At 39.3% G+C, this 55,083-nt stretch carries 41 protein-coding genes, 24 tRNA genes, 2 rRNA genes and 1 riboswitch; of the genes, 7 read left to right on the forward strand and 60 right to left on the reverse strand.

Going from position 1 to position 55,083, the window contains the following annotated elements; genetic code table 11:
* Positions 1-450: 450 nt before the first annotated feature.
* The 10 genes from ACFFHF_RS06055 to ACFFHF_RS06100 form a co-directional block, all read right to left on the reverse strand.
* Positions 451-1,275 carry an aldo/keto reductase gene (locus tag ACFFHF_RS06055; RefSeq protein ID WP_377057707.1) on the reverse strand — a complete coding sequence of 275 codons (825 nt, stop codon included), beginning with the start codon at positions 1,273-1,275 and terminating at the stop codon, positions 451-453.
* A 200-nt stretch (positions 1,276-1,475) separates the two neighbouring features.
* Complete coding sequence (nhaC, locus tag ACFFHF_RS06060; RefSeq protein WP_160548247.1) at positions 1,476-2,909, reverse strand: Na+/H+ antiporter NhaC; 1,434 nt, start codon at positions 2,907-2,909, stop codon at positions 1,476-1,478.
* A 207-nt stretch (positions 2,910-3,116) separates the two neighbouring features.
* A complete protein-coding gene (locus ACFFHF_RS06065) occupies positions 3,117-4,580 on the reverse strand; it encodes an NAD-dependent succinate-semialdehyde dehydrogenase (RefSeq protein WP_377057708.1) in 1,464 nt (487 codons plus the stop codon).
* Positions 4,581-4,595: 15 nt separating this feature from the next.
* Positions 4,596-5,945 carry a 4-aminobutyrate--2-oxoglutarate transaminase gene (gene gabT / locus ACFFHF_RS06070; protein WP_160548246.1) on the reverse strand — a complete coding sequence of 450 codons (1,350 nt, stop codon included), beginning with the start codon at positions 5,943-5,945 and terminating at the stop codon, positions 4,596-4,598.
* Between the two features lie 62 nt (positions 5,946-6,007).
* Positions 6,008-7,378, reverse strand: a complete 1,371-nt coding sequence (locus tag ACFFHF_RS06075) for a putrescine aminotransferase (RefSeq protein WP_377057709.1) — start codon at positions 7,376-7,378, stop codon at positions 6,008-6,010.
* Between the two features lie 21 nt (positions 7,379-7,399).
* The gene (locus ACFFHF_RS06080) at positions 7,400-8,872 is read right to left on the reverse strand and encodes an aldehyde dehydrogenase family protein (protein WP_377057710.1); all 1,473 of its coding nucleotides are present in this window, start codon (positions 8,870-8,872) and stop codon (positions 7,400-7,402) included.
* A 173-nt stretch (positions 8,873-9,045) separates the two neighbouring features.
* A complete protein-coding gene (locus tag ACFFHF_RS06085; RefSeq protein ID WP_340905355.1) occupies positions 9,046-11,175 on the reverse strand; it encodes a sigma 54-interacting transcriptional regulator in 2,130 nt (709 codons plus the stop codon).
* 110 nt (positions 11,176-11,285) lie between these two features.
* Positions 11,286-11,534, reverse strand: coding sequence for a biotin/lipoyl attachment domain-containing protein (locus tag ACFFHF_RS06090; protein WP_160548242.1), 249 nt, complete (start codon positions 11,532-11,534; stop codon positions 11,286-11,288).
* A gap of 16 nt (positions 11,535-11,550) precedes the next feature.
* On the reverse strand, positions 11,551-11,838 hold the full coding sequence (locus ACFFHF_RS06095; RefSeq protein WP_160548241.1) for an SAV0927 family protein: 288 nt from the start codon (positions 11,836-11,838) through the stop codon (positions 11,551-11,553).
* A gap of 15 nt (positions 11,839-11,853) precedes the next feature.
* Positions 11,854-13,152, reverse strand: a complete 1,299-nt coding sequence (locus ACFFHF_RS06100; RefSeq protein WP_377057712.1) for a Glu/Leu/Phe/Val family dehydrogenase — start codon at positions 13,150-13,152, stop codon at positions 11,854-11,856.
* 331 nt (positions 13,153-13,483) lie between these two features.
* Here ACFFHF_RS06100 and ACFFHF_RS06105 point away from each other — a divergent pair, with 331 nt between their 5' ends.
* Together ACFFHF_RS06105 and ACFFHF_RS06110 are read left to right on the forward strand one after the other, a co-directional pair.
* Positions 13,484-15,538, forward strand: a complete 2,055-nt coding sequence (locus ACFFHF_RS06105) for a putative bifunctional diguanylate cyclase/phosphodiesterase (RefSeq protein ID WP_377057713.1) — start codon at positions 13,484-13,486, stop codon at positions 15,536-15,538.
* A 195-nt stretch (positions 15,539-15,733) separates the two neighbouring features.
* On the forward strand, positions 15,734-16,240 hold the full coding sequence (locus ACFFHF_RS06110; protein WP_377057714.1) for an undecaprenyl-diphosphatase: 507 nt from the start codon (positions 15,734-15,736) through the stop codon (positions 16,238-16,240).
* Positions 16,241-16,308: 68 nt separating this feature from the next.
* Here ACFFHF_RS06110 and ACFFHF_RS06115 read toward each other — a convergent pair whose 3' ends face one another.
* A complete protein-coding gene (locus ACFFHF_RS06115; RefSeq protein WP_377057715.1) occupies positions 16,309-16,635 on the reverse strand; it encodes a hypothetical protein in 327 nt (108 codons plus the stop codon).
* Between the two features lie 246 nt (positions 16,636-16,881).
* Here ACFFHF_RS06115 and ACFFHF_RS06120 point away from each other — a divergent pair, with 246 nt between their 5' ends.
* The gene (locus ACFFHF_RS06120; protein ID WP_160548238.1) at positions 16,882-17,235 is read left to right on the forward strand and encodes a hypothetical protein; all 354 of its coding nucleotides are present in this window, start codon (positions 16,882-16,884) and stop codon (positions 17,233-17,235) included.
* Positions 17,236-17,285: 50 nt separating this feature from the next.
* Here ACFFHF_RS06120 and ACFFHF_RS06125 read toward each other — a convergent pair whose 3' ends face one another.
* On the reverse strand, positions 17,286-18,191 hold the full coding sequence (locus ACFFHF_RS06125; protein ID WP_160548237.1) for a cupin domain-containing protein: 906 nt from the start codon (positions 18,189-18,191) through the stop codon (positions 17,286-17,288).
* A gap of 174 nt (positions 18,192-18,365) precedes the next feature.
* On the opposite strand from ACFFHF_RS06125, the gene ACFFHF_RS06130 reads away from it, so the two are divergent.
* On the forward strand, positions 18,366-19,193 hold the full coding sequence (locus ACFFHF_RS06130) for a sulfurtransferase (protein ID WP_160548236.1): 828 nt from the start codon (positions 18,366-18,368) through the stop codon (positions 19,191-19,193).
* Between the two features lie 649 nt (positions 19,194-19,842).
* Here the strand turns inward: ACFFHF_RS06130 and ACFFHF_RS06135 are convergent.
* The 12 genes from ACFFHF_RS06135 to ACFFHF_RS06190 form a co-directional block, all read right to left on the reverse strand.
* A complete protein-coding gene (locus tag ACFFHF_RS06135) occupies positions 19,843-23,625 on the reverse strand; it encodes a GH32 C-terminal domain-containing protein (protein WP_160548235.1) in 3,783 nt (1,260 codons plus the stop codon).
* A gap of 13 nt (positions 23,626-23,638) precedes the next feature.
* Positions 23,639-24,634 (reverse strand): carbohydrate kinase family protein, encoded by a 996-nt coding sequence (locus ACFFHF_RS06140; RefSeq protein WP_160548234.1) that lies wholly within the window; start codon positions 24,632-24,634, stop codon positions 23,639-23,641.
* A gap of 46 nt (positions 24,635-24,680) precedes the next feature.
* Entirely contained in the window at positions 24,681-26,162 is a 1,482-nt protein-coding gene (locus ACFFHF_RS06145; protein ID WP_160548233.1) for a glycoside hydrolase family 32 protein, read from the reverse strand.
* A 77-nt stretch (positions 26,163-26,239) separates the two neighbouring features.
* Positions 26,240-27,844, reverse strand: coding sequence for an ABC transporter substrate-binding protein (locus ACFFHF_RS06150; RefSeq protein ID WP_160548232.1), 1,605 nt, complete (start codon positions 27,842-27,844; stop codon positions 26,240-26,242).
* A gap of 61 nt (positions 27,845-27,905) precedes the next feature.
* The gene (locus ACFFHF_RS06155; RefSeq protein ID WP_160548231.1) at positions 27,906-28,787 is read right to left on the reverse strand and encodes a carbohydrate ABC transporter permease; all 882 of its coding nucleotides are present in this window, start codon (positions 28,785-28,787) and stop codon (positions 27,906-27,908) included.
* Between the two features lie 19 nt (positions 28,788-28,806).
* Positions 28,807-29,787, reverse strand: a complete 981-nt coding sequence (locus ACFFHF_RS06160) for an ABC transporter permease (protein ID WP_160548230.1) — start codon at positions 29,785-29,787, stop codon at positions 28,807-28,809.
* A 237-nt stretch (positions 29,788-30,024) separates the two neighbouring features.
* Positions 30,025-31,350: an ABC transporter substrate-binding protein gene (locus ACFFHF_RS06165; RefSeq protein WP_160548229.1), complete on the reverse strand. Its 1,326-nt coding sequence runs from the start codon at positions 31,348-31,350 to the stop codon at positions 30,025-30,027.
* A gap of 4 nt (positions 31,351-31,354) precedes the next feature.
* Positions 31,355-32,959, reverse strand: a complete 1,605-nt coding sequence (locus ACFFHF_RS06170; RefSeq protein WP_377057717.1) for a response regulator transcription factor — start codon at positions 32,957-32,959, stop codon at positions 31,355-31,357.
* On the reverse strand, positions 32,953-34,731 hold the full coding sequence (locus ACFFHF_RS06175; RefSeq protein ID WP_377057718.1) for a cache domain-containing sensor histidine kinase: 1,779 nt from the start codon (positions 34,729-34,731) through the stop codon (positions 32,953-32,955). Before ACFFHF_RS06175 ends, ACFFHF_RS06170 begins: the two co-directional genes overlap by 7 nt.
* A gap of 455 nt (positions 34,732-35,186) precedes the next feature.
* Positions 35,187-35,648, reverse strand: coding sequence for a FixH family protein (locus ACFFHF_RS06180; RefSeq protein WP_377057719.1), 462 nt, complete (start codon positions 35,646-35,648; stop codon positions 35,187-35,189).
* Positions 35,649-35,667: 19 nt separating this feature from the next.
* On the reverse strand, positions 35,668-37,035 hold the full coding sequence (locus ACFFHF_RS06185; protein ID WP_377057721.1) for a PepSY-associated TM helix domain-containing protein: 1,368 nt from the start codon (positions 37,033-37,035) through the stop codon (positions 35,668-35,670).
* Positions 37,036-37,160: 125 nt separating this feature from the next.
* Positions 37,161-37,940: a Cof-type HAD-IIB family hydrolase gene (locus tag ACFFHF_RS06190; protein ID WP_160548226.1), complete on the reverse strand. Its 780-nt coding sequence runs from the start codon at positions 37,938-37,940 to the stop codon at positions 37,161-37,163.
* 162 nt (positions 37,941-38,102) lie between these two features.
* Between ACFFHF_RS06190 and ACFFHF_RS06195 the strand changes: the two genes are divergently transcribed.
* The gene (locus tag ACFFHF_RS06195; protein WP_377057722.1) at positions 38,103-39,242 is read left to right on the forward strand and encodes a YibE/F family protein; all 1,140 of its coding nucleotides are present in this window, start codon (positions 38,103-38,105) and stop codon (positions 39,240-39,242) included.
* A complete protein-coding gene (locus ACFFHF_RS06200) occupies positions 39,239-40,006 on the forward strand; it encodes a YibE/F family protein (RefSeq protein ID WP_160548224.1) in 768 nt (255 codons plus the stop codon). Before ACFFHF_RS06195 ends, ACFFHF_RS06200 begins: the two co-directional genes overlap by 4 nt.
* A 43-nt stretch (positions 40,007-40,049) precedes the next feature.
* Here the strand turns inward: ACFFHF_RS06200 and ACFFHF_RS06205 are convergent, their stop codons facing one another.
* Positions 40,050-41,783, reverse strand: a complete 1,734-nt coding sequence (locus tag ACFFHF_RS06205) for a WG repeat-containing protein (RefSeq protein ID WP_160548223.1) — start codon at positions 41,781-41,783, stop codon at positions 40,050-40,052.
* A 149-nt stretch (positions 41,784-41,932) separates the two neighbouring features.
* Positions 41,933-42,925 carry a galactan degradation operon transcriptional regulator GanR gene (gene ganR, locus ACFFHF_RS06210; RefSeq protein WP_160548222.1) on the reverse strand — a complete coding sequence of 331 codons (993 nt, stop codon included), beginning with the start codon at positions 42,923-42,925 and terminating at the stop codon, positions 41,933-41,935.
* 206 nt (positions 42,926-43,131) lie between these two features.
* On the opposite strand from ganR, the gene ACFFHF_RS06215 reads away from it, so the two are divergent.
* Positions 43,132-43,779 carry a cupin domain-containing protein gene (locus tag ACFFHF_RS06215; RefSeq protein WP_160548221.1) on the forward strand — a complete coding sequence of 216 codons (648 nt, stop codon included), beginning with the start codon at positions 43,132-43,134 and terminating at the stop codon, positions 43,777-43,779.
* Positions 43,780-43,879: 100 nt separating this feature from the next.
* On the opposite strand, the gene ACFFHF_RS06220 is transcribed toward ACFFHF_RS06215, so the two are convergent.
* From ACFFHF_RS06220 to ACFFHF_RS06385, 34 genes are all read right to left on the reverse strand, one after another.
* Positions 43,880-44,881: an ABC transporter permease gene (locus tag ACFFHF_RS06220; RefSeq protein WP_160548220.1), complete on the reverse strand. Its 1,002-nt coding sequence runs from the start codon at positions 44,879-44,881 to the stop codon at positions 43,880-43,882.
* Position 44,882: 1 nt separating this feature from the next.
* Positions 44,883-46,385: a sugar ABC transporter ATP-binding protein gene (locus ACFFHF_RS06225; protein WP_377057724.1), complete on the reverse strand. Its 1,503-nt coding sequence runs from the start codon at positions 46,383-46,385 to the stop codon at positions 44,883-44,885.
* A gap of 250 nt (positions 46,386-46,635) precedes the next feature.
* Entirely contained in the window at positions 46,636-47,748 is a 1,113-nt protein-coding gene (locus ACFFHF_RS06230) for a sugar ABC transporter substrate-binding protein (RefSeq protein WP_160548219.1), read from the reverse strand.
* 124 nt (positions 47,749-47,872) lie between these two features.
* Positions 47,873-47,980, reverse strand: a riboswitch (SAM riboswitch).
* Between the two features lie 148 nt (positions 47,981-48,128).
* Positions 48,129-48,836, reverse strand: coding sequence for a DNA alkylation repair protein (locus ACFFHF_RS06235; protein WP_377057725.1), 708 nt, complete (start codon positions 48,834-48,836; stop codon positions 48,129-48,131).
* 38 nt (positions 48,837-48,874) lie between these two features.
* Positions 48,875-49,522 carry a DUF1801 domain-containing protein gene (locus ACFFHF_RS06240; protein WP_160548217.1) on the reverse strand — a complete coding sequence of 216 codons (648 nt, stop codon included), beginning with the start codon at positions 49,520-49,522 and terminating at the stop codon, positions 48,875-48,877.
* Between the two features lie 27 nt (positions 49,523-49,549).
* Entirely contained in the window at positions 49,550-49,948 is a 399-nt protein-coding gene (locus tag ACFFHF_RS06245; protein WP_160548216.1) for a VOC family protein, read from the reverse strand.
* A gap of 212 nt (positions 49,949-50,160) precedes the next feature.
* A complete protein-coding gene (locus ACFFHF_RS06250; protein ID WP_377057726.1) occupies positions 50,161-51,501 on the reverse strand; it encodes a SpoIID/LytB domain-containing protein in 1,341 nt (446 codons plus the stop codon).
* Positions 51,470-51,859 carry a VOC family protein gene (locus ACFFHF_RS06255; RefSeq protein WP_160548215.1) on the reverse strand — a complete coding sequence of 130 codons (390 nt, stop codon included), beginning with the start codon at positions 51,857-51,859 and terminating at the stop codon, positions 51,470-51,472. The genes ACFFHF_RS06250 and ACFFHF_RS06255 overlap by 32 nt, the downstream gene beginning before the upstream one ends.
* 186 nt (positions 51,860-52,045) lie before the next feature.
* Positions 52,046-52,119 (reverse strand) — tRNA-Arg (locus ACFFHF_RS06260).
* Between the two features lie 10 nt (positions 52,120-52,129).
* Positions 52,130-52,220: transfer RNA gene (locus ACFFHF_RS06265), tRNA-Ser, on the reverse strand.
* A 13-nt stretch (positions 52,221-52,233) separates the two neighbouring features.
* Positions 52,234-52,308 (reverse strand) — tRNA-Asn (locus ACFFHF_RS06270).
* 34 nt (positions 52,309-52,342) lie between these two features.
* Positions 52,343-52,419 (reverse strand) — tRNA-Ile (locus ACFFHF_RS06275).
* A 5-nt stretch (positions 52,420-52,424) separates the two neighbouring features.
* A tRNA-Gly gene (locus ACFFHF_RS06280) sits at positions 52,425-52,498 on the reverse strand.
* Between the two features lie 11 nt (positions 52,499-52,509).
* Positions 52,510-52,583, reverse strand: a tRNA-Cys gene (locus ACFFHF_RS06285).
* A gap of 4 nt (positions 52,584-52,587) precedes the next feature.
* Positions 52,588-52,659, reverse strand: a tRNA-Gln gene (locus tag ACFFHF_RS06290).
* Between the two features lie 20 nt (positions 52,660-52,679).
* Positions 52,680-52,755: transfer RNA gene (locus tag ACFFHF_RS06295), tRNA-His, on the reverse strand.
* A 5-nt stretch (positions 52,756-52,760) separates the two neighbouring features.
* Positions 52,761-52,844, reverse strand: a tRNA-Tyr gene (locus ACFFHF_RS06300).
* A gap of 31 nt (positions 52,845-52,875) precedes the next feature.
* Positions 52,876-52,951 (reverse strand) — tRNA-Phe (locus tag ACFFHF_RS06305).
* A 132-nt stretch (positions 52,952-53,083) separates the two neighbouring features.
* A tRNA-Asp gene (locus ACFFHF_RS06310) sits at positions 53,084-53,159 on the reverse strand.
* 33 nt (positions 53,160-53,192) lie between these two features.
* Positions 53,193-53,266: transfer RNA gene (locus tag ACFFHF_RS06315), tRNA-Met, on the reverse strand.
* Between the two features lie 38 nt (positions 53,267-53,304).
* A tRNA-Ser gene (locus ACFFHF_RS06320) sits at positions 53,305-53,397 on the reverse strand.
* Between the two features lie 7 nt (positions 53,398-53,404).
* Positions 53,405-53,481: transfer RNA gene (locus ACFFHF_RS06325), tRNA-Met, on the reverse strand.
* An 87-nt stretch (positions 53,482-53,568) separates the two neighbouring features.
* Positions 53,569-53,641 (reverse strand) — tRNA-Ala (locus ACFFHF_RS06330).
* 14 nt (positions 53,642-53,655) lie between these two features.
* A tRNA-Pro gene (locus tag ACFFHF_RS06335) sits at positions 53,656-53,732 on the reverse strand.
* 13 nt (positions 53,733-53,745) lie between these two features.
* Positions 53,746-53,822: transfer RNA gene (locus ACFFHF_RS06340), tRNA-Arg, on the reverse strand.
* Positions 53,823-53,916: 94 nt separating this feature from the next.
* A tRNA-Leu gene (locus ACFFHF_RS06345) sits at positions 53,917-54,005 on the reverse strand.
* A 12-nt stretch (positions 54,006-54,017) separates the two neighbouring features.
* Positions 54,018-54,092 (reverse strand) — tRNA-Gly (locus ACFFHF_RS06350).
* A 34-nt stretch (positions 54,093-54,126) separates the two neighbouring features.
* Positions 54,127-54,211: transfer RNA gene (locus ACFFHF_RS06355), tRNA-Leu, on the reverse strand.
* A 45-nt stretch (positions 54,212-54,256) separates the two neighbouring features.
* A tRNA-Lys gene (locus ACFFHF_RS06360) sits at positions 54,257-54,332 on the reverse strand.
* A gap of 9 nt (positions 54,333-54,341) precedes the next feature.
* Positions 54,342-54,417 (reverse strand) — tRNA-Thr (locus tag ACFFHF_RS06365).
* Between the two features lie 101 nt (positions 54,418-54,518).
* Positions 54,519-54,591 (reverse strand) — tRNA-Val (locus ACFFHF_RS06370).
* Between the two features lie 62 nt (positions 54,592-54,653).
* Positions 54,654-54,728 (reverse strand) — tRNA-Glu (locus ACFFHF_RS06375).
* Between the two features lie 44 nt (positions 54,729-54,772).
* Positions 54,773-54,888 (reverse strand): 5S ribosomal RNA (rrf, locus tag ACFFHF_RS06380).
* Positions 54,889-54,961: 73 nt separating this feature from the next.
* Positions 54,962-55,083: ribosomal RNA gene (locus ACFFHF_RS06385) — 23S ribosomal RNA — on the reverse strand; the annotation flags it as partial.

Here is a 55,083-nt window from a genome sequence, read left to right on the forward strand (position 1 = left end):
ACGTGGGTTCAGCTTCTACTTTAGGAGATTTTTTTGCTTTCGTCCATAAAAATAGCCCCCTATCAATTAGAAAGGGGCTATTTAAATATATTTTTTTGCCTGTGGATACATATGCAATGCTAGTGGAGATTTTCCGCTTATGGATAGCAAAACTCCCCATTTTTACGTTTTTCGAGTCAATAGCCGGAATTCCTCCGTCTATTTGAGCTATTTTTTATCGTATTTACTAATTAAGCGGAATCCCTCCGTCTATTTATCAGCTCCGGTGCATAACATGATCGCCCAACAGATAAGCGCGTGCCCTTTTAATTCCTGTACGTGGGAATCAAAGTTAATGGAATGTCATAGAAACCTTGATAAATAAAGAAAAGACATATGCCAATGCATAAAGTCTTTTCTTATGTCTTTAAAAATAAAACACCCGAAAAACGGAACAGTCGTTACCCGTTATTATCTTTTGTTAAAATCGTTTGGATTTGGACCTTTGCGTCGGTTACGATTGATTCCATTGATTTGATCCATTTCCTGTGAGGAAAGCTCAAAATCAAATACATCAATGTTTTCTTGAATTCTAGAAGGTGTAACAGACTTAGGTATAACGATTGAATTATTTTGTAAATGCCATCTTAAAACAACTTGAGCAGGCGTCTTTCTATGTGATTCAGCTAGGTTAATAATCACATCATCTTGTAGCACTTCTCCCCCTTGATCAAGGGGGCTCCACGCTTCTACAAAGATATCATGCTTAGCGCAAAACTCTTTCAATTCGTTTTGTGCTAAATATGGATGACATTCAATTTGATTTAGGACTGGCTTAACTTCACATTCGTTAAGAAGTCTTTCTAAATGCTCAATTTCAAAGTTACATACACCAATGGCTTTTACTTTGCCTTCATGATATAGCTTTTCCATCGCCTTAAACGTCTCAACATATGTATCGTACTCTGGTGTTGGCCAGTGAATTAAGTATAAATCAATATAATCAAGACCTAATTTCTCTAGACTTAAATCAAAAGCTTGTATGGTGCTTTCGTAACCTTGGTCACTATTCCAAACTTTCGTTGTAATGAATAATTCTTCGCGAGGTACGTTGGATTCTTTAATCGCTTTTCCGACACCCTCTTCGTTTCCATAGATCATAGCTGTATCGATGGAACGGTAACCCGCTTCAATTGCCGCAGTTACAGCAGCAGTAGCCTCATCATCTTTTACTTGCCAGACACCGAAACCTAGCTGTGGCATTTTTAATCCGTTGTTCAACGTTACAAAGTTCATATTCATTCTCCTTTTTCGAAAGATTTACTTGATAACCTTGGAAGAAATTGTTTTTCATTGTTAATTTTAATAAAGATTGTCTTAAATGAAAAGTTAAACGCTTCCGGATTATAGTTTTATCTTACCGTACCTTATTATCCACTTTATTCGAACGCTCACACATAGAAAAAACTGTAGACAGCCATCTACAGTTTTCTTCATTATAACATTACGCTTACTTCATTATTTTCTGTAACCTGCTCTTCCATTCTATTGTCTTTCGGAAGCTTCTCAATTGTAAATCCTGTATATGCGTAAATAATGGCTATAATCGGGCTGATAATACAAAGCAATGCATACGGTGCATATTGAAAGGTAGATACTCCAAGAGTGGCGGTCATAAATGCACCACATGTATTCCAAGGAACAAGTGGAGAGGTCATTGTCCCCGCATCTTCTAGCGTTCGAGATAAGTTCTTTGGATGGAGTTCACGCTTACGGTAGGCGGTTAAGTACATTCTTCCAGGAAGTAGAATCGATAAGTACTGATCACAAGCGACGATATTAGCTGTAATACAGGTTGCTACCGTTGTTGTAATTAAACTGCCTGTTGATTTGGCCATTTTCAACAGGCTTGTCACAATCGTATTCATGATTCCACTCGTTTCTAAAATCCCCCCAAAGCTCATCGCAATCATAACGAGCGATACGGTGTACATCATCGCTTCCGTTCCACCATTGTTAAGCAAGTTATCTAACACTTCATTTCCAGTTTCCATTTCAAAGCCGTATACCATAATAGATAAAACACTGCCGATTGTTTCTCCCTGAACTATGATGGCAACCATCCCACCTAGAATCGACCCTATGACAAGACCGGGAATTGCTGGAGTTTTCAAAGCAATGATCCCAAGAACTATAACTGGAATAAGAAGTAACCAGGGACTGATAATGAAAATATCCGATAATTCTTGTTGAAGTGTAGCAATATCACTCACTCCAGGTCCTTTTCCTTTGAATGTAAGGCCTATAAAAAAGTAAATGATAACTGACAGTACAAGTGCAGGTATCGTTGTATAGAGCATATGACGAATATGATCAAATAGTTGAACACCTGTGATTCCAGGTGCCATATTCGTTGTTTCGGACAGAGGAGAGATTTTATCTCCAAAGTAACATCCAGAAATGACAGCACCAGCCACCATAGCAGGATTCATTCCTAATCCAATTCCCACTCCCATAATGGCAATCCCAATTGTACCAGCTGCTGTCCATGCATTCCCCGAAGCAATTGCTACTACACTACAAATGATGGCAGCAGCGGGAAGGAAATAGGTGGGAGATAGAATATCTAATCCATAATAAATCATGGTCGGAACAATTCCTCCTGCTAACCATGTTCCGATAATCGTTCCAATAATCATTAAAATAAGTAACGCTTGGAGTGCAAGAGAGACAGCTTTGATAACACCTTGTTCAAGCTCTCGCCAAGTATATCCTAAATAAATAGATACGACTGATGCCACAGTGGCGCTGAGCAAGAGTGGAATATGAGGATCTGCTTCAAACATGAAAATACCTGTAAATAAAAATACAATCATGGCTCCGATCGGGATCAAAGCAACTGCTAGTGAAGGCTGTTTCTTTTCTTTCATTATCATCCCTCTTTCAATAAAAAATAGATTCCTATTTTCTTATTGCAAATTCCGTGCCAGATTTAATATTCTCAATTTTCTGTAATCCTACCACTTTTTCCTGCCTACTTAGAAATCATTTCTGCATAATCCATTCAATTTTGCATACTGTACATATCAGCATGAAAAAACCTGGTTCCAAATGGAATCCAGGTTTTTGGTCATGCTTTATATATTTAGTCCAATTGAAATATATTTTACTTCTAGAAACTCTTCTAGTCCGTGATGGCCCCCTTCTCGGCCTAAACCACTTTCTTTATATCCTCCAAATGGCGCTTGTGCCGTTGATGGAAGTCCATCATTTAAGCCGATAATTCCGTATTCAAGTTCTTCACTTATTCGGAAAGCGCGACTTAAATTTTCAGTGAACACATAAGCAGCTAAGCCGTAAACGGTATTATTGGCTCTTTCAATCACTTCCTCTTCAGTTTTAAAAGTAGCAATCGCGGCTAGTGGTCCAAAGATTTCTTCTTCCACACACATCATTTGATCATTTACATTTGTAAGAATCGTAGGTGGAAAGAAAAATCCTTCTTCCCCCTCATACTTATCTCCTTGAAACACAATCTTTCCGCCTTTATGAATCGCATCGTCAAGAATTTCATTTACTTTATTTACCGCTGGTTGGTCAATAAGCGGTCCTATATCAATGCCTTCTTCCATACCGTTACCGATTTTCAGCTTGCTTAGTTCCTCTTTAAAAAGCTCGACAAATGGCTCAAGGATTCTTTCTTGTACGTAGATACGATTCGTACAAATACAAGTTTGGCCGGCATTACGAAACTTCGAGGCTAGTAGTCCCTTGGCTGCTTTCTCTAAATCTGCATCGTCCATGACGATAAAAGGTGCATTTCCACCTAATTCTAGCGAAATCTTCTTCACCGTCTCAGCAGCACCTCTCATTAGTACCTTTCCAACTTCAGTGGAACCTGTAAAGGTAAGTTTACGAACGCGCGAATCCTTTAACCAAGCATCACCAATTTCTTTTGATTTTCCAGTTACCACGTTAAACACACCAGCTGGAATGCCTGCTTTTTCTGCTAATTCTGCTAGTTTCAGAGCGGTTAGAGGTGTTTGCTGAGCGGGCTTCACCACCACCGTACAGCCAGCTGCAAGTGCAGGGGCTACCTTTCTCGTGATCATGGCCGCTGGAAAATTCCATGGAGTAATCGCTGCAACAACCCCAACCGGTTCTTTTCTAATTAAAATCCGTTTGTTTGGATGTGTGGCCGGAATGGTTTCTCCATAGATTCTCTTTCCTTCTTCTGCATACCAAGAGAGAAAACTATTGGCATAATTCACTTCACCGATTGCCTCATTTACTGGCTTTCCTTGCTCCATCGTCATCACTGTGCCAATTTCGACTTTATGCTCATCAATGAGGTGGAACCATTTCATGAGTAGCTGACTGCGTTCGTCTGCCGTTTTTTTGGACCAAGTTTTAAACGCTAGATGGGCGGCATCTACAGCAGCCTTTGCTTCGGGCGTTCCTCCATTAGGAATCATCCCGATCACTTCATTGGTTGCGGGGTTCATAACATTGATGAATGTCTCACACTCATCCCCGATCCATTGGCCATTAATATACATTTTGTATAACTGCTTTTTATGAAAAGCGATATTCGAACTCATCCGCTAACCCTCTCTTTATATATATTGGGGAGTTAAAACTGCTTCTAAAGATTCTTCTAAGATCAATAATCCTTCATGAAGTTGATCATCAGAGATTGTTAAAGGCATTAATAGTCTAATCACATTGCCAAATATCCCTGCGCTGAGTAACAGCAATCCTCTATTGGTGGCCTCTCGAATAATGCTACCAATCAGTTCTTTGTCTGGCTGTTTAGAAGTCTTATCTTTTACAATTTCAAACGCACACATCGCTCCTAACCCACGGATGCCATCGACTTGTTCAAATCGATCGGACCATTGTTGAAACTTGTTCATTACTGTTCTACCAATCCGTTCCGCTCTTGCATTCAATTGTTCTTCCTCTATTATATTTAGGACAGCAAGAGCAGCTTGGCACCCTAACGGACTCCCCGCATACGTTCCACCAATTTCTCCTGGCTGACTTACATTCATTATCTCTTCTCGGCCAATAACTCCGCTAATTGGAACACCAGCTGCCATAGACTTTGAGATTGTTAGAAGATCTGGCTCTACGCCAAAATGTTCAATGGCAAAGTAACGGCCGGTACGCCCAAAGCCGGTTTGAATTTCATCTGCAATAAATAATATTCCGTGTTCTTTACAAATAGTATAAACACGTTGCACAAATTCCCGATTGGGAACGATAAATCCTCCTTCTCCCTGCACCGGCTCCATGACTACTGCCGCAATCGTTTCTGGAGCGACCTCTGCAAGAAGGAATTGCTCAAACTGCTGGATCATATATTCAGTATACTGTTTTTCATTCATACCATTTGGCTTCCGATAATCATATGGATAAGGAGCTTTATATACCTCAGGAGCAAATGGTCCAAATCCATATTTATAAGGTTTTACTTTACTTGTCATCGTCATCGTCATTAACGTTCGTCCATGAAACCCTCTCGTAAACGACACAATTCCTTGTCTTTTCGTATACTTTCGAGCAATCTTCACAGCATTTTCAACCGCTTCTGCCCCACTGTTAAAAAAAGCCGCTTGTTTGGGAAAACTGCCGGGGGCGAGCGTGGTTAATTTTTCCGCCAACTCGATATAAGATTCATACATCATGACATTAAATCCGGTATGAACAAAGTGATCCGCTTGATCCTTTATAGCCTGAACAACCTTCGGGTGGGAATGACCAACATTGATCGTTCCTATAGCACCAGCAAAGTCGATAAAAATATTGCCATCAATATCCTCTACCAAGGCTCCTTCCGCCTTATGAACAAATGCAGCACAATTGTTGCTAATACCTTGTGGAACAACTCTTTTCCTTCTATCTAATAATTCCTTTGATCGTGGTCCCGGGATGGACGTTTTGATTTGAACAAATTGTTTCATGGATCAGACACCTTCCTTAATGGAAAAAGGAGGCACCCCTCCTTTTCCACATCTAAAATTTTTTAACGAATGGTTTGTAGTACTTCTTTAAAGGTTTGTATAACTGTATTTACTTCGTCATATTTAATCGTAAGTGGAGGCTCAATTCGAATCGTTTTCGAGTTTACTAGAGTTCCTGCAACAAGAATTCCTCGTTCAAACATGCCTTTCGAGACTTCCCATCCAATTTCATCACGTTCAAATTCGATTCCGATCATCAAACCTTGGCCTCGAATTTCCATTACAAGATCTTCATGACCTTCGGCAGCATCTTTTAATCCTTGTAAGAAATATTCTCCTACCTCTGCAGCACGAGCTGGTAAGTTCTCTTCTAACAGAACGTCAATCGTTGCAATGGCAGCCGCACAGGCAAGTGGGTTTCCACCAAATGTAGTTGTATGCATGAACGGATTATCAAACCAGCTTTTAAACACCTTTTCTTTTGCAACGATGGCACCTGCTGGCATCACACCCCCACCAAAAGCTTTGGCAAGACAAAGAATATCAGGAACGACTTGATACAAGTCCGATGCGAACATTTTACCTGTACGCCCCATACCCGTCTGTACTTCATCGAATATTAGTAATGCATCATATTGGTCGCATAGCTCACGAACCTGTTGAAGGTAACCTTCAGGTGGTAGAATGATTCCACCTTCCCCTTGAATCGGCTCTAACAATACCGCAGCCACATCTTCTCCAACAAGTGCACAGGTTTCAAATGTTTTTCTCATCATATCCATGTCACCAAACGGTACATGGCGAAAACCTGGTATCAAAGGTAAGAATGGTTTACGGAACACTCCTTTTGCTGTTCCTGAAAGCGCCCCGAGACTTTTCCCATGGAAAGCATGAGTAGTTGAAATAAAGGTCGTTCTGTCACTATACATTTTGGCTAGTTTTAATGCTGCCTCCACACTTTCCGTTCCGCTATTGGTAAAGAAAGAATATTTTAAATCACCTGGTGTAATGTCTGCTAAAATTTTTGCTAACATCGCACGTAGTGGATCTAATAAATCTTGGCTATGCAGAGCTTGACGCTTTAATTGATCACTAACCGCCTTCACGACTTTTTCATTACGATGACCAACATTGTAAATACCAAAGCCACCAAGACAGTCAATGTATTCCTTGCCATTCACATCCTTAAAACAGGAATCTTTATCTGACCATTCAACCGCTGCCGATAGTCCTCCCTCTGTAACGGTTTTTCGGTAATCAAGGAATCCCGGATTCACGTGGTCACGGAAATGCTGGATGGTTTCTTTCGAAATCCAGTTGGCCTCCGCCTCCGTAATCTCCTCTTTTTCTATCATTTCTAACACCTGTTTAATGTACTGATGTACGTTCTTTTCCTTTACTTCCTCTTGTTTCCTCTCAATATTTGTACTCATATGCTCTCTCCTATTCACGTTTTATTTTGAAAACCAACCGATTGGTTCGACTTGTAAATTTACATTAATCTGCTTAATCTCTTGGAATGTTTCTAGACCGTACGTTCCAAGCGCTCGACCAAACCCACTTTGCTTATATCCGCCCCATGGCGCCTCGTTGTACGTATTATGGAAGGTATTAATCCAGGTAATTCCAGCTCGTAATTGTTTTACAACTCGAAGTGCCTTTGCTCCATCTTTCGTAAAAACAGCTCCAGCTAATCCATATTGGGTTCCATTCGCTAACGCAATGGCTTCCTTCTCATCTTTGAATTTTTCGATTACAACGACTGGACCAAAGATTTCCTCCTGAACAATTCTCATACTTAAGTTTGCATCAACAAAGACTGTAGGCTCTACAAAGTATCCGTCCTGCAAACCCTCTTTTTCAATTCGCTTGCCCCCACAAACCAATCGAGCTCCTTCGTTCTTTCCAATCTCTATATAGGATAGAACTCTTTCCAAATGCTCTTTGCTTACTAAAGGACCCATTTCTACTTCTTGATCATTTCCTGGTCCCACCTTGATTTGATTCGCACGTTCCACAAAGCGAGAAACAAATTTCTCGTAAATCCCTTCTTCTACTAAAATACGAGAACCTGCTGCACAAATTTGTCCTGCCCCTGCGTAGATACCAAATAATGCGTAATCGACCGCTGTTTCAAAGTCAGCATCAGCAAACACAATATTGGGTGATTTCCCTCCAAGCTCCAAAGATAATTTCTTAAGGCTGTCTGCTGCTACCTTCATAATTTGTTTCCCTGTCTTTGTACCACCTGTAAAAGAAACAAGGTCAACGTCCTCGCTCTCTGCAATTGCATTTCCAACAACCACACCAGATCCCATCACCATATTGGCAACACCTTTTGGCAAACCTACTTCTTCAAAAATTTCAAATAATCTTGTTGGAGTTATTGGAGTCACTTCGGACGGTTTATAAACCACCGAATTTCCTGCGGCAAGTGCCGGCGCTAGTTTCCAAACACTTAATAATAAAGGATAATTCCACGGAACGATTAACCCACAAACACCAACTGGCTCACGGACAACGATCCCTTGCACCGGATCGGAGACGGGGTAGGTCTCACCATTAGGCTTTGTAATTAAACCCGCATAATAACGGAAGCATGCAGCGGCATCCGCCACATCAAAGCTAGCTTCCCTTAATGGTTTTCCATTGTCTAATGTTTCTAGTTCGGCTAACTCCTTTGCTCGCTCCTCCATTTTTTCTGCAATTTTAAATAAGTAAGCTGCTCGTTCAGCTGGAGGAGTTTGTGACCATATTCCACTTTCAAAGGTGGACTTTGCGATCTGAATGGCTTCTTTTACATCCTCGATTGTTCCTTCCGCTGCTTGTGCAATCACTTCACCCGTTGCTGGATTATAAATGTCACGTGTTTCTTTATTTTGTGATTCTCTCCATTCGCCATTGATATACATCCTTAATGCATGCATGTTAATCAATCCTCCTTTTTTATAAGTAATGCAAGAACCGTGCCAACACTTATCTCTTTGTTTACAAGGACCCAATAAAAAAAGTTATGCATTTTTGCATAACCCTAGCTAATTTTGCATAACTTCTTTTTCTATATAAAAAATGGCACAGACAATTGCCTGCACCACTCAATTTAAAAGGAGACTTCTCCATATTTGGCTTGTCTATCATTCATGATTTTTTGATACTTTCTACTAACGGAGGACTGGCTGATGCCGAGTGCTTTTGCTGCTTTTGTGGTGGTTTTATATTGCTTCATCGCTAGCATTACTAATTGCTCCTCAATATAGTCTTGTGCTTCCTGAAGCGGCATGACATTCGTGAATACTGGTTTCTCTTTATTAAAATTACTAGTAAAGGATAAAAATTGATTCACAAAATCAGCATCTAGAGCTGGATGATCAGCCGACACCGCTAATCGTTCAATCATATTTTGAAGCTCTCGAATATTTCCTGGCCATGAGTATACTTCAAGTAAATTCAATGCGTCTGGTGTAAAATGATAGTTTTTATTGTATTTTTCATTCAGCCTTTGAAGAAAATGATACGCTAACAGTGGTATATCTTTTGTACGTTCGCGTAAAGGCGGGACATGAATAGGAATGACATTCAAACGATAATATAAGTCCTCACGAAAGGTTCCTTCTTGAACCATTTTTTCTAGCTTTTTGTTTGTTGCTGCAACAATTTGTACATTGATCGGTATCGGAGTTGTACTTCCAATTGGAACGACTTCTTGTTCCTGAAGAACACGTAACAATTTTACTTGAAGGCTAACGGGCATTTCGCCAATTTCATCTAAAAATAAAATACCTTGGTCAGCTTTTTGAAAATAACCCTCTTTCCCATTTTTATCAGCACCAGTAAACGACCCTTTGCTGTACCCAAACAACTCGCTTTCTAATAGATTCTCAGGAATTGCCCCACAATTAAGCTTTAGAAACGGTTGGTTTGCGCGGCTTCCACTTTGATGAATGGCTTGCGCAATCAATTCCTTTCCTACACCTGATTCTCCCGTAATGAGAACCGTAGAGGAAAAATGAGAAATCTTCGTCACATGCTCCATAATTTGTTCCATATTGGGACTACAGTAAATGAGTCGGTTAAAGAAGCGATCTTTATTTTTAATCCTTTCAAGCTCCTGCTTATATTGGTCCGATTGCTTTTTCACTTCTCGTAATTCAGATTTTAACTTTGTTGTCTCTGTAATATCCCTTGAAGCAATAATGATACGATCAATATTGCCATTTTCATCAAATATCGGGTTACCTACCGCTAAAATTCGCTTATTTCTCTTTGTTTCCTGAACGATTGATACCTTTTTCTTCTGTTCCAACACTAACCGGGTAACAGACGGTGTGAATAGACCTTCCCCTTCAAGCTCCAGAAGATTCTTCCCAGTTAACTCCTTTAACTCCACTCCCCAAAAATCGGAAAGAAACGTCTCACTATATCGAAGCAGCTCCCCTTTATGGTTTACTACTAAAATTTCGTCATAAATCGTTGATAAAATGGCATTTAAATCTTTATTCAAATTTTTGATATGTTCAATTTCCATGGCCATATCCTCAACCATCGGCAAATCTTGAACGATAATAATAATTCCTTCTACTTCATTATGAAAATCGAAAATCGGACTATAATCCACTAGAACACCCATGGTATCAGTGATCTGAATTTGATTTAATATCGTTTGACCTGCTGCAAATACTTGGTGAATATGCTCCCCGTGGAAAATGGAGTCAGCTGGTTTTCCGGAAACATCCTCTGAAGTTAGCTTCGTCATCCGCAGGCCTGACTCATTAAAGTTTATTATCTTCTTTTCTCGATCAACAACGAATATTCCCATTGGAATAGAGGTTAATATCACCTTTAGTAAATCGACACTTCCATGCGGCTCTTGCTTGAATAATAGTGCAAGAACATCCTCCCGTTTGACATAACCTGATGGCTTCCCTTGATCATCAATCACAAGGGCAAACGGTTCGCCGATAATTTGAAAAAGAACAGGAACAGAAATCGTGTTATTTAACTTGGACACGTTGGTCATGGGAACTGCTTTTGCTTGAAAAATGTTTGATAGACTGCTAGTTTCGCTAAGAGGAATATCTTTCATTTGAATATAGGAGATGATCTCCTCATCCTTTTTAAGAAAAAGAATGGGCTCATTATGCTGTTTAAGACATGCTTCCCATTGTTCTTCATCGTCATTTAAATCAATGGAGATGATGGGTCTTATCTTATCTTTTTCTAAAGTAAACAAACGTCCCCCTCCTTCTATCCTTTTCTTTCAATTATATACTGCAAAAATATTAATTTTCAAATTTTCGGATAAGTAAGAAAAAGGAGATGGATCAGCCATCTCCACACACATTAGTCACTCCCTGTTGGAATCAAATCATCTTTAATAAAGGCTAGGACCATGCCAGGTATAATAGAGTCACCTGCTTTTACTTCTATAGAAATGATTTCTCCACTAAGACCCACGCTCACTGTTTCTAGATGTCCATTTTCCGTTCGAATCGTAAATAACTTTTCCCATTCATAAATTCTTGAATGAACCTCAATCGCTACTTCTTCTACCTTCCCACTAACAGCACTTACAACAAATTCGTGATTCATGCCTCTCCCTCCTAGATTAATATTGATCAGATACACTTTTATGGTTAAGCACCATCTTAAAAAAAGTCTTACAATCCTCGATATCTACATCAACAATTGCTAATCTTTCAGCCCAATGCTCTTCATTGTCAATATCCTCTTGGCACATTAACGCCCACTTCCCCGCTTGCATAGAAACAACCATTGCTTTATCAAAAAACTGATGTGAATAAACAATCGTAAAATCATAGCGGTGCGATCCAATCGATAAGCAATAATAATGGATGGGTTGCGTTTCTCTTTCTTCTAATAACACCTCAACCATTCCGGCCAACCCCTTTCATATTTTGATCCAGCCACGAAGCTGTGACGTTTCTGCTAAAGCCTGGATTCCCACGATATAAGCAGCTACCTTTAAGTTTGTACGATACTTTTTACTCACATGGAGGATTTGCTCAAAGCTGGTTTCCATTTTTTCTTTTAGTTTTTCATCCACCTCTCGCTCCGACCAATAATATCCTTGATTGTTTTGGCACCATTCAAAATAAGAGACAATCACTCCTCCTGAATTTGCTAATATGTCTGGCACCACAAGGATCTCCTTTTCCTCAAGTATGTTTATCGCTTCCTTGGTGGTCGGTCCATTCGCTGCTTCAAGTACAATTTGACATTTTATCTTTTCAGCATTACGTTTCGTAATCTGACCACCAAGGGCTGCCGGAACAAGGACGTCACACTCTTTTTCTAATAATTCTTGATTTGAGATTGTTTTCTTAAATAAATTCGTTACTACTCCAAAGGAATCACGACTATCCATTAAATACGGGATGTCTAAGCCCTTTTCATCATAGATGCCACCTAGCACATCAGAGATGCCAACGATCTTCGCTCCTAACTCATACAAGTACAATGCCAAATGACTTCCTACATTTCCAAAGCCTTGAATGATAATTTTTAAATCTTTTATGGGAAGGTTCTTTACTTCTAACACCTTTTGAAGTGTATATAGTAATCCTTTTGATGTAGCCGTTTCGCGTCCTTTTGAGCCTCCTAAAGCAACAGGCTTTCCGGTAATAAATCCTGGATTATCAAACTCCCGAATAAAGTTGTATTCATCAAGCATCCAAGCCATAATCTGTGAGTTCGTGTATACGTCGGGCGCTGGAATATCCTTTGTTGGTCCGACGATTTGGCTGATCGCTCTCACATAGCCCCGGCTTAACCGTTCCAGCTCTTGTAAGCTCATTGTTCGAGGATCACACACAATTCCCCCTTTTGCCCCTCCATAAGGAAGACCTGTAATTCCACATTTCATGCTCATCCAACCAGCTAAGGCTTTCACCTCTTCTGGTGTAACGTCTGTATGAAATCGAATGCCACCTTTTGTAGGACCTGTCGCATCATTATGCTGAGCACGAAATCCTCGAAAAATCTTGGTCGTGTGATCATCCATGCGAACAGGGATTTTCACCTCAAGAAAACGCAATGGTTCTTTTAAAAGCTCAAACACTTCGTCAGGATAGTTTAGAATATCCATCGCTTCTTTTAAGATCGAATGAAATTCTATCAAGGGATTGTCTTGAATTCCTTCCTTTCTTTCTACCATTTGATTTTTCGACTCCACGATTGAGTCAGCCATGATAACACCTCATTTTTCGAATTTACATTTGAGAGATGCAAGAGCCGTGCCAACTCATGAAGTGGCGAAAAGAAGGCAATTTCCTTCGACCGTGACGTAATCCTTCCAATGGTACTGCATAGATTATTCGATTCTGCATAATTTCCAACCATAAAAAAAATCCCCTTTAAGAGGATGCGGTTATATATATTCACCAACATACATCGATTATTGATTTCTGCATAAAAAAGAAATTTCTCCCATCACTTTATAATTATTATAAATAACCGATATAAATGATACACCATGTCTCTTTGTACAGAGATAGAACTTCACAACAAAGGAGAACTCCATGTTTACCGTACCAGACTCCATTTTCATTCTAGAAAGTGAGTATAACTTTTCACTTGTCATATTATCTATAATTATTGCCTGTAGTGCCTCTTATACCGCACTTTCTTTGAATGAAAGAATCCAACAAAATAGCTTCTTTCATCGTTTTATTTGGATTGGATTAGCTTCCGTAGCCATGGGCTTTGGCATTTGGTCCATGCATTTTATTGGGATGGGTGCAATTAATCTTCCATTTGATATGCAATACGACCCTTTTGTAACGCTCCTTTCAATTTGCCCTGCCTTAATCGCATCGCTTTTAGCCTTTTATATAGCTAATCGCCAGAAAAAGAGCATCTTTGCCTTTATTATTTCTGGAGTCGTTATGGGATTGGGCATATCAACGATGCATTATATGGGCATGGCCGCAATGAAAATGGAGGTTCATCATGCCTATAGGCCTGGGATATTTACTGCATCCATTGTGATAGCAATGACTGTTTCCTTCGTTGCGCTTTACATTTTCTCTTCATTACAACGACTGATGGACCGTAGATTGATCAAAATCGTGACAAGCTTAATCATGGGCTTAGCGATTTCTAGTATGCACTATACCGGGATGGCTTCTGTTGTTTTTTATGTAGATGCTAACACAGTGATTTCTACAAACCACTCTCATGAAAATCATACATGGATTCTAGTGCTTGCGGTTACCATTGGAACTTCCGTTTTGCTTATTCTATCTAGTTTATCAGGCGCATTGGATCGATACGTTGATTACCGAATGAACTTTTTTGATCCATTAACGAAGCTTCCGAACCGACGTCAGTTTGAAAGGACCATTCATCAACTATTACATGCTAATACAGTAGCTGTTCTTCATATTCATGATCTAGAAAAATGGAATATTGGATATGGATACAAATTTGGAGATAGAATTCTTACTGAAGTAAGTCAGTTACTATTGCAGTTAAATTCCACTTCTTTAGAGGTGTACAGAGTAGAAGGCAACCGATTTGCTTTTATTTGTAAGGAAGAATCAAATGAAAGACTCAAATTAACATTAGAGAGAGTTTCTTCTATTTTAAAAGTTCCTTTACAGTTCGATGACCATACTGTTCTTGTTAATACCGTCTGTGCAATAGCTGTTAAGGAAAACAATGAAACCGCAAGCCAGCTTTATGCTAATGCGGTTGCAGTCCTGCATCACCCGTCAATTGAGTATAATAATCAAATCGTTGAGTATGATCCGAAGATCCATACGTATAACTTTGAACAGCGCCTCTTGTCTGATATTGATTTGGCTATGGAGAAAGATCATTTGTATCTAGTGTATCAACCAAAAATTAATGCCTCTTCCCAGGAAATCTCAGGTGTCGAAGCACTCATTCGATGGAATCACCCGGTTCATGGCTTTCTATCACCCGGTCTGTTTATTCCTGCATTGGAGAAAAGCGGAAAAATGTTTGATGTGACTGATTGGGTCATTGATAAAGTATGTCAGCAGCTCGATCAGTGGAATAAAGACGGTCATCCTGTATTACACGTAGCTGTTAATATTCCTGGCACCTATATCACATCAGCTAGACTGTTAAAAACTCTTAATCATTGTGTGGATAAATATGATATTTTGGCAAAAAATATCGAACTAGAAATCACCGAAACGAGCGTGGTAAGTGATATTGAAAATGCGATACGGGCAGTTGGAGACATACGAAAACAAGGGTTTTCTGTAGCTCTTGATGACTTCGGTACAGGTGTTTCCTCATTGTCGTATTTAAAAAGATTACCCATTTCCACGTTAAAAATTGATAAATCCTTTGTAGACGGTGTACCAGAGTCAAAAAAAGAATCTGCGATTATTACCGCTATTGTCTCTCTCTGTCATTCATTGGACATTGAAACAGTCGTTGAAGGGGTAGAAAATGTGAAGCAATTCAACTATTTAACCTCCCTGCCCAAGAGCCCAACTATTCAGGGCTTCTATTTTGCAAAACCAATGAAACAAGAGGAACTAATCTCTTGGATGAAGCAGTTCCATTCGCAATGTAATGAAGTTACACCTTCTTTATAATCTGCTTAAAAGGTACCGCGCACGTTGATGCGGTACTTTTTTTGATGTCTGCTGCGAGATTATAATTGTTCACGTAATTGAAAAAAAATCTGCATCGATCTTCCCTCTTTCTTTTGTAATATAAAGAAGTTCCCACATATTTCTTACATAGGAGGGGCATTTTATTACCTATTAATAGTGTAAGGAGAACCCAAAGTGAACGAAAAATTATTCAAGATAATTAATCAATACTCAGGTCGTTTTTCTCCCTTGGATTTTTTAATGATATTTGTATCAAATAAAACTCGGTATGTCTTTGTCTTTATGTTAATTTTTATGTGGTTTAAAAATGGTCCTCACAGAAAAGCAGTTTATAACGCGGGGCTATCTGCTGGGATTATGTTATTTCTCCATACTTTGATTAAGTTGTTTTATTTCAAACCAAGACCTTTTGTGAAAAGACGAGTTGGAATTCTTATTCCTTCAAAAAGGGATTCGACCTTTCCAAGTAAACATACATTACTTGTTTTTGCTATTTCGACTTCTATTTATCTTTATAACCGTGTAATAGGTTCCGTGTTATGGGTATTAGCTTTATTAACTGGAGTCTCTCGTATTTGGGTAGGCCACCATTATCCGTATGATATTATAGGCAGCGCAGTTATCGCTACCTTGACCAGTATGATTATAGATAAAACCACAAGGGGAAATTTTGTACGTTAAATAGAAGCTCTAAACACACCTTAAAGAATACCCATCACAAAGATGGATATTCTTTAATTAATGCTTTTTTAATTGGTTTTTTCAGGGCCTTTTTTTGGGACTAATTCTTCTGCAATTTCAGCTAACCCAGCCATATTCCCCATTTTACTCATTTTCCCTATATCTATATTATTCATTATGTTATTAACAGGAGATTGTGTCTTTTTATTTCTTCTTAACCGAATAGCAGCTGCACTAACTCCTAAACTTAATAACGAACCCCATATCCAGCCCTTACCATTCCTTTTCTTCCCGAACAATGCCATTAAAGGGTTTCTTCTTAATTGAAAAAATGACGTAATCCACTTATTCATTTTATCCCCACCTTCTTTTGTTTTATAAAGCTTCGTTTTCAATATTAGAATTCTCCTTATAAACATAAGCATCCTGATAAAAATTTGGGTTCTATTGTATAAAACTTCCTATAAAAACACCGGAAATATACCACACAAGCAGATAAATTTTAACATGAATGAAAAAGAATCCGATTCGGATGAGGAACCTTATAAAGAAAACCCTTAACTATTAAATGGCTTACATTCCAGTTTTGGCCACTTCACCTAAGGAGGGTTCAAACATATAATTATAATGAGGTGCTTACTATGTGTGTTTCTAATCATGCATTTGAATTACAGGCGTATAAACTGAGTGAACAAATAATTAAGCATACCATTTATCAACCTGTGAAAGTCATTTATTTTGGGGAGAAAGAGGCAAAGGCAAACCAAATTAGTGCAATCGAGCTAATTACAAAAATTATTTTGCAGGACAACGAAGGGCAGGTTTACGAGGTTGAACCGAGCGAAAATGGGGTAAGGTTTGCCAAGGGCGAGATCACCTATCAAGAGTATTTAAGTCGAGAAAAGAAGGATATAAGGAATCTAATTACTTACTCTTCTGCTTCCATTGGCTTCCTATTTATTATGAGTTGGGCATTGGTTGGATATTTTCTTTAAAAACCATAAAAAAGACATGACAGAGTTGTCATGTCTTTTTTGCAGTATGCCTAATGCTCTTCTTCAGCAGCCATTGCATCAGCCTTCGTTTTATGAATGGTTCCAAAAGGATGCTGTGGAGGAGCGTAGATCGAGTAAAGTTTAAGTGGTGTATTCCCCGTATTGATAACATTATGCCATGTAGCTGCTGGGATCATAATAGCAAAATCATCAGCTACTTTTCTCTCAAAGTCTAACTTATCCTTCTGGGCCCCCATTCGAACAATCCCTTCACCTTCTTCAACCCTTAGAAACTGATCGAGATGAGGATGTATTTCTAAGCCAATGTCCTCTCCCACATTAATGCTCATTAAGGTTACCTGTAAATGAGTTCCTGTCCAAAGGGCAGTTCGAAAGGTTTCGTTTTGCTTGGTGGCTTCATTAATATCCACAACAAAAGGTTTTCCTCCATAATCCGTTACACGAGGGGAGAGTTCTTCACTTAAAAACCTGAGACTTTCAGCATTCTCTTGTTCTCCCGTTAATGCCCATAAAAATACATTTTGTATCATTGGATGTTGAATAAGCGAAAAACCTTTTTGATATTCTTCATATCCCTTTACTTCAGCTTCATACGCCTTTTGCAGTCCATCTCTGTAGTCATCAAACGAGATTTGTTCGAGTTCGTATACTGGAACAGTCCCAGTAAGTTGAATATAAAGATAGTTTAACTGAGTCAGTTGAGCTTTTTTTCTTTCTAATGCAGACAAAATATCATTCTGATGCATTTCATTTGGAGCTACATGAACTAACTGTCTGTATAGCTCAATGGCTTCTGCTTCTCTTTTTATTCCATTAAGCAGGACATCAAATACTGGTTGAACACTCTCCTCATGAGTTCTATTCATATAATTGGAAGAATAAGTCGAAGTATTTACCCAATACGGATATGAATACGGATTTGAAACATAATACATGTTGGTCATTCCCTCCAGAATTTTATAAACCATCATATGCCTCTAGGTAAAAAATGTACTTTGATTTACAGAATTAACATAGTTGACACAATCACTAAATCATTGAACCAAAGCAATCTATGTTATATTCAAGATATAGTTTTTAGAGATACGGTACATGGAGGAGGATTGAATATGAAATTTATTGTAGAGAAAGAATGGGTTCTTAAGAATCTGAATCAGAGGGATGTAAGAATGATCGATTGCCGATTTGCACTTGCTAACCCTGAATTAGGAAAGCTAGAATACGATCAAAATCATATTTCAGGAGCCGTTTATTTTGATTTAGAAAAGGACCTTTCAGGACAAGTGGGTATTCATGGTGGAAGACACCCTCTGCCTGACATAAATGAATTAAAAGAGAAACTTGAAATGGCAGGTATTGATCAGGATACAACTCTTGTCGCTTATGATAACGGTGAAGGAGCCTATGCAGCTAGGTTTTGGTGGATGTTATCTTATCTTGGACATAAAAAAGTATATGTACTTGATGGAGGGTATAAAAATTGGACAAAAGCCAATTATCCAACTACAGCTGATGTACCTGTTTTTGAAAAATTGGATTTCCAAATCGACCTACAGCCTGATTTATTGGCTGACATAAAAGATGTGCAAGAAGTCGTATCTGGAAGTTATCCAAACATCGTATTAATTGACTCACGCGAGAACAAAAGATACTTAGGAATTGAAGAGCCAATTGATAAGAAGAAAGGCCATATTCCAGGCGCTATTAATAAGCCTTGGATGGAAGGACTTCATGAGGGGTATTACCATTCAGTAGAAAATCAAAAAGAGAGATTTTCAGATATTGATCCTGATAAGGAACTGATCGTTTATTGTGGGTCGGGAGTAACTGCCGTTCCGAACTTCCTAGCATTAAAAGAAGCCGGCTTTGAACATGTGAAACTGTATCTAGGAAGCTTTAGCGACTGGATTTCTTATGAAGACAATGAAATAAAATGAATGTGAAAAGCCTATAAAATAGTGTGAGAATTGTCTCACGCTATTTTTCTTTTAAACACATTCGAAAGAACACCCTTTTTACAATGACAATATTTGTTGTGCATTTTAAATATGTTGTCAATTCATTCGGACTTCCAAGAGCAAATTTATTCAATTCCAGTCCGAACCTCCAATGGATTTGGACACTCAAAGGCAATTTCTACTCAAGTCTTGTCCGAATACCCTCTGGATTCGGACTTCCAAAGGCAAATTCCAGTCAAGTCTTGTCCGAATACCCCATGGATTCGGACACTCAAAGGCAATTTCTACTCAAGTCTTGTCCAAATACCCTCTGGATTTGAACTTCCATAGGCAAATTCCTTCAAGTCTTGTCCGAATAACCCATGGATTCGAATTCCCTAAGGAAAATTCTTGTAAGTCCAGTCCGAATACCTTTGGATTTCACTAGTTAAGCTTTCTTTTATACTATTTTATTCACTTTTTTGTTGTGCTAATTGAAGGGCCGTGTCTGATGCAGTAAAATCAACCGTTAATTGTTCGCTCAAGTTATGAGGATGATAAAACAAAAACGGAAGATTGTATCAAAGTAATATTAAAGCCATAAAAAAACCGACCTCCTTTACCAAAAGAGGTCGGTTTCATTCATTTATTACTTAAATCCAGTTGAACTGATCCACTGCTGCCCCTCTTCTTCAGGGTTCCAATCATTGAGGATCAACTGTCCGTCTTTTGATACTTCAAGTGCCTTTGCGTTATGAACAGAAGTAATTCTCCATGTACCGTTATCATTTTTTGAAATGATCCAACGCTGATTATTATAGCCGAGATAATTATATAGCTGTATTTTATTTTGGCCGGTATCATAATCAAGTGCTTTGCCTCCCTCGGTTCGGATCGAGTACGAATCATACTCATCACCAGTTGGAACCAACTCCCAATTTGTTGCATTATCTGAGTCGGATACAGTCACTGGCTCTCCATTTTGAGACGAAGCTGTATATATGGCTTGATTTGTTGCTTTATTTGTAAAGCTTGTTTTCATTAAGTTTGCCTCTGATATTTGGCTAACTTTCACATTCTGATAAGAAGCTTGACCTCCAAATACATTGACACCAAAATGTCCTTCTGCAAAGGTGCCATCCTTTATATCTATGATTTTTTGTCCATCTACTGTAATCAGAATGTGAGGGCCTTTTGCTTCAATTTTTACCTTATACGTTTTTCCAGGTTGTATAAAGGCAGGTACTCTCCCTATGACCATTCGATCTTCAAAGTGACCATCTATTTTGTAAAACAGACGAAAAGCTTTCATATTCGGATCAAGATTGAAGTAATATCCGCTTCTTCCGTCTTCACTAGCCCTGAACAAAATGGACCCCGCTCCACCTGTTTCACCCAGCATCATATCAGCTTCATACGTAAAGTCTCCAGCCGATTCACTAGCGACATAATTGGCATCACTTGTATACGTTCCACGAATGCCGTTTTCTGTGACGGTCCATTTGGAAGCAGAGATATCTGACTTCCATCCTGATAGATTCGTATAAAACTCCCCTTCAAATACCCTCACAACAACACTTTCAGAAATTTTTCCATTTGGGGTAAAGGCGGTAATAACCGCTTCTCCTTTCCCACCGGCTTTAAGTACTACCTTCGAGTTAGTTGAGGAGGCAATCTTTACTACGTTCGGGTTGCTAGATTTCCATTTAATTGGCTGCGTACCTTTTCCTTTTCCAGTCTCCATGGATGCGAATAAGATAAGTTCATCACCCTTGCTCATCTCTCTTTGTTTCGTTTCCATGAAAATTTTTGCAGTCTCCGTATTGTCTTCCGTCCAAGTGTTAGTTAAAGAATGGACTTTTAAGGAGAGTACATTCACTTCTCCACCCTTCGTGTAAAAGCTCATGCTACGGCTGGATGGATCAGGGAAAATAACATCAGAAAAAACAACTTTTCCATCATTTGCAAATACTTCAATGGATGAATCATCTACAAAAATATTTAGTTTGATGCGCTTTTTTTCAGGCTTTAAAGGTGCTTCGTGTAAAGTAGAAAATGAGCTAGAGAAATCCGTCTCTCCTGACTCTGCACGATTAACAAACATTAGGTTTTCCCCTGTTTTGTATCCCACAACTGTTTTTTCTTCCACACCTTCACGAACTTGAAAACCAAATTCGGTTGTAGGGCTATTAGTTGGTATTTCAATTTCCGCCTCAATCTCAAATGATCCTGAAGAAAGTCCTTTTAGCAGGTTCGATGCATTGGTTGGATGGATAACTTTGTTCTGCGTCTCAAAGATAGTGTTTCGAATGGACTGCAGTTCCTTAATTGGAGCTTGTGCTAGTCTGATTCCTTCCTCCGTATTCACTAGTCTGACTTCCCTCGGAATCGACAGCTCCCCCTTCCAACCGGTCGTTGGGAAAGCAAATGGATAATCCCAGTTTGTCATCCACGCCATCATCACACGACGGTTATCTGGCATATTGGCAAAGGACATGGATGCGTAAAACTCTTTCCCGTAATCTGTTTTGAGCACCTTTCCTGCCGTATTGTCATTGACGAATTTTCCATCAGCCGTTAAATGCCCGATAAAATATTCTGCATCAGACCCTTGCGTCTTTGGATTTGCTCCCGTGCTGATCATAAGAACCCACTTTTTCTCTCCTGTTCCGTCTACCTGAAGCTCAAACAGATCAGGGCATTCCCACACACCACCACGAACATAATCTCCATATCCGAAATTATCCGTAAGTGTCCAATCTATTAAATTGGTGGACGTAAAGAAGCGAATATGATCTCCTCCTGATACAACCATCACCCACCGATTATTGGCTTCATCACGTACCACCTTCGGATCACGGAAGTCCCAGCCACCTGGGTCGTCCCCATTCTTACCTGGGTTTTCAATGACAATCGGGTGTTCCGTTGAATAGTTCCATGTTCGCCCCTGATCCGTGCTATACGCTAGACCAATTCGTTGGTTGCCATTCCATCCATCCGGATTAAACGAAGTGTAGTAAGCAATTAGCCCTTTTCCACCCGTATGAGTGAAAAGACCCGAAGCATTACTCGTATCCGCAATAGCTGAACCTGACCAAACATGACCGTGATCATTCCACGGTAACGCAATAGGAAGGCGTTTCCAGTTCACCAAATCTGTACTTACAGCATGAGCCCAAGTCCCTCCATCTTGGTGAAATAAATGATATTCACCTTCGTAATAAACAAGCCCATTCGGGTCACTAACAGAACCACGAGCTGGAGTATAATGATAATCTGGTCGATATTTTTCTTTATAATAGCTTGTGGTTGGAACCACATACACATCTTGGAAGGCAGCAGACCCAGAGGTTACCGTGAATCCTAGCAATCCAATTGAATAGGTTTTATCCGAAAATGTTACAGCCGCCTCTGAATATCCATCCACATACAGCTCGATTTGATCACCGTTTGCAATAACCTCAAGATGATGTTTACTAACTTCTTGGGAAGGATACGCCATTTCAGAGGTTTTCAGAATCGTACCATCCATCTTCTTCAATTGTGCTTTAACCGTGTTTCCTGCCTTAATTAGTACAGCCTCATATCCCTCTGTTCCTTGTTCATTTGTTCGAAAGGCGAGTGCTGCTTCTGATTGTTGCTCATCAAAAGAAATATTTCCTTCAAGAACAAAGTCACTTTCACTCGTATGAAAAACATTTTTCGCTTTTACACCATCAACAGCACTTCCTTTTAAGCCATGAATAGATGGTTCCCAAGTTCCTTCCTTAACAAGAGAAGAACCTAGATTAGTAGAAAGATCACTAACTTTTACATTTTGAAACAATGCAGAACCATTCCAGACGTTCAGTCCAAGAAACCCCTTCTCATAGGTGGCATTGTTCACATCAATAACGGGCTCATATTTATTACCCCAATATACTTTGATATTGTCTTCTACCACCTTCACCTTCAGATGATAGATTCCCCCCTCTTGCAGTGTGACTGGATATTCTTCTTTTAATCTTGTTTCGTCACGTGCATCCCGGAGTCGAATCATTCCCGCATTCGGGACAATTTGGAGCATATAGGAGTCCCAACCATCTTCATTCGAACGAAAGACTAATGTCGCGTCTGCATTCCTATCAATGACTTGTATATCTGCTTCATAAATAAAATCTTGAGAAGTAACACTTGAGATAGCCATTACATTCTCATTTGGTTCTGAGGTCAGCAATAATCCCTGTTGCGTGTCTTCTAATGACCCTTTTCCTTTCACTTGCCAGCCTGTTAGATTCGTATTTGCTTGTAATCCACTTTCTAAAATTGTTGCCCCCTCCTTCGGCTCAGTTGCCAATCCTGCCGTAGGGTGACTAACAAAAGTTCCTACTGAGGAAGCAAGTAGTGCAGCTACAAAAAATACAGAAGCCTTTTTTATGAAAGTTGGTTTCATCCTTTCCCCTCTCTTACAAATAAATGAATTTTTTACGGTTCTCATTAATCAAACCTTTCACTTCGTCCTCGGTCGGTAATGCTGATATAGCTCCGACTTTCGTACAAACCAATGCACCAACGATGTTGCTGTAAGAAATCACTTTTTTTAATTCATCAAAGTCTTCTAAAACAAGTGTAGGATTCTCAAAGATAGATAACTGATAGAGTGTTGCTCCTACAAAAGCATCTCCCGCTCCCGTTGAATCAACGGAAGTGACTTTTATGCTAGGAACCATCTCACACTTTTGTCCATTGGAGATCATTGTTCCCTCTGCCCCTAAGGTGACTGCCAAAACTTTCACTCCCATTCGATGCAAAGCCGTAATCCCTTCCTTTACATCGTCTAGCTCTGAGAGAATTCTTAATTCTTCCTCACTCACTTTTACAAAGTCAGCAATAGACATTCCTTGCTTTGACCAATCCTTAAAATCGTCCACTCTTCCTCTCCATAAAGAGGACCTATAGTTTGGATCGAACGATAGAAACTTTCCTCTTCCCTTTGCGTCCCTCATCAGACCTATATACGTAGATCGGAATGGTTCATTTAACAGGGCAGTTGCGGAACCGAAGTGAAGAATTTGATTCTTCATGATGCTCTCTTTATCCAACTCGTCCTCTGTTACAAACGCATCTGCACCTCGGTTGAAAATAAAATCTCTTTCGCCATCTGCCTTTAAGGAAACAAAAGCCTGTGTCGTTGGATGAGCTTGATCGAATAATAATAACGAGGTATCTACATGGCACTTCTCTAATGTTTGCTTTAAAAAATATCCAAATGGATCACTTCCTACCTTGCCAGAAAACTGAGCTTTTCCCCCTAACTTCACGATCGCTGCACAAACATTAGCCGGTGCACCACCAGCCTGTTTTTCGAAATGTTTTCCCTCTATTAAGTTCACGTCCACATCTGTACAGAAAAAATCAATCAGTAATTCCCCAATACAAAACACCGATGAATTGGTTGTCATACATCATCAACCTACCTTTTCAACATTCTCTAATTTTCGATTTACATCATTTCTCCCAAATGGAGGAAAGCTCAGCAAGTTCTACTGAAGAGATTTTGGTGATTCCATCCTTTGAAAAAATGACCATCTTGTTATATGGTTGATTCGGATAGACTAGACTTGTGCAAACAGCCTTTCCATCATTGGCAAATACCTCTACGGAAGATGTGTCTAGCCAAATTTGCAAGTGTAGTTGGTTGTTCTCTGTTTTTACAATTGCCTCCTGTATCGCAGCAAATGAGTCAGAGAAATGCTTGATTCCTGCATTCACCCGGTCAACCGTTAGCTTTTCGACTACCGCATCATACTGAATGATGACTTTTTCCTGAATCGAATTTTCAAAGATCACTCCAAACGAAGTAGAATCTCTTTTTTCAAAGGAGATATTCACTTCCATTAAGCTACTAAGCAAATCACAATGAAAGGGGTTGTTCGGTTCAAGTAATACTTCCTCAATAACTTCACTCTCATTTCGTAATACTTGAATCTCTGACACAACTTTCTGCACCACACGCACTCCCAATTCAGTAGTGGTGAGGAAAAGTTCTCTAGGCAATGTCATCGCACTACGCCACCCCTCGGTTGGGAGTAAGTTTGCATACCGCCAGTTGCTCATCCAGCCGATATAAATTCTTCTACCATCATCCTCAGGTACATCCGACCAGCTCACTCCTGCATAGTTATCTCTGCCAAAATCTAGCCAAAGAGTCGTATCATCACCATGTTCATTCACGAATGTCTTTCCATCGAATTGTCCAATGAAGTATTGTGTTCGGGAACCTTCTGGAAAAGCTGGGTCATCGCCAATGCTAACAAGCATGACCCATCGCGTATTGCTTTGGTCACCATCTACAGGCAGTTCGAATAAGTCCGGGCATTCCCACACTCCATCATGTGACCCTGCTTGATGGCCAAACTCACTAGCAAACTCCCACTCTATTAAATTACAAGAGGTATACAGGGTGACTGTTTGACCAGTTGCTAAAATCATCACCCATTTGTTGGACTCCGAATGCCAAAATACCTTGGGATCTCGGTAATCAGTAATCTCCTCGTCTGAAAGTACGGGATTTCCTTCATATTTTATCCAAGTTCGTCCGTTATCTTTGCTGTATGCCAGGCTTTGGCGTTGTCTTGGTCTCTCAGAATCCGGATACGTATCATGGCTCGTATAAATAGCTACTAATCCTGCTTTTCCATCAAAGAAGCCCGTCGTATCATTCCAGTCGACCACTGCACTTCCAGAAAAAATCGTGCCATGCTCATCCGGATATAACGCAATAGGAAGCTGCTCCCAATGAACCAAATCTTTACTCACTGCATGCCCCCAGTGCATCGGTCCCCATGTTGTACCAAACGGATGATGTTGATAGAACAAATGGTATTCTCCTTCAAAGAACACCATTCCATTTGGGTCATTCATCCACTTTTCTTCAGGGGAATAATGATATTGAGGTCGATGTATTTCTTTGTATCGTGTTTTAATCATGCTTTTTCCTCTCCTTTATAATAAATATAAGTAGAAGAAGGCTGTAAAAGGTTACAGCCTCGCTTCTATTTTCAGCATTACTGATTTCTGTCATAACCTGCTTGCTTAATTTCTAGCCAATCTTGTAAGCCTAGTCGGTCAAGCTCTTTTAAGTAGCTATCCCATTCTTTTTCCACTTTTCCGTTTTGAATCCACTCTGCCCGTTTTCTCATGACGAAAGCGAACAGATCTGTTTCAATCGCAGTTAAACGATCCAGGTCTTCGATTGAGAAGAACACTCTTGGATAAATATTTTCAGCTTGCATATGTGGAACCATAACGTCCTTCAACAAACCTAATCTCCATGCAGCATCATCTGGCTTTGTTGTTACCGTACCGTAATACTCATCAAGAATAGCTAACGGTCCGCCGATATTTGTCTTTTGTCTTAACTCTACTGGTGCCGTACCCTCTAAAGGTAAATGCTTCAGCATATTCGCTGCTTCGTCGTACTCAAAGATGTTCTGTTGCTTATCATCTCCGTATGTTCCCCAGTTATTTTGTACAGACTGAATCGGATCATAAAGCTCATCAATCCACTTCGCTGTTAATTCAAGATTTTTATTGGCACTCGTAATCACCATTCTTCCGCGTTCAAAGCCCATACCATTTGTTCTTGCCACGTTCACATTCCCATCTGGACCAGCAAGTGGTTTCATCACATCGTATTTATCGTTCATACCTGTAATATTTGCTTTATCCCATGTGAAGTAAAGACCATAGCGATTGTCTTTTCCTTTGGCGATGTACGTATTCCAATCTTGCTCAAACGCTTCAATATCAATTAACCCTTCTGCGTATAACTCATTTAAAAATTTGATTCCTTCCTTATACCCTTCATCGGAAGCAGTAAAGGCCACTTCCCCATCGTTTGTTACAACCGTATGATCCCAGTTCTCACCAAGGCCGAAAGATCCAAACAAGAAAGCTAAGTCTTCCCCACCTGGCTTATTAATAAATGACATCGGAATTTCATCGGCTTTTCCATTTCCATTTGGGTCCTGTGTTTTAAAAGCAATTAATACTTCTTTTAACTCTTCTGTTGTGGTTGGCATTTGTAGGCCTAATTTGTTTAGCCATTCCACGTTAATCCATGGGAGGTCATCTACAGAGTGAATGCTTTCTTTTCCAGAACCAAGCTCTTCGATCCAAGGGAAAGAATATATATGACCATCTGGTGCCGTCATCATTGCTTTATACTCAGGTGCTGCTTCAAGAACCTTTTGCAAATTCGGCATATACTTCTCAATTAAATCTTCAACCGGTACAATAGCACCGTCTTTTGCTAGTTTTAAAAGATCATAGTCTCCATATCCTGCGTCAATGATGGCATCTGGTAAATCTCCACTCGCCATCGCAAGATTTCTTTTTTCAACAAACACATCGGACGTGTAGTTTTTCCACTTAATATTCACACCTGTTTCTTCTTCTAGGCGTTGATAAATTACTTTTTCATTTGGATCCTTTGGAGCAAGTGGTGAGCTTTGGGTCATAAAGCTTAGTGTGACTTTTTCTTTAAGTGGGAAGCTCACATCCTCTAAGTTATACTCTTTCGATGCGGTTTCACTACCTTTATTGCTACATCCAGAAGCGATTAATAGGGTAGCTAAGGTAGCAGCTGCAATCTTTTTTCCTTTTTTCATAAAATTGACCTCCTAAGCATATTTGTAAGCATTTTCATTATTCTTTATAGTTAGTGGCTCATTATTTTAATGAACCGACCATAACACCTTTTTCAAAGTACTTTTGGAAGAATGGATACATCACAATAAGCGGTAGACTCGAAATGACAATTGATGAGTATTTAATCATTTCTGACAGCTTTTTCAGTTCAGCCATCGCCAACTGATCGCTAATCATTCCAGGATCTGTTGAGTTTTGGATCAATATGGAACGTAATACAAGCTGCAATGGATGAAGATTGGGGTCATCCAAGTAAATCATTGCATCAAAGTACGAATTCCACTGTCCTACGAATGCGTACATGGCTAAAACGAAAATAATCGGTTTTGATAGTGGCAGTACAATTTTAAAGAAGATAAGAAAATCAGAAGCCCCATCTACCTTCGCTGCTTCATGCAGCTCGTATGGAATTCCCTTGAAATACGTTCTTGCAAGGATGATATTCCACACATTGATGGCACCTGGAAGAATGATCGCCCAAATCGTATTTAACATCCCTAAGTCTTTTACAAGCAGGTAGGTTGGTATCAATCCACCGCTAAAAAACATCGTGATGATAAACATCGTCATAAAGAAGTTTTTTCCGACAAATCCGTTTACTGAAAGTGGATAGGCTGCAAACAGTGACACCACAACGGTAACAACCGCAAAGCCAACCGAATACAGAACCGAATTGATAAAGCCTTTTAGCATGGCATCATTTCCAAGAATGAGCTTATAGCCTTTCAAACTCCAATCCGAGAGATTAAAAGAGATTCCTTTATTTAATAGAACAGTTGGATCCATAAATGAGGCTAATACCACATACACTAAAGGAACCAATACGACTAACACTGCTAGAAAGAGAAAGATATTATTTAAGGTTAATATCATCCGGTCCATCCGCGTATACTTGATATTCATTGGTCTAACTCCTTTCTGATTAATATAATCCTTCGCCTTCATTCAGTTTCTTTACGATATAGTTCACGACAACTAGAAGGATAACGTTAATGATTGAGTTAAATAACCCAACTGCTGCTGAGTAAGCATAATCGCCTGCTTGTAAACCCACTTTGTAAACATAGGTTGGAAGAATTTCAGAAGTTGGTAGGTTCATCGATGTTTGCATCAAATACGCTTTTTCAAATCCAATCGCCATGATTCCCCCTGCACCTAAGATGAACGTTACAGCCATCAATGGTTTTAAGGTTGGCAAATCGATATGAATCATTCTTTGTATAATATTGGCTCCATCCAGGGTAGCAGCATTATGCAATTCAGGATCCACATTTGCTAGAGCCGCTACATAAATAATGGATGACCAGCCGGCTGCTTGCCAGATTCCAGATAGGATATAGATACTTCTAAAATAATCCGGGTCAGACAAGAACCCAATCGGCTCCCCTGTCAACATCGTGACCACCTGATTAATAGGACCCGTTGGTGATAAAAAGATAAAAAGCATCCCAACGATAACAACGACAGAGATAAAGTTAGGTGCGTACAGGACAAGCTGAACATTCTTTTTAATAGCTGCCCTTCGTACTTGATTCAACATAAGTGCAAGGATAATGGGAATTGGGAACCCAAGGATTAACCCGTAAAAGCTGAGTTTCAATGTGCTCATAAAAATCGTTCCAAAGTTTGGTGAGAACAAAAACTTTGTAAAGTTTTCAAAACCGACCCATTCGCTCCCAAGTATTCCTTTGATCGTACTAAAATCCTTAAAGGCAATGATCGCACCGTACATAGGAATATATTTAAAAACGATAGTGAGAATAATAGCGGGTGCAATTAACAAATAGAGAAAATAGTTTTCTCGGATATAACGTAATTTCTTGCTTAGGTTCGTCACCCTTTTCTCCGCATGATTCGGGATCGCAGCATCTTTGCCTGCTTCAGCTTTTATTAATTCCTGCATTCTCGTAACCTCCAATCTAGTTTTCTACTAAAGTTCTAAGAAAGTAAGGGGTTACATTTTCTATTGTTTATGACTTCCACCATACCCCTTGCTCTCTTTCTGGTTTTAACTATAACAGGATGAGGAAAGACGATATTTTGAGTTCTTCGGAATTCCATGTTTAAAATTTTCGGTTGATGGAATCGTTTTCAAAAGCAAAAAAAATCCTCTAGCTTATTTAGCTAGAGGATCCTTCCTTTATGGTTTCTGAAATTCCTGTATTCCTGCATTAATCTTTTTGACAGCCTCTTTGGCGGAGGTATGAACATCCTTCCCTCCGATACCGATGTCTTCAAATAAAACCCGAATCGCATTGCTTACAACAGGATAGGCTGGAGTGACTGGACGGTTTTGCGAGTGCCTAAGAGTTTGCTCGATAAAAATATTTAAGGGATACTGATTCAGTTCCGGGATATCTTTTACTACGGAGTATCTGGCCGGCAGATCACTTGTAATCGTGACATATTTCTTCATTCCCTCATATCCAGTTACGTACTTAATAAACTTCCATGCTTCATTTGGATATTTGGACTGCGACGAGATCCCTAGTGCCCACCCTCCATTAGGGGACACCTGATACGTCCCCTTTGGTAATGGAGCTACTCCAAAATCCTCCCCAAGAGTAAAATCTGCATTTCTTTCAAAGTCCTTAAGTGTCCACGATCCTAATACACTCATCGCGAGCTTCCCTTTTATCAAGTCATCTGTTCCCATTTCTACTGAAGCGACCGCTTGCTTGTGGTAAAGATCTTGGTATAATTGCAAAGCCTCAATGGCCTTCTCTGAATCCAAATATCCACTTGCCGTTGTTGCATCAGGACTCAACACATCGGCTCCAAACTGCCACAAGAAGGGCATTTTAAAGTAGGCAGGTGCTTCTCCTTCCCCAAATCCTTGGCCAGGATCAATGCCCATGATCCCTTTTTCCGGATTAGTTACCTTTTTGGCAATCTCAATCACTTCGTCCCAAGTTAATGGTTCATCCGGATTGGGTGATGGGAAAGAAACCCCTGCTTCTTTTAGAACATGCTTATTATAAAAGAGAGCAATGCTCGATTCAGCAATGGGGGCTAAATAGATTTGGTCATTATAGCTTAACCCTCTTAAAGTGGACGTTGGGAAGTCCTCAATATTTCCCTCACTTTTCATGTACGTATCAATAGATAAGAGCGATCCTGCATTAGCATAAAGGGCAAGTGTTGGGCTATCTATTGCCATTATATCGGGAGGAGTTCCTGTTGCAATTTCTGTCCTGAGTCTCACTTCATAGTCGCTGTAAGGAATGGTTTTCATCTGAATATTGATATCTGGATTCGCCTTTTCAAAGGAAGAAACTAATTCTTCATAAGCTTTATTTTCTGCATCATTTCCTCTGTTTCTCCAAAACGTTAGCAAGATCTTTTGCTCAGCCTTTGGTTGTGCCTCTTTCTCTTCTTTTCCTTCCGGTTGAAGGAGGAAAAGAAAAATGACCAACAGGGCAAGAAAAATACCGAAAGATAGAAGGGAAACCATCCGTTTTTCCATCTGTTCATATCCTTCCTATATTTTCTTCGTATGACTGACGAAAATCTGCAGGTGTTTGCTGAAAATGCTTCTTAAAAACCGTACTAAAGTATCCAGAGTTCGAATAACCAACCAAATTGGCCACATCAATGATCTTAAGCTGCTTGTCCTTCAAAAATTCCTTTGCTTTTTCCATTCTTACATTCAGAAGGTAGTCGCTAAAATTTTGTCCCACTTGATGTTTAAAGGTTTCTGACAAATGAGCGCTATTAATATGAAACATTTCTGATAAAAAGGTAAGAGAGATTTCATTGGCATAATGCTGATCCAAGTACTGACGAACACCCTCAATAATCAATTTTCCATTCGAAAATCGAGCCGTTCTTACCTTTTCAATAATCAGTTGACCTAACTCTGTCAGCTGTTCAATCACTTTAGGGAAAGAATTCAATTCCCAAATACTTTGCTGACAACCCCACATCATGCTCTGAACCTCGCTTGTTTCCATATCATATTTACGGGCAGCTGATCCTAATAAAAATAGTACCCGGTTCGAGAGGAAGGAAAAGGCCATAATGGACTGAGCTTCGTTTCTTCCTAAAAGAGTCTCTAGATTTGCCTTAAATAATCCTAAATTGGCCGTTTCTACCGCATTCATCAGTTTTCTTTCCATATCTGACGAAAATTCAAAATCGTCTTCCTGTAAATGAGACGCATCCATAATCTGAGAACGAGGACCTAATTGGCTCTTGCTCCAAGCTAGTAAACTAGAGATATAGCCATTTTTCAGGTTAGCTACTCCCTCTACCACACTGCCCAAGCCAACCACGGTCTCTAATTGAAGTAGATTTTGTACATTTTTCTGAATATCTCGGACCAGGCTCGGAAGCGTATCCTCTTCCTTGTCTATAACCTTTAAAAAATGAATCATATTCGCATAACTAGGATCATAAAACGGATACAAGCCCTTCTCAGCCTGTGCAATTTCTTTGCACATCATTTGAAAAGGGAGCCATAATTCTCTTAAACGAAGGGCTTGCTCGTTTTTATCCCTGATTTCAACTGTTATAAAACGGAATTCTCTGCTATCACTTGCCATGTCTTCTAAATGAAGTTGGCGAAGTCTTTCTTTAACCATTGATGACTTCGTCCACTCTTCCTTTACTAAATAAAGCAAATATTGTTCTTGTACTTCTTGGAGGTGGCTCATGGCGAGATGTCTCATTTGGGCAGCTTCTGCCTGCTTTTTCTTCTCTTCTTCTGTTTCTTTGCGAATTTTTCTTAAAGCTTCTTCTAGTTCATCGGGAGCAACAGGTTTTAATAAATAATCCTTTACTCCCTTTTGCATGGAACCTCTGACGTATTCAAAATCAGAGTATCCAGACAGCACGATCACTTTCACCTGTGGAAATTCTTCAAAGCAGCATTGAGCAAATTCAAGACCATCCATAATAGGCATTCTCATATCAGTGATGACAAGGTCTGTTTTCATCGTTCGTAACCATTCTAATGCTTCTTTTCCATTAGATGCTTCTCCAATGATTTCAAACCCCTCTTCTTCCCAATCAATCTTCATCCGAAGCCCCATACGCACTTGCTTTTCGTCATCCGTGATGAGTACCTTCAGCATCTCGGGTCACCTCCACTATACTTAATACGCAGCTGGATTTTTGTCCCTATCCCTTTGGTAGAATCAATTTGGTAAGAAAAGTCCTCACCGTAATAAAGCTTTAAACGACCGAGTACATTTCTAAGACCAATACTCGTTCCCTTACTTTGTAGGACACTTGTTGATTTCTGTGTGTCTTCCTGATGAAGAAGATCTACTAACATATCATCCGACATTCCCACACCTTTATCTTCAACCAATAATAGTAATTGGTCATCAATCATTTTTGTTTGGATGAAGATATCAGCATAACTTTTCTCGCTAAAGCTGTATTTCACTGCATTTTCCACTAGTGGCTGGAGGATAAATTTAATGATTGGAAGGTGTTTGGCCAAGCTATCTTCCTCAATCGTAATAGAAATGGTGTCCACATATCTCATTTTTAAAATATTGGTGTAACTGCGAATATAACTCATTTCTTCCCCTAAAGTGACCTCATCATTTTGAGTGTTTAGGGAGTACCTCATCATTCGTCCTAAATAAACGCTAACATTCATCACTTCTCTATTTTTCCCTTGAGCTGCCAAGCCACCGATGATTTCAAGCGTATTATTCATAAAATGAGGGTTAATCTGTAGCAACAAGGCTTTGTATTCTGCATCTTTCCTCCGAATATTTGCCTCATATTCCGTCTCAATTCTAGTTTTTAGTTGATCGACTGTATGTGCAAATACATTTACTAGATAACCAACTTCATTGTTTTGAGATTTAATCGTTGGCATAAACCGCTTAGCACCGGCAAAATCTCCTCTTTCGATAAAGCCCATTGCTTTTGCCAACTTCCCTAAGGGACTGACAATATTGGATGAAAGCATGTACGAGGCCAAAATAGTAAGTAAGAAAACGAATCCAGAGATCGTAAGCATGCGATGGCGCAGATCATTCGCCTTTGAAAATAAATCCGACTTCGTTACTTCACTAAGTAAAATCCAACCACCAACAGATAATTTTTGATAAAACACGAAGTATGTTTCATTGTTCAACTTTACTTCTATCAATCCATTATTCTCTTTACTATTATTGATTTTTGTTAGGCTAGTCGATAGCACCTGTTTCGGTGTATGAATCTCCCCTGTTAAAACATTCTCTCCTCGTTTATTTAACAAATAGGCATGTCCTTTTTGTCCAATCTTGTTTTTATTTAAAGCCGTCTCAAGCAATTCTGTTGGAAAATTCACCTTGATGATGCCGTATGACGCGAGTGTATTCATATCTATCAACGGCGATATATAACTATTAATATTCCCTGGAGTAGGTTGATAGGGATCTTTATGGGACGCGACAAACGAGTTTCCATCCCCCATATACTCCTTATACCAGTTTTCCTGCTTTAAAAGGGGGTTGTTTCCCCATGCACCTGTGCCATCATTGAGCATGACCCCGACGGACATTCCATTTGAGTTATTAACCGTCATTGAAGCAAGAAGACTCTTCATTTGACTCCTGATTAATAACCTTTGATTTTTCGTTACATCCGATGACACTTTATCTGTCTTCATCCACTGCAATGTCGTTGGATTGACGAGAATTTGTTTTCCTAAATCCTCCGCCTGAGTGGTAATCGATTGGATATACAACGAATATTGATCCATCATCTCCACAGTTAAATCCTGAGTCTGTTCTTCAATCACCGAAGAAAACCAACTTGGAACCAAGAAGGAGAAGATGACAAATGGAATAGTTAACAAACAAGTAAAAACCAAAAATAAACGATTACGTAATGAGAAAAACATTTCCCACCTCCTCATGCAAGAAAACCCTTACAGAAACTTCTTATACCCAATTTAGCATATCGTGCTATTTTGGAACATAGAAACTTAAAATATAAAAGCCTAATATATATAAAATCTCACTGTCATGCTTCTTGGATTTTTGAGTTAAATAGGATGTCTTGTCCTTAACCGAGTAAACAGCAAAAGTAAAACAAGCGGAGGTTTTCCGGTTAGATGCAGAACGTAGCTCGTTTAGGGGTAAAATAAGGGGAGATTTTCCGCTTACGCAAAGAAAATCTCCCCTTTTTCACGTTTTTTGAGTCAATAGGCGGAATTTCTCCGTCTATTTAAGCCATTTTTAGTCGTATTTGCTAATTAAGCGGAATTTTCCCGTCTATTTATCCGCTCGGTTGCATAACCCGATTCCCCAACAGATAAGGGCGCACCCTTTTCATCCTAGATGCGGGAATCTTATATCAATGATGGTGCTCATGGCCTTCCTCTTTTTCTGGAAGATCTTTTTGTAAGTATTCTAACTCACTCTTCGAAAGCTCACCAACAACGATTTGAAACTTTGGCATAATGATTGCATTACCCTTACTTGCATGAATCTTTATATAATAAAGCCCGTCACGTTCAAACGTTTTATTTATTCCATAAGTTCCTTCTTCAAGTTCACTCGGTTGTTCAACCGTAGCATGATTGGTGTCATCATGTTTCCACATTTCAAATTCTACAGAATCTACTTCTTCTACTTTTTTTCCATCTTGAGTAAGAATGACCTTGATTGGTACTGGTTCCTCACTCGTTATCCTTTCAGGTAGAACCACTTCTGCATGAAGGGGCTGTTCTTGCAAATATAACTCAGCCGCATCCTCTTTAAGAGAACATCCACCAAGTAACAAACCAAAGATTGTGATTAAAAATACCTTTTTCAACGTTCCATCCCCCTTGTTGCTACACATGTAAAAACCTCTTCAAGAATGGGATTCTTTTAATCAATAACACATCCATCAGAAAAATGACGATCAGGGACAAACCAACCAAAGGAAACAGAATACCCAAACCTATTAAAACGACTAAAAATAGCTTCATATTTTTAATGCTAGTCGATTTTGGTGCACCCATACTCTTTCTCGGCTTCCGCTTTAGCCATAAATAAAATCCACTAATGGCAACAAGAATGATTCCTAAGCAAATAAGAAGACTTGCCAACTGATTGATTAACCCAAATTGCGTTCCTTTGTGCAAGGTTATCCCTAGGGCAACAACTTGTCCAATTAAACCATAATGATCAAATCGATAGTCAGTTAACACCGCTCCTGAATATTGATCAATATGCATTGTGATCTCGTCTTCAGCTTTTGGCGGAAAAGCGGATAACGTGTACACTCCCGTTGGTTCTTTTGGAAGAAAGACTGTATAACTTGGATGTACCCCTTCACGGTTCGCAATCTGAACCACATCATCGATCGAGACTGGAATAAAGCTTTGTACTTCTGAAACCGGGACATCTAATGTTTCAGCTGCCCATGGAACCTCCGCAATATCTTTCGTAACGGTCGAGACAGGTGCATTTCCTACCCAAACGGAAGGGGGATACCCTGCCCCAGAGTTGGTAGCGATCGTTTGAAACTGGGTTCCCCAAAACCCTGACCACGGTAACCCTGTCATAACCAAAAATAACATTCCTGCTGTTATCCAAAAAGCAGGAACAACATGTAGATCTCTAGCTAAAATACTTCTTCCTTTATTCCATCTCATATAAAGGACACCTGACATATTCGGCTTCTTTCTAGGAAGCCATAAATAAAGGCCTGTAACCATCAACACGATGGTCCAGCATGCAGCTAATTCTACGATTCTATCTCCAATTGTTCCTATCATTAACTCGCCGTGAAATTCCTCTATTTTATCCATGATGCGATCTTCATTATTTAATTCACCTATGGATTTTCCCGTGTACGGATCCATAAAGACGGTTAAAGATTGATCATTTACTGTGAGACCTACCTCGCTCGAACGTGTAGCATTTTCTCCCGGCCGATATTTAGATATCACTGCGTCAGGATATAGCCTCTTTACTTCTTCTATTTGTTGCGATGCCGGAATTTTATCACCCTGTGGCGTAACCTCGAATAAATCTTGATATATCACCTGTTCGATCTGTGGCTTAAATAAATAGATAGAACCCGTAACGGCAAGGATGATTAAGAAAGGCGCAACAATAATCCCAGCATAAAAATGCCATCTCCATACAGCCCGATAAAGAGATGATTTTTGTTGTGCGTCTGATTTCGTTGTTGTGTTGATAACCGTTTCCACTTATAGATCTCCTTCTTGAACAATGTCATTTTCATTACCGTAACCAAGTTTACCGTTCATTTGTGATATAAGTATGAAATTCATAAAAAAAAGAGATAGAATCACAGATCCCATCCCTTTTACTCCTATAAAAGCCCCACCATTTTCAGTCCGTGAAGAATACCATCTTCTTCAACTGACTTGGTAACGAACCTAGCCACTTCTTTTACTTGTTCCTCTCCATTTCCCATAGCTACGCTGTTTTTCACTGTGGAGAGCATTTCCAAATCATTAAGTCCATCACCAAAAGCATATTGACTTTCAGCTGGAAATCCAAGCGCATCTACGATCTTTTGGATCCCCTTTGCTTTTGATCCACCCTTTGGCACGATGTCTAAGGAAACAGGATGCCATCGGACAAAATCAAACGCATCATATTGCTCTGCGTATTGCTTTTCCTCCCCTTCAGTACAGAAAAGTAGGGTTTGATACAAGTCACGACCTTTGTAATAGTGAGGATCATGTGTAGGAAATCGATCAATTTTTAACGTATCGATGCTCTGTTTAATATAGTCATGCTCCGGTACGTTGGCTCTCATATCTTCATGATCCATAAACACAACGGGATGATCATTCTCAAGAGCAGCAGCAGTTAATTTTTCAAGTGACTCAATATGTAATGGATTTGTATGTAAGACATTTCCATTTAATACAACATACTGGCCGTTATAGCTTACGTATGTATGAATGTCTAACTCTTGTCTCAACTCTTCAAACATAAAAGGAGCTCTTCCTGTAGCAATCGCTACCTCATGACCCAGCTCTTTCAATGTGAAAATCGCTTCTTTTGTTGAGGCAGGTAACTCTTTGTTATGGGTAAGTAAGGTTCCGTCGATATCAAAAAAAATCACACTACGATTTGTCATTCACTCTCCAACTTTCCATGTAGATTATTGTTCTATTTTATCAGTTTGTCATGTTTTTACAACCAACGCCTATAGAAGTCTCCCTTGACTGTTCTCTTAATTTCTTGTTATTTTTAGGTCATTGTTTTACACTGAGTCCATTCCAATCGATGGAGGTTTATTTTGAATCTAATACTTAACCAGTTGAACAAATTAACTTACAAACAAATCGTGATGTATGTACTACTAGCTCTTTGTTTTGTAAGCTCTGTTATTTTTGTGAATAACAATTACTCATTCTATGAACGCCCCATAGCGAAGGTCATCGAGACCAAACTAGAAGATACCACCAAAGTAACGGACATGCATAATAATGAAGATCAACTATTCACACAACAAATAGTAGCCGAATTAAAAAATGGAGATAAAAAGGGAGAGCTGATCCATTTAACCAACCAATATTCCGCTTCAGGAGCTTATGACCAAGAATATCAGGTTGGAAATGAACTGTTTGTATGGATGGATACGAATACTCATGAAGATGGAGTATTAACCGGAAGCATCAAAAACGTAAAACGAGATAAATACGTGCTAATCGTAGCATGGATTTTTATCTTCACTTTGCTTTTTGTTGGAAAAAAGCAAGGGTTGTTTTCAATTGTCAGCTTAGCAGTCAACGCCGTTCTCCTCTCGTATGCCTTAGATATGTATGTAAAAACATCAGCCATCAGCTTGTTAGTCACTTGCAGTATCAGTGCGATCCTATTTACTGCCATCTCCTTGCTACTTGTTAACGGTTTTAATGAAAAAACCTATTCAGCAGTAATAGCCACCCTTGTAACAACCTTTGTTTCTCTATTCATAGCTTATCTAGTACTGTGGCTAACTTCTGAAGAAGGCCTTCGTTACGAAGAAATGCAGTTTCTCACTCGTCCCCCTCAAACGGTATTTATGGCGGGAATATTAGTCGGATCTCTAGGTGCTGTGATGGATGTAGCCATTACTATGTCTTCTTCTATCTTTGGGTTGTACGAAAAAAACAATCTTATATCAATAAAAGCGCTTAAAGCTTCTGGTATGGAAATTGGAAAAGATGTGATGGGAACGATGACCAATATATTGTTCTTTGCCTATATAAGTGGTTCTATCCCGATGCTCATTTTATATATGAAGAATGGTTCTCCTCTTGGATACACTCTTTCCATGAATCTTTCCCTGGAATTAGCTAGGGCCCTTGCTGGTGGAATCGGAATTGTATTAACGATCCCGATCGGTCTATATATATCTATCTTTTTTGTTAACCGAAAGAGGGCAAAATCATGAATGCATTATTCTGTCTAGCAGTGATTTTATTTATTCTAATGGTAGTGATAGGTGGGAAAAAAGGAGCAAAGTCTTTTATTGCCTTATTTTTGAACTTTGCTGTCCTCCTTTTGACCATCCTTATCATGACGGATCCAAATGCAAACCCAATTATTCTAACCTTGATTGCCTGTACAATCATTAGTTGTATTAATCTCTTTTTTATCAATGAAGTAAACAATAAAACCATCACTGCCTTTGTTTCTACCCTTATCACCTTGGCTATTTTGCTATTTTTCATTGTGGTTGTCACAGAGAAATCAATGATTCAAGGATTTGGAGAAGAAGAAACGGAAGAACTCAGCATGTTCTCTTTGTATTTAGGAGTCGACTTTGTAAAGATTGGGGCGGCCATGATTATTATGAGTACGATAGGAGCCATTATTGATGTGGCCATTTCCATTGCTTCTCCTATGCGCGAGCTCTACAATCATAATCAGCAGGTTAGTCGGAAGGAATTATTTTCATTTGGAATCAGCATTGGCAGAGATATACTCGGAACCAATACAAATACATTATTTTTCGCCTTCTTTGGCGGATACTTAGCTATGCTTATTTGGTTTAAAGACCTTTCTTACTCACTTGGAGACATTGACAATTCAAAAATATTCAGTTCTGAAATGATTAACATTCTTTGTGCTGGAATAGGCGTAGCCTTGATTATTCCGATTACCTCATGGATCACTGCTTATTATTTAGATAAAACAAGAGAAAAATCTCATTAAAAATGGGCTGTGTGTATATACACACAAGCCCTTCTTTTTTACATTATTGAAAAGATCGCCAAAAGGCTCCCGTTTCATTGATTACACTCTTTATGTCTTGATAAGAGATTTTAAACTCTGGGAATCCTAGAGCATAGGCTGCGATCTCATAGGGCTTAAAATAGATGACTAGCTCCTCTTTCGTTACATAAAAAGGTTGGTTTTCTACTATCCCTTTATAATCTTCTTCGTTAATATAGGAATCCTCTTGTTGTTGAATCTGCTTCCTTATGACCTCACTTAGTACGTTTACATAATTACTGTCAGGCTTAAATAAATCCTTTAATGCATAAATACGGCTCGTATTTAGATCAATGGGAATATTGATTTTTGATGGCATACCATGGGCTGCACCAAAGGGATACTCATATCCTGTCAATTCCAAAACGAGTAAATGTTTCTTATAAAATTGGACATTAAAATCGCCAGAATAACTATAATATAACGGTTCATTCTTAGGTAATTCCTTCACTCTTGATGTTTCCCTTAACACTTGGTTTACTTTAGACTGAGCTTCTTTATCCGTCATTCCAACAATTTGTGGATAATACACTAGATAATCTTTAGTCGGTCTATACTTTCCTTCATGAATAAAAAGAGAGCCATTTAAGGGAAGAATGGAATTTTGTGCCCAAATGAGATGGCCATATCTATTAAAGTATGAATATCGTTCATCAACAAAGGCTTGAATCAAATGGTCTTTTAAACTAAGTGTTCCTACTCCATGAATTACGGGTAGATTCAAAGCTCGTCTGCCGTTTTTATTGATAAAAAAAGAGCTTATCCCTTTTGTTACGCTGCTATATTTTCCTTCAAATTCATTCATACTGTCATAACTAAAATCCGTCAAAAATACACCAGTAGTCGTATCGGCAAGTGCAAAAATCGTACCAGCCTGAGGATACTCTGGGTCAATCGCTTTGGCAACAGAAGCCCGCTCTCCCCTTAACAGTTGAATATCATGGTATTTTGGTTCAAGAATATAAGCTCCTGTTTTATCAATAAATCCATATTCGTTTTTATAATTCTCTGAGACATTAACAATGGCTCTTCCCTTCTCAAAGGGACCAGCATACGAAAAGCGAGGAGGGATGACGACCTTCCCTGCTTCATTTACATACCCAGCTTTATCCCGAACAGTTTTCCTAAAGGAAATCAATGCTTCACTTAACGGACCCATTTGTTCAAAAGGATAGATAGTAAGGATCTCACCATCCAACCCAATAATTGCAGATGTACCGTCCTTCAGTCCTACTATTGCTTTACCGTCACGAAAATCATGTGCATAGATATATTGAGGAGGAATGATTATGTTCCCACTAGAATCTAAATAGCCATAAAGAAATTCTGTTCTATTTACAAATTCCTGAATAACAGCTCGTTGTTCCCGAAAATCACCAATATACGAAAACGGGTAGGGCTTGTCATTTAGAATTTCTCCTTTCTCATTAATCACGCTATAGCCCTTTTCATCCTCAAATACAAATGCAAGGCCTTCAAAAAAGGGATAAATGGAATGATAAATGGGGCGGACTACAAACTTGCCGTTTTGGTCAATTATACCTGCACGACCGTTTAGCCATACGATTGCCAGCCCGTTCGGTTGGAATACATTTACTTCCTCATATTGAGGAGGGATAACAAATTGTCCTATATTATTGATATATCCCCATTGAATCCCGTCTATAGTTCTAATTGAAGCTGGAAATAACTCATTCACGACACGGTGATTTTCCATGTATCTATCACTCCATATGAACATTTTTTCAATAGCATATGGGGTGTTTCTTAAATTGTGTATTTTGTCCTTAATTAAAAAAGCGTTTCTGTTATTTACAGAAGCGCTTTTACTAGAAAAAACATTCATTTTTTACTAATAATCCATTCTTATTCCGTGCTTTTTCTAACTATTAGTTCAGAACCAAGGTAGAGTGTTTTAACAATTTTCCGCTTCTCTACCACTCTTTCAAGCAATAACTGTACTGCATTCTTACATAACTCCATTAAATCAATGTGAAAAGTCGTAAGTGGTGGAGAAACATACTTTGCGATACTAATATTATTTACACTAATAAGATTAACTCGCCCTGGTATCGCAATACCATATTCATTTAAAGCCTGTAAACAACCAACCGCAATCGGATCAGCAGCTATATAAAATGCAGTGGGCAATTCCTCTCCCAATGTATCTATGGCATTCTTCATAAGAGAGTACCCGTTATCCACGGAAAAGCCTCTCCGACAAAATACATATCGATCATTCAACTGACCCTTCTCTGTCATATAGGCACGAAATGTTTTCTCTCTTATATCCATTTCCTCAAGCCCTGTATTCGGATTATGAAATGTGCCTCCAATGAAGCCGATTCTGCTATGCCCCTTGTCAACAAAGAAATCCACTGCTCTTTTCGTCATTTCAGACAGGTCCGGCCGAACGGAATCGTAATGAACAGAGTCCGGAGTTGTATCAATAAATACTCCATTTAGGGTAATGCTTCTGAGACGGTGTAATTCTTTGTCTGTAAAAGACCCCACCGCTATAAATCCCTTGATATTATCAGGAATTTTCGCTATTCCATCTGCAATTTTGTACGTGGTAAGCTCCACATTAAACTTTTTTGCCCACTTTTCAATTTCAAGCCTCATCGTTTTAAAGTAAACGTCTTCAAGCTCCTCTTGATCTGTTAGCCAATACAAAAAGGCGATATTATTTACTAACTGCCGAACGGTTTTTCTTCTATAGTTAAGCTTCTCAGCTACCTCATATATTTTCTCACGTGTTTCATCTGGTACAGAAAGGCTCTCATCATTATTCAACACTCGGGAAACGGTGGAAATCGAAAAACCCGCCTGTTCTGCTATATCTTTAATCGTTGCCATTGTCAATTACCTCCAATTATCCATACCCATATTATACGATTCAACCACCACCCTAACAAGTAAATTTTTTTACTAATTAGTAGGAAAAAATTTTATTTATAATTTCACACTTTGAATATACGCTATAAAAGTGTTACACCGAACAACCCTCTCGTGCATAACATGCCTAGAGATTTATGTTTAAAATACAGAGGTGAGAAATATTTATGGTTTCATATATGGATTATACATCTCCATCCACTCAATTCACTTTTGATGTTAATACAAGTCCCTTGTTCATTAAAGATAACAAAAACTATATTAATGTTTTAGGTATTAAACAGTTAAATACACTTGAAAATGTGTCTCTCTTAGATATTTTCCTTAGCACGAATAATATAGTAGAACCGCATTATCACCAAAATGCAGCCGAACTTGTATATTGTATTTCTGGTTCTGCTACAGTATCGATACTAAATCCTTTTACAAAACAAATCCTAAATTACACTATTACACCTGGACAAGTGGCAAATGTTCCACAAGGATGGTGGCATTATGAAATAGCTTTAGTTGATAACACCCATCTTTTGGCTATTTTTAATGCGCCTACTCCAGAAGTTATTTTAGGTTCTGATATATTGAAATTTACCCCTGCAAAAATCATGGCGCATACCTATTGTCTTAATGAAAATCAATGGAAACAAGCCACTTCATCTGTTAAACCATCAACATATATAGGTCCATACAAGGATTGTAATAGATCAACGGATCATAGCCCTTATCAACATATTAATCAAACGCATGAACCATCCCGATATATTCGGCAATACCCACAGCCACTATACGGTCACCATTATCAGCAATATTGGGGCTAACAGTTGTTTATTAATGCAATCCAAAACATAGGAAACCATGATTTTTCAATTTTAAAAATAAAAATAGACCCATTCACATCGAATAGGCCTCTTCCATTTATTATTTTTGTTTATAATATGTGATGGCTAATGCAAATGCTAAAACCGTTCCCTTTACGATGTCCATTGCGTAATAGGGAACAGACATCATTACAAGTCCGTTTGCTAAAATCCCGATCAACACCGCACCAACGAAGGTTCCGAATGCATTTGGCTTACCGGCACCTAAAACGGAAAATCCGATAAATGCAGCTGCTACAGAATCCATTAAGTAAGGTGCACCTGAGTTGATTTCAGATGTCATAACCCGTGAAGCTAAGACAATTCCGCCAATGGCGGCAAAGAGCGCAGAAAGCAGGTAGGCAGCCACTTTGTACTTATTAACCGGAATACCTGATAGTCTTGCTGCTTCTTTATTTCCCCCGATCACATACATGTATCTTCCATGTTTCGTATACGTTAAAAAGATATGAACCACAACAACGACAACAACCATAATGACAATAATCCATGGCACCTGGCCGATTTTCGAAAAAAACGGACTAATAAGGCCTTCTGCCATCGTTCCATCAGGCAACACCATGTTTTGTGAAACAGTCGCTCCCTTTGTATAGGTCAATGCCGTTCCTTGAATAACGAACATGGTTGCAAGCGTCATTAACATATCAGGAATCCGCATTTTTACAATCATAATAGAATTCAATATCCCTACAATTAATGCTGCGGCAATTGCCGAAATAATAGCTACAAAGGTATTTTGCGAAAACCAAACGAACATAGAAATCACGATTGCATTTGATAAGGAGGCCACCGATCCAACGGAAAGATCAAAGCCATCAACCGTTAAACTGATGGTAATCCCGATTGCAATGATAGTTACAATTGAAATGGAACGCAGGATATTTACAATATTATTTCCTTGTATAAATGCGGGATTGGCCAATGAAAATATGATCACTAGTGCAATGATCGTAATAATCGTTCCATATTTATAAAAAAATTGGAATAGATCAAATGACGTTTTTGCCGGGGTCTGTTTCTTTGCTGTTATGTTTGCCTCCATCTTACCTGCCCCCTGTTGAATAGAATAATAGTTCTTCTTCATTAGTTGATTTTGTTTCTAGTTCCTTCACTGATCTTCCATCATAAAGGACATAGACCCGATTCGTAATTCCCATAATCTCTGATAGTTCAGATGATGCATAAATAATAGCTTTTCCGCGGCTTGCCAGCTCGACAATAAGATTAAAAATGTCCTTTTTTGCTCCAACATCTACACCTTTGGTCGGCTCATCAAAAATATAGACATCAGCATCGGCTACGAGCCACTTGCCAATGGCAATCTTCTGTTGATTACCGCCAGAAAGATTTTGAACTTTTGTTTCTTCAGAAGGTGTCTTTATTCCAAGACGATTGATCAGTGCCTTTGCAACTAACTTTTCTTTTTTCCTATCCAGGAAACTAAAATCTTTTGAAAAATGCCTTAAATTCACTACAGTTAAATTTGATTCAACCGACGCATTTACAAGAATCCCTTCTTTTCGGCGCTCTTCAGGGACCAAGGCCAGTCCATTCTTAACCGCTTCATACGGGTTTTTAACATTAACTCTTTTTCCGTTAACCTTGACTTCTCCTGCCACTAATTTGCCTTCAACCCCGAACAAAGCTTTACAGAACTCGGTCTTACCGGCACCTACAAGTCCAGCAATTCCCACAATCTCCCCTGCTTTGACGTTCATGCTAAAATCTTTAATCTTATCTTTATCTGTAAGTCCTTTTACCTCAAGGAATGTGTCTCCAATGGTCATGAATTTATCAGGAAACTGGTCACCGAGTTTTTGACCAAGCATATGCTCCACTACTTTGTTTTGGTTAGTATCCGAAATCCTCTGTCTCTCAACTACTTCCCCATTTCTCATAATCGTAATATCATCACAAATCTCAAAAATCTCTGGAAGTCGATGTGAGATGAAAATAACTCCAACATCACGGTTCTTTAATTCTTGTACGATACGAAATAACTCATTTGTCTCCGTATGACTAAGAGGTGCTGTCGGCTCATCTAAGATGAGGAATCTACATTCTTTTGACACCGCTCTGGCGATTAAGACCATTTGTTTTTCTGCTAATGTTAATTCACTTACTAGTTTTTTAGTTGGAAGAGACAAATTCATTTCTGATAGGATGGTGGCCGCTCTAGAATGCAAGCTTTTCCAATTAACCCATTGCTTCTTTCCCATGTTGTGTACCGTGTCCATTAACATGATATTTTCCGCAACCGTTAAATAGGGAATCAGAGCTGTATCCACTTCCTGATATACAATTTGAATTCCTGCGTCCATGGCACTTTTGGGCGAACGAATGGTCATAGATTGTCCATCCAATGTGATTTCACCAGTATAGTGATCATATGCCCCTGAAAGAACCTTCATCAAGGTTGACTTCCCAGCACCATTGGCTCCAATTAAGGCATGAGTTTTCCCGCTTTTAACTGAAAAATCCACCCTATTTAATGCTTTTACACCCGGAAATTCAATTGACACATTTTTCATCTCTAAAGTGGTCATGATGTCACCGTCCTTTCAAAGAAAAGCGCAAGCGCCCGTTAAGCGACGTATGGACTGGAGCGCTCTGACTGAGATAAAGGAAACACGGAGAGCGTTAGCGATCCGATGTTGACTTATCGTAGGGAGGAGAGCGAAGTACACTAGTCGCTGGGCGCTGGAGCTAGACACTGTTCAAAGTTCAATATTTTATACTTTCTTCAAAGAAACACTCTCTTTATCTAGTGAAAAAGAGTGCCTATCAATAAGTCCCTTACTTCTTATAGTGTTCCTTTAGCGTCTTCATCCAGTCTTCTTCAAATTCTGTTGATTGACCCCATCCTTCAATGATTTCACTTAAATTGACCATATTAACAGGATCTTTTGACTTTTGAAGGTCTTCTTGAGAGATAAGTGAAGCTTCCAAATCATACGTTTGTGGTGTTTCCTCGCCTGCTAATTTCTTTGCTAGTATTCTCATATTTACTGAACCAATCAACTTAGGATCAACAGCTGCCGTATATCTCCAAGCGCTGCCTTCTCTTTGGATTTCCTGCAAATCAGCATTTGAAACATCGATTCCATAGATTTTAACTTCTTCTCTGCCAGCTTCTTTTAACGCGCGAGCCGCACCGATGGCAAAAGCATCCCAAGTGGCAAAAATCGCATCAAGTTCACCCTTAGGGTATTTATTCAACATTGCAGCAACCGCATTTTGGGTTTGAACACTAGTATCAGCTGCTGCTACGCCAAAGCGCTCCACTTCTTTAATGCCAGGATTATTTGCTAGAACCTCTTCATACACTTTATTTCGTCTAACCATTGGTGGGAATCCGTCCACCCATAGGTATGCAATATTGGCTTCCCCTTTTGTTTCTTTTACTAATTGATCCAATGATAGAGTAGCTAGTGCTTCATCATCTTGTGACACAAGAGTAACACCGTCAACACTTGTTAAATTTGCATTCGAGTCAAATGCCACTACGCTTTTTCCAGCATCAACAATTTTCTGTATGTCATTAACGGTAGCATCATCATCACCGTGAGAAATAACAAATCCATCATAATCTTGATTTAACGCTTGATTAATCGCATCATGAAATTTCGCTGTATCTCCATTTGCCGTAAATACATCCACTTGGAATCCTAATGCTTCCCCTTCTTGCTTTGCACCTGCTAAGAACTGAGCTGTGTGATCGTCCCCACCAATTTTACGAATAACTTTGATTTTTGGTTGGTCTCCATTTGCAAAGCGCTCAGGTACACCTTCAATCGGTGTGTTCGATCCTGTTGCTTCCTTTGTTTCTCCCCCTGTTGCACAGCCTGTAAGCAAAAGTGTTGCAGCGATAGCTGATACAAATGCACTCTTTAAAAAGTTCCTCTTCATGATTCTTTCTCCCCTTTTTGTTTTTTATGTCTTCTTACCAACGTTGCTCTTAGGAGAGTTTTTATAAAATATAAAAAACCTCTCCAGAAAAGAGAGGTTTCATCACAAAATAAGGACTACTCCTCTCTTATCTCTCAAAACAAAATCTTGTTTTGCAGGATTTAGCACCAATTCCATTCGGAACGGTTGCTGGGCGTCATCGGGCCAGTCCCTCTGCCACTCTTGATAAGAGAACGTATTTTATTCATTTACTTTAATAAAGTATAAAACTTAATTTAATATTCTATTAACAAATTGTCAATAGTATTTTCTAAATATTTTTAATAGAAATATTATTCCCACGTAATTTCTAGATCAGCATCCCGATACAAAACTATTTTTTAACATCGTACATATTTACGTTTGAAACCAAGCTTCCCTCTATCCATTTCTTTTTGAATACTTTCATAAGCGTTTAAGAAACTGCTTTTTTTATTGTCTCGTTTGACTTCTACGATTCCTATTTCCTTTGAGACCTCGACTGCCTTTTCATGTTGCGGCAAATAGGAAATCGCCACCGTGTATACGAAATTATTCATAGCAGATTTGGTTCGTTCCGGCGAATCATGAATCGAATTTTTCACCATATCCAGCATATTGGAAATCTTGCTTTCGGAAAATTCTTTATCCTTTCGATTCCCTAAAAGCCAGCAATAGCAACTCCATCCAGCCGACATTTTCAATTCGTCACCGCTTGCAATCCATTTATCTGCAACGTCTTGTGCAATATCTGACTCTGATAAAGTGACTGCGACCACATAATCGGACAGCATATAAAAATACGCACCATCTATCCAGCGTTCATAATCTGCTTCAGTCATAGCTTTTGGGTCAGCAATAATGCCTGCAAAATACATGGCATCGTAATTACCTGTGGTATAAAGCTTGTCAGCTAAATCTTGGTTGATTTTTATTTTCTTTGCAATTGGTTTCATAGCCCCTGTTGCCACGCCAAAAAGTGGCTCGTGCGCACCATTGGATATGTACATTTTCTTACTTCGTTCTTTACCGAGGGCTTCAAGCTCTTGCATCACTGTTTCAATATCCATAGCTTTGAACTTCCTTCCTTACTTTTATCATATTTTTTTTATCGAATGTTCTTGTGCGAGCCATCACAGGAGGGCATTTTTTTAGAAAGTCCACAAGTGCAATCCTTTAATCCCTTTCCGCTTAGAATTCTCTCCATACAATTCTCTACCCTTGACACTCGAGTTTTGGATTGTTTTGGTTGAGAAAAATAAAGAATATATGCTCTTTGCCGTCCCGGTGTCAATGCTTCAAAAGCAGTTTTTAAGTCTGGTGACTCATCGAATTTATCTTGAAGTTCTTCTGGAATAATGAATTCTGTATCCTTTTTTAAAGTTACTTCCAAACCGGCTTTTTCCACTTCAATGGCTTCAAGTATGTATTCTTTCAAAATAGGTTCTAGTTCAATTATTTCTTGAAGATGAGTGAATCGAATCTGGCGTGCCGCCTGTACATTCTCGGTTTGTTGGACAAGAATTCCATGGGGATCCTTTAATAAGGCACCTTTGTGAAACAGAAGTGCACAATATTCTTTAAATCCATGTATTAATACGACATTTTTCTTCTCAAGCGTGTAACACGGATGCATCCATTTAAATTCTTCGGTCAGATCACAGTCAAGAACAATCTGTCTCAACCGCTCAGATTCTTCCCTCCATTTTTTAACTTTACTTAAATAATCATCAACCTTTGGATTCAGAACTGCCATGTTGTTTCCTCCCATAAAAAAATTACTTCACGAAGGAAGATTTAGTTGCCATGACACACCAAATCGATCATTTAACCAACCAAACCTTTGACTAAAACCATAGTCACCAATTGGCATAAGTGCTTGTCCGCCCTCGATCAGTTTCTGATAAACGTTGTTAATTTCTTCTTCGGTATCACATGTAACAAAAATTGAGAAGGATGGAGTAAATGTAAACTGATGCTTTAAATTACTATCTATACACATAAATTCTTGGCCTTTTATAGAAAAAGTAGCCTGCATTACCGTTCCTTCATCTCCAGATTCATTCGCTCCATAGCGAACAATACTTGTAATTTCTGAATCCTCAATAATAGATATGTAATAATTCATTGCTTCTTCTGCTTTGCCATCTTGAAACATTAAGAATGGTGTAACTTTTCCCATTACGATCAGCTCCTTAAGTTAGTAGGGCTACCTTATCTATTTATTACATTCCTATAATTACAATATAAATAAAGACAGGAAATTTCACTAGTGTTAATGATTAAATCTGAAAATAATTAGATGTTTATTTTTCTATCCCTTCCAAATCAGTATGAACGGCAAAAAAAAGGATGATACCCGAAAGATATCATCACATGGTATTCACTACAATATTATTCTTGAAAGGTTTGAGTCACTTTCACTTGGGTGCCAGGATAATAGTGTCCAATAATTTCTTTGTAGTGTTTCCCTTCTTCTGCCATTTCATTTGCCCCCCATTGACTCATACCAACGCCATGCCCATGGCCTTTGCCACTTACTTTATAAGAAGTTGGATTGATTTCAAATGAACTTATTAAGTAACTTCTAAAATGACCTCCACCTATCATTGGACGTATTTTTTTTAATTCAACATGATCCAACGAAACTCTTTCGAATAAAATGGTTCCATCAATCAACCTTCTCATAAATTCAATTTGGATCGAGCCAATCATCGACCTTTGTGATTCATTTTTAACTTTATCGATTGCCATAAAAGGAATACCTAAAATTTTTATGTCACCTTCATAACCATTTCGATTAAGCCATTTTTTAATAGAGTCGCTGATTTTACCATCTTTCTCCTTTAGCTCGTTCCAGTCCTTCGATTGAATTTCATCCAGATCTATTTGTGTTTTTTGTAATGTAAAATCCCAGGGTTGAATGGGATCAAAAGGATCTGGTTTGATTGGGAAATATGGGCTTGGATTTCCGCCCCATACATTTTTATTACTCTCTGTGATTCCACCATTACTTGCAGAATAAAAAGCGCTTATGGGCTTATTTTGAAATGTAATAATTTCTCCTTTTGTATCAATTACAGCCCTCTTTGTATTACTAAATTCATTGTATCCTCCGTAAACTTGATATTGGATGGTGTCGTCGAGTTGGGGATTCTTATGGGTGATTGTATACGTGCGAGCAGCTAACGTTTGTGCCTTTAAAGCCTCAATATTCCATTCAGGAAACACTTCAAATGGAACAACTCCTTTTAAGTAATCCTCTAATAGTATCTGATTAGCAGGTCTTATGTGTTTTCCTTCTATATCAAACTCTACCGCTCCCATATAAGGTCTTCCATCAATGTATATTAGGTGCTCTTCATCATAAGTATCAGGATATAAAATGAACGGGCTACCGATTTCCATTTTTGACTTACCGCAAATAAGAAACATTTTGCCATCTTTAAATGAAATTGTATATTCATCCCCTTCATTTAACACCAATGCTGGATCTAATGTTGAATAATTACCTTTTATGTAAAATGGTATTTTAGAGGTATCTCCAATATAATTTCGTAATCTCACAGAGATCATCTCTTCCGCTTGCACTTCACTTGTGAAAGCGAGTAAAACGAATATGAAAATCGATAGGATAAAAGTTTTCATAACCATATTATTTATTATGTTTTTACTGATTATTCCTGAAGCTTTATTCCAACTCTTATAATTCTGTTTGATTAACGTTAAGTTCAATCAAATTACCATCTGGGTCAGCACAGAAAATTTGTGCAAATCCACTTTTTCCGTAGGGTTTTTCAAGAATTTCCACTTCATTTTGTTTTAACCATGTAAGCGCATCATAATAGTTCTCTACTCTCAGAGCAAAGTGACCTTCTCTGCTGGATAAGCTTTTATCCTGACGAATCGTCTGTGAAGAAGGATCAACGATCAAGTGGAGTTGCTGTCCCTCTATTTCATACCAGGCACCTGAAAAATCAAAATCTGGACGTGGTATTTCATTTAAACATAATACATTCCCATAGAAATCTTTTGCTCTTTCCAAATCTGTAACTGTAAGACTTACGTGATGGAGACTTTTATATTTAATCAAAATGTACACTCCTTTTATTCTTCTCTTATTTGTATCTTACTCAAAAAACCTCCTATGTGGAAGTGGCCTCCCACCCTCTACTCTTCAAGTTTATCTGAAAAGCCCAAGGGTTAACATTTTCTTAAAAGATAAAAAAACACAACAAAAAAACGCTTGATAGCGTTTTTGTTGTGTTTTTATTTTTTACGCGCCTTAGAGGATTCGAACCTCTGACCGTACGCTTAGAAGGCGTATGCTCTATCCAGCTGAGCTAAAGGCGCATCTATATAGTGGCGGAGAAGGAGGGATTTGAACCCTCGCGCCGGTTACCCGACCTACACCCTTAGCAGGGGCGCCTCTTCAGCCTCTTGAGTACTTCCCCATAGACATAAAAATGGCTCCGCAGGTAGGACTCGAACCTACGACCGATCGGTTAACAGCCGATTGCTCTACCACTGAGCTACTGCGGAACATTGAAGAATTATTTTAATAGGGTAAAAAATCTGGTGGGCCTAAATGGACTCGAACCATCGACCTCACGCTTATCAGGCGTGCGCTCTAACCAGCTGAGCTATAGGCCCCTATTTGGAGCGGGTGATGAGAATCGAACTCACGACATCAGCTTGGAAGGCTGAGGTTTTACCATTAAACTACACCCGCAAATATAAAATTGGAGGCAACACCCGGATTTGAACCGGGGATAAAGGTTTTGCAGACCTCTGCCTTACCACTTGGCTATGCTGCCATAACTGGGCTAGCTGGATTCGAACCAACGCATGACGGAGTCAAAGTCCGTTGCCTTACCGCTTGGCTATAGCCCAATGAAAAAATTTATAAATAATGGGGCGACTGATGGGAATCGAACCCACGAATGTCGGAACCACAATCCGATGCGTTAACCACTTCGCCACAACCGCCATAATGGTGGAGGGGGACGGATTCGAACCGCCGAACCCAAGGGAGCGGATTTACAGTCCGCCGCGTTTAGCCACTTCGCTACCCCTCCATATAAAAATGATAAGAAACATTAATATGAATGGTGGCTCAGGACGGAATCGAACCGCCGACACAAGGATTTTCAGTCCTTTGCTCTACCGACTGAGCTACTGAGCCATATTTATTATAGTACCCTAGATACAGTTTTGCTTCGTCCTTCGTCCCGATTTTTCAAATCGGTACGCTGGATGCAATTCTAAGAAGATTATTCATCGTGCTCTACCGACTGAGCTACTGATACATATAAAATGGCGGTCCCGACCGGGATCGAACCGGCGATCTCCTGCGTGACAGGCAGGCATGTTAACCGCTACACCACGGGACCAGAAATTTTTCAAATTTAATTGAAAAATTTAGATTGCGGGGACAGGATTTGAACCTGCGACCTTCGGGTTATGAGCCCGACGAGCTACCAGACTGCTCCACCCCGCGATAATATTATAAGAAAAAGCTGTGTTGCATTTAAAAAATGGAGGAGGTAGAGGGATTCGAACCCCCGCGCGGTTTGACCCGCCTGTCGGTTTTCAAGACCGATCCCTTCAGCCGGACTTGGGTATACCTCCGTATCTTTGGTAGCGGCGGAGGGGATCGAACCCCCGACCTCACGGGTATGAACCGTACGCTCTAGCCAGCTGAGCTACACCGCCAAAATAATTCATTGAATTTTTAAAACACATGTTCAGGAATTAATGAAGATTATTTTCACTACACTACGTTCCGTGAAAAAATCTAAGTGGAGCCTAGCGGGATCGAACCGCTGACCTCCTGCGTGCAAGGCAGGCGCTCTCCCAGCTGAGCTAAGGCCCCATAATAAAGTTAGATGGTCGGGAAGACAGGATTCGAACCTGCGACCCCTTGGTCCCAAACCAAGTGCTCTACCAAGCTGAGCTACTCCCCGATTAAAACTAATATGGCGCGCCCGAAAGGAGTCGAACCCATAACCTTCTGATCCGTAGTCAGACGCTCTATCCAATTGAGCTACGGGCGCATGTTTTTCACTTTGATATCCAAGTGATAAGGAAAAAATGAAACCTATTTTGCTTTGCAATTTATCGATGGATATTTTACTTCGTAAAAATCCTTGGTGCCGAGGACCGGAATCGAACCGGTACGGTAGTCACCTACCGCAGGATTTTAAGTCCTGTGCGTCTGCCAGTTCCGCCACCCCGGCAAAAGAAGTTCTTGGAGCGGAAGACGGGATTCGAACCCGCGACCCCAACCTTGGCAAGGTTGTATTCTACCACTGAACTACTTCCGCAAATGGAAAATTATTTTACTATTGTATAAAACGTTGGTGCGGGTGAAGGGAGTCGAACCCCCACGCCTTGCGGCGCTAGATCCTAAGTCTAGTGCGTCTGCCAATTCCGCCACACCCGCGTTATGATAATTAATGGAAAGTTGTTTTGCTGAAGCAAAAAACTTTGGTGAGCCATGAAGGACTCGAACCTTCGACCCTCTGATTAAAAGTCAGATGCTCTACCGACTGAGCTAATGGCTCGGTATAAAGTGGTGCCGGTGAGAGGACTTGAACCCCCAACCTACTGATTACAAGTCAGTTGCTCTACCAATTGAGCTACGCCGGCTTATTAAGAAGACTATTTTTCACTTTCGTGACTTTAGGATGAATATTTTTCACTTCGTGACTTAAGGATGAATATTTTTCACTTCGTGAAAAAATTCTTAATGGAGGATGACGGGATCGAACCGCCGACCCCCTGCTTGTAAGGCAGGTGCTCTCCCAGCTGAGCTAATCCTCCGAAATGGAAAGTTATTTTCACTTCGTGAAAAAACTTGGTTATTTTCACTTCGTAAAAAAACTTGGTGACCCCTACGGGATTCGAACCCGTGTTACCGCCGTGAAAGGGCGGTGTCTTAACCGCTTGACCAAGGGGCCTAACTATATATTTTAGACAAAAATAATAGTCCCAATAGGGACAAGCCTGGCGACGTCCTACTCTCACAGAGGGAAACCCTCAACTACCATTGGCGCTGAAAAGCTTAACTTCCGTGTTCGATATGGGAACGGGTGTGACCTTTTCGCTATCGCCACCAGACTATAAAGTTTGAAGGTTGTTCCTTCAAAACTAGATAAAGAGTCAAAGTCAAAAGAATGAGTATCATTTAAATTTGGTTAAGTCCTCGATCGATTAGTATCAGTCAGCTCCACACGTCACCGCGCTTCCACCTCTGACCTATCAACCTGATCATCTTTCAGGGATCTTACTAGCTTACGCTATGGGAAATCTCAT

The organism is Robertmurraya beringensis (assembly GCF_042433785.1).
In the GTDB taxonomy this organism is placed as follows: Bacteria; Bacillota; Bacilli; order Bacillales; family Cytobacillaceae; genus Robertmurraya_A; species Robertmurraya_A beringensis.

Excerpts from the sequence above, each read along its gene's own strand:
- ACFFHF_RS06135 (WP_160548235.1), bottom strand. The coding sequence starts at position 23,625 with ATGAAACCAACTTTCATAAAAAAGGCTTCTGTATTTTTTGTAGCTGCA.
- ACFFHF_RS06150 (WP_160548232.1), bottom strand. The coding sequence starts at position 27,844 with ATGAAAAAAGGAAAAAAGATTGCAGCTGCTACCTTAGCTACCCTATTA.
- ACFFHF_RS06205 (WP_160548223.1), bottom strand. The coding sequence starts at position 41,783 with ATGGAAAATCACCGTGTCGTGAATGAGTTATTTCCAGCTTCAATTAGA.
- ACFFHF_RS06200 (WP_160548224.1), top strand. The coding sequence starts at position 39,239 with ATGAATGCATTATTCTGTCTAGCAGTGATTTTATTTATTCTAATGGTA.
- ganR (WP_160548222.1), bottom strand. The coding sequence starts at position 42,925 with ATGGCAACGATTAAAGATATAGCAGAACAGGCGGGTTTTTCGATTTCC.
- ACFFHF_RS06100 (WP_377057712.1), bottom strand. The coding sequence starts at position 13,152 with ATGGCTGACTCAATCGTGGAGTCGAAAAATCAAATGGTAGAAAGAAAG.
- ACFFHF_RS06235 (WP_377057725.1), bottom strand. The coding sequence starts at position 48,836 with ATGGATATTGAAACAGTGATGCAAGAGCTTGAAGCCCTCGGTAAAGAA.
- ACFFHF_RS06140 (WP_160548234.1), bottom strand. The coding sequence starts at position 24,634 with ATGACAACCAATTCATCGGTGTTTTGTATTGGGGAATTACTGATTGAT.
- ACFFHF_RS06230 (WP_160548219.1), bottom strand. The coding sequence starts at position 47,748 with ATGAAGAGGAACTTTTTAAAGAGTGCATTTGTATCAGCTATCGCTGCA.
- nhaC (WP_160548247.1), bottom strand. The coding sequence starts at position 2,909 with ATGAAAGAAAAGAAACAGCCTTCACTAGCAGTTGCTTTGATCCCGATC.
- ACFFHF_RS06130 (WP_160548236.1), top strand. The coding sequence starts at position 18,366 with ATGAAATTTATTGTAGAGAAAGAATGGGTTCTTAAGAATCTGAATCAG.
- ACFFHF_RS06190 (WP_160548226.1), bottom strand. The coding sequence starts at position 37,940 with ATGACAAATCGTAGTGTGATTTTTTTTGATATCGACGGAACCTTACTT.
- ACFFHF_RS06095 (WP_160548241.1), bottom strand. The coding sequence starts at position 11,838 with ATGGTTGAGGTGTTATTAGAAGAAAGAGAAACGCAACCCATCCATTAT.
- ACFFHF_RS06090 (WP_160548242.1), bottom strand. The coding sequence starts at position 11,534 with ATGAATCACGAATTTGTTGTAAGTGCTGTTAGTGGGAAGGTAGAAGAA.
- ACFFHF_RS06240 (WP_160548217.1), bottom strand. The coding sequence starts at position 49,522 with ATGGCAGTTCTGAATCCAAAGGTTGATGATTATTTAAGTAAAGTTAAA.
- ACFFHF_RS06075 (WP_377057709.1), bottom strand. The coding sequence starts at position 7,378 with ATGAGTACAAATATTGAGAGGAAACAAGAGGAAGTAAAGGAAAAGAAC.
- ACFFHF_RS06225 (WP_377057724.1), bottom strand. The coding sequence starts at position 46,385 with ATGACCACTTTAGAGATGAAAAATGTGTCAATTGAATTTCCGGGTGTA.
- ACFFHF_RS06080 (WP_377057710.1), bottom strand. The coding sequence starts at position 8,872 with ATGCATGCATTAAGGATGTATATCAATGGCGAATGGAGAGAATCACAA.
- gabT (WP_160548246.1), bottom strand. The coding sequence starts at position 5,945 with ATGAAACAATTTGTTCAAATCAAAACGTCCATCCCGGGACCACGATCA.
- ACFFHF_RS06165 (WP_160548229.1), bottom strand. The coding sequence starts at position 31,350 with ATGGAAAAACGGATGGTTTCCCTTCTATCTTTCGGTATTTTTCTTGCC.
- ACFFHF_RS06220 (WP_160548220.1), bottom strand. The coding sequence starts at position 44,881 with ATGGAGGCAAACATAACAGCAAAGAAACAGACCCCGGCAAAAACGTCA.
- ACFFHF_RS06155 (WP_160548231.1), bottom strand. The coding sequence starts at position 28,787 with ATGAATATCAAGTATACGCGGATGGACCGGATGATATTAACCTTAAAT.
- ACFFHF_RS06105 (WP_377057713.1), top strand. The coding sequence starts at position 13,484 with ATGTTTACCGTACCAGACTCCATTTTCATTCTAGAAAGTGAGTATAAC.
- ACFFHF_RS06245 (WP_160548216.1), bottom strand. The coding sequence starts at position 49,948 with ATGGGAAAAGTTACACCATTCTTAATGTTTCAAGATGGCAAAGCAGAA.
- ACFFHF_RS06175 (WP_377057718.1), bottom strand. The coding sequence starts at position 34,731 with ATGTTTTTCTCATTACGTAATCGTTTATTTTTGGTTTTTACTTGTTTG.
- ACFFHF_RS06170 (WP_377057717.1), bottom strand. The coding sequence starts at position 32,959 with ATGCTGAAGGTACTCATCACGGATGACGAAAAGCAAGTGCGTATGGGG.
- ACFFHF_RS06160 (WP_160548230.1), bottom strand. The coding sequence starts at position 29,787 with ATGCAGGAATTAATAAAAGCTGAAGCAGGCAAAGATGCTGCGATCCCG.
- ACFFHF_RS06120 (WP_160548238.1), top strand. The coding sequence starts at position 16,882 with ATGTGTGTTTCTAATCATGCATTTGAATTACAGGCGTATAAACTGAGT.
- ACFFHF_RS06055 (WP_377057707.1), bottom strand. The coding sequence starts at position 1,275 with ATGAACTTTGTAACGTTGAACAACGGATTAAAAATGCCACAGCTAGGT.
- ACFFHF_RS06215 (WP_160548221.1), top strand. The coding sequence starts at position 43,132 with ATGGTTTCATATATGGATTATACATCTCCATCCACTCAATTCACTTTT.
- ACFFHF_RS06125 (WP_160548237.1), bottom strand. The coding sequence starts at position 18,191 with ATGTATTATGTTTCAAATCCGTATTCATATCCGTATTGGGTAAATACT.
- ACFFHF_RS06145 (WP_160548233.1), bottom strand. The coding sequence starts at position 26,162 with ATGATTAAAACACGATACAAAGAAATACATCGACCTCAATATCATTAT.
- ACFFHF_RS06065 (WP_377057708.1), bottom strand. The coding sequence starts at position 4,580 with ATGAGTTCGAATATCGCTTTTCATAAAAAGCAGTTATACAAAATGTAT.